Source organism: Paraliobacillus quinghaiensis (assembly GCF_003426025.1).
GTDB classification, from domain to species: Bacteria; Bacillota; Bacilli; order Bacillales; family Amphibacillaceae; genus Paraliobacillus_A; species Paraliobacillus_A quinghaiensis.
Window position 1 is genome coordinate 1 of the sequence record NZ_QJSH01000015.1, and the last position, 57,671, is coordinate 57,671.

A 57,671-nucleotide genomic window follows, 5' to 3' on the forward strand; every position below is an offset into this window, starting at 1 on the left:
GGGATTTTGTGTCCGGCTTCCTTCAGATTCTATCTCACGATAGACACCCTTGCCTTTCACTAACAGTTCCTACTGCCAAGTCTGTGGTGGACTTTCACCACCTAGTTATAACTCATGCCGGGCGCACGATCCACTTGGTAAAGTGTTTTTCTTTACCAAGTTAGCTGAGACTGAGCCCACGGAAAGGAAATCTATTTGGGGCTGCGATTACTCGCCCAACCAAAACCACTGCTGACGTAGCGGGTAGGGGGAAGTAACTCACATTACTATCCACTACGTATCATCTATCTATTGTGACGTAATGATAAAGTTCACAAAAAGAGTTTATTATGTAAGAAAAGAGCCCGAATTAACGGACTCTTCAAAGCAAATATTTCTAATTTTTAACCAATTGAGCCTTCCATCTCAAAGCTAATTAATCTGTTCATTTCTACTGCATATTCCATTGGTAATTCTCTAGTAAATGGTTCGATAAAGCCCATTACGATCATTTCAGTAGCTTCTTCCTCAGAGATTCCGCGACTCATTAGATAGAAAAGTTGTTCTTCTGATACTTTCGAAACTTTTGCTTCATGCTCTAATGAAATGTTTTCATTTAAAATTTCATTATAAGGAATTGTATCTGAAGTTGATTTATTATCCATAATTAAAGTATCACATTCAATATTAGAACGTGCTCCATCAGCTTTACGTCCAAAGTGAACAATACCACGATACGTTACTTTACCACCATGTTTTGAAATAGATTTCGAAACGATTGTTGATGACGTGTTTGGTGCTAAGTGATGCATTTTTGCACCAGCATCTTGATGTTGTCCTTTACCAGCTAATGCAATGGAAAGGGTCATGCCTCTTGCGCCTTCTCCTCTTAAAATAATTGCTGGGTATTTCATGGTTAATTTAGAACCAATATTACCGTCTACCCATTCCATCGTTGCATTCGCGTCACAGATTGCACGTTTCGTTACAAGGTTATAAACGTTACTGGACCAGTTTTGGATTGTCGTATAACGGCAGTAAGCATCTTTTTTAACAAAGATTTCAACAACAGCACTATGAAGAGAGTTTGTTGTATAAGTTGGCGCTGTACAACCTTCCACATAGTGAACCGATGCACCTTCATCAACAATGATAAGGGTACGTTCAAATTGACCCATACTTTCTGAATTAATCCGGAAATATGCCTGTAATGGTGTATCAGTTTTAACACCTTTAGGAACATAAATAAACGAGCCACCAGACCATACAGCTGAGTTTAATGCAGAGAATTTGTTATCTGCTGAAGGTATTACTTTACCAAAGTACTCTTTAAATAGATCTTCATTTTCTTTTAATGCCGTATCAGTATCTTTAAAGACTATTCCTAATTCCTCTAAATCCTCTTTAAGACTATGATAAACCACTTCTGATTCATATTGTGCTGATACACCAGCCAAATACTTTTGTTCAGCTTCAGGTATACCCAATTTATCAAATGTGTTCTTAATCTCCTCTGGTACTTCATCCCATGAACGCTCTGAACGTTCTGACGGTTTTACGTAATACGTGATTTCATCAAAATCTAATTCAGCAAGATCGCCACCCCATTGTGGCATTGGCTTATTATAAAATTGCTCTAACGCTTTTAAGCGATAGTCCAACATCCATTGCGGCTCATCTTTCATGCTTGATATTTCTTCTACAACTTTTTTAGTTAATCCTTTTTCAGTACGGAATATGGAAACATCACGATCATGAAAACCATATTTGTATTCTCCTACTTCCGGTGCATTCTTCGCCATCTTTTAACCCCTCCTGTTCAAGTATTGCTTGACTATAGTATGTTAGGCTTGCTCTTGTTCATTGATTCCTTTTTCCATAGCTTTCCATGCTAAGGTCGCACATTTTATTCGAGCAGGAAACTTCGAAACACCTTGCAAAGCTTCTATATCACCTAAATCAAGATCCTCTGTATCTATATCTTTACCGAGCATCATATCGGAAAAAATTTCTGACATCTTCAATGCTTCCGTAACATTTCTTCCTTTAATTGCCTGGGTCATCATCGATGCGGATGATAAACTGATGGAACAACCTTCACCATCAAATTTGGCATCCTTCACCTTGTCATCTTCTACTAACAAATGTATTTGAATCCGATCACCACAAGTTGGATTATTCATATCAATCGTTACTGAATCTTCTCCAAACGAACCACGGTTACGTGGATTTTTATAATGATCCATAATGACCTGGCGATAGAGTGTATCTAGATTATCAAAAGACATCACCAAAAAACTCCTTCGCTTTGTTTAATCCTGTAATGAAACGATCGACATCATCAGTTGTATTATACAAGTAAAAACTCGCTCTAGCTGTCGCTGTAACATTCAGCCATTTCATCAAAGGCTGTGCACAATGATGCCCTGCACGTACGGCAATTCCTTCAGCATCTAATACCGTTGCTGTATCATGCGGATGAACATCTGCTAAATTAAATGTTATTAATCCAGCACGTTTTTCTGGGCCGTATATCGCTAAACCATCGATGGTTTGCAACTGGTTTACTGCATAGTCAACAAGTTTTGTTTCATGTGCAGTTATTTCATCCATTCCAATATCTTGTAAGAAATCAATAGCAGCACCTAAACCAATTGCTCCAGCTATAATTGGGGTACCACCTTCAAATTTCCAAGGTAGCTCCTTCCAAGTTGAATCATATAAATCAACGAAATCAATCATTTCGCCACCAAATTCAACAGGTTCCATCTTCTCAAGTAATTGTTTTTTTCCATATAATACACCAACACCAGTTGGACCACACATCTTGTGAGCTGAAAAAGCATAGAAATCACAATCCAAGTCTTGCACATCCACCTTCATATGTGGAACACCCTGTGCACCATCAACAAGCATAACCGCTCCATTTTCATGGGCAATTTTTGTGACTTCTTTGATTGGATTAATTGTGCCTAATACATTAGATACATGCATCATTGCAACAATTTTTGTATTATCTGTAATCGTATTTCTTGCATCTTCTAATGTGATCGTACCATCTGGTTGAAGTGGTATATACTTTAAATTTGCACCTGTTATCTTAGCAACTTGTTGCCAAGGAATAATATTACTATGGTGCTCCATTTGTGTTATAACAATTTCGTCACCTTTTGAAAGGTTAGTTAGACCATAACTTGAAGCTACTGTATTAATTGCTGTTGTTGTGCCTCGCATAAAAATAACTTCTTCAGTCTTATTGGCATTGATAAACTGTCTAACCTTTTCGCGAGCACCCTCGTATTTATCCGTTGCACGTGTCCCAAGCGTATGAACCCCACGATGTACATTTGAATTATCTATTCGATAATAAGCATTTACCGCTTCAATAACTGAAGTGGGCTTTTGTGAAGTGGCTGCTGAATCTAAATATACCAGGGGACTACCATTTACACTTTGATCCAAGATAGGGAACTGTGACCGAATAGCTTTTACGTCCATTAGTATACTTTCCTCTCAATTACTTCAGTTAACTGTTCTTTAACTGCTGCAATTGGTATCGCATTAACTACAGGTGCTAAGAAACCATGAATGATTAAACGTTCTGCTTCTTGTTGAGAAATACCTCTACTCATCAGATAGTATAATTGAACTGGATCAACACGACCAACCGATGCTGCGTGACCTGCTGTTACATCATCTTCATCAATTAATAAAATTGGGTTAGCATCACCACGAGCGTCTTTGCTTAACATAAGTACACGTGACTCTTGTTCAGCATTTGCTTTTGTTCCACCATGCTCAATTTTACCGATGCCGTTAAAGATCGCTGAAGCACTATCTTTCATTACACCATGTTGCAAGATAAGCCCATTTGATTGTTTACCATAGTTAATAATCTTTGCTGTGAAGTTTTGACTTTGATCACCACGACCAACTGAAACGGCCTTCGCATAAGAGAAAGAGTTATCACCAATTAAATGTGTGACATTCTCCGATACCGTATTACCATCATTCATTTGACCTAATGCCCATTCAATTTTCGCATCACGGTAAGCAATCCCCCGACGATTCATGTATACCGTCGTACCATGAGCAAAATTATCAACAGAACCAAATGAAATAGAAGCATTATCATGCGCAATTACTTCTGTTACTAGATTGGCTACTGTTTCCTCATCTTTGTTAAATGAGATATAATTTTCAACATAAGTTAAAGAACTGTTTTCTTCTGCAACCACAATAACATGATTGAATAGAGCGAATTCAGGGTTTTCTTGCCAGAAAATTGCTTGTAATGGTTCTTCAACCACAACATTTTTAGGAACATATACAAAAACGCCGCCGTTCATCAAAGCTGCATGCATTGCAGTTAATCGATGTTCATCAAACGATACCGCATCTTTCATATAGTATTTTTGTACCAACTCAGGATACTGTTTTAATGCAGTAAACATATCCGTAAAAATGACACCTTTATCAACTAATTCCGTTGAAAGTGTTTCATAAGCATTTATTTGATTACGCAAAATCACAAGGTTCTTATCATCTTTTTCTGTATCCACAAAAACTTTAATATCATCAGGTAAATCTTTAAGTGAATCAAGTCCTTGTGTTTCTGCTTCAAGATTAAACTTTGTGAAATTCCATTTTGATATATTTGTTTTATCCGGCTTTGGCATCTCTAATGTGCTAGCAGACTCTAAAGCTTGTTTACGAAAGCCAGTCATCCATTCTGGCTCGTTATGTTCAGCAGAGAATTTCTCTACATACTCTTTTTCATATGGTTGTTTTGCTTCAATAGACATGTCACCCCTCCTTACTATTACGCGTTGTTTCCAACGGTTTCTTCTTCAATACCTAATTCTTGTTTAATCCAGTCGTATCCTTCAGCTTCTAAACGTTCAACTAATTCCGCACCACCAGATTTCACAACACGACCTTGCATCATAACGTGAACAAAATCAGGTGTAATGTAATCTAGAAGACGTTGATAGTGTGTAATGATTAGACAGCCAAAGTTCTCATTACGTAATTTATTAATCCCTTTTGCTACTACTTTCAATGCATCAATATCAAGACCAGAGTCAATTTCATCTAAAATACCAATTTCAGGTTTCAACATCATTAACTGTAGGATTTCATTACGCTTTTTCTCTCCACCAGAAAACCCTGCGTTTAAATAACGTTGTGCCATATTTTTATCTATTTCTAAGTAATCCATTGCACTATCCATCTCTTTTATAAATTTCATTAAAGGAATTTCGTCGCCTTTTTCTCGGTGTGCATTGATTGAAGAACGTAGGAAATCGGAAGTGGTAACTCCAGTAATCTCACTAGGATATTGCATTGCAAGGAACAAACCTGCTTTTGCACGTTCATCAACTTCCATTTCTAATACATCTTCTCCATCTAAAAGGATACTTCCACTAGTTACTTCATATTTTGGGTGGCCCATAATTGCAGATGCCAAAGTTGATTTACCAGTTCCGTTTGGCCCCATAATCGCATGGAATTCTCCACCTTTGATTGTTAAATTAACACCTTTTAATATTTCTTGACCTTCAATTTCGACGTGAAGATCTTTTATCTCCAAAGTTGATCCTGCCATTTTTATACCCCCAAAGAATTTTTTATATATTTTTTGAAATAAATAAGCATAAGAAAGTTATTCATTCTCAATCTATTCTCATTACAATCTTATACTATTTCGAATCTATAATCAACAATTCTATCCAAATAAGCGCTCTTTTCTAAACCTTTTCGTTTATAAAGTCTACATCACTATTTATGCGAAGTAATCCTTTATTCTATTATAACGCAAACATCCCTTGGCATGTGTGCGCAAGGGATGTGGATATATTTTCTGTATTTAGGTTATTTTAACGATGTACTTTACGTTCCATTTCATTTACTACTCTTGATGCTTGTTTATAGCTTTTTTCTCGTTCTCGTTCAATCTGTAAGCGATTATTCAGCTTTCTTTCATATTCTGCAAATCCTATTCCGTGATTCTGTTGCATTGCTTTTTCCATTTCGCCTGTGTAAGTTAAACCGAGATTATCCATGGTTTTGTTAAAACCCTTCCTTCTTCCTTATTATTTGAACAAATATTATTATATCACTCGTTCAATGATCTAACAAAAGAGTTGACCAGTGGTTTGGAAGGCTGAATAACCTTTTGATTTCACCTCTATTAATTAGTAGCGAATTCTTCAAAATACATCATATTTGCATTATTTTAATGCCACATGCTTTAATTATTCTTCAGAATTACCAACAGCGACTACTTCGCCGTTATATTTTTCTGTAATAAAACTTTGAATTTCTTCTGATTGTAATACTTCTACTAATTTGTTCAATTTCTCATCATCTTTATCTTCTGCTCTTGCTGCAATAATATTTACGTATTCTGATGCGGCACCCTCCACGAATAGAGAATCATCAACTGGAGATAAGTCAGCTTCAATCGCATAGTTTGTGTTAATTGCAACTAAAACATCTTCTTCATTTCTGTAAGTTTCAATTAAAAATTCAGCATTAACATCTGGTTTAAATTCTAAATCTAATGGATTCTCCACAATATCATCTATTGTTGCTTCAGATTTTTTTACACCTTCTGCCAGTTTAATCAATCCTTTTGCTTCAAATAAAGAAAGAATACGACCATGATCTGCAACAGCACGACTCATGATTACTTCAGTGCCTTCTTCAATCGCATCGATACTAGGAATCCCTTTAGAATATACACCCATTGGCTCTACGTGAATACCACCAAGATTAACAAAATCATATCCTTTTTCTTCTTGCTCTGTTTCAAAGTAAGGAATGTGTTGGAAATAGTTAGCGTCAATTTCACCACTCTCTAAATCTTGATTCGGTAAAATGTAATCTTGATACGTTTCAATTTCTAGTGTAATACCTTCTTCTTCTAGTAATGGTTTTGCTTCTTCTAATACTTCAGCATGTGGTGTACTTGTTGCCCCAACCTTAATTACGTCTTCTCCTGACGCATTTCCACAAGCTGCTAAAATAACCCCTACTGAAAGTAATACTAACACTGTTATAAATTTTTTCATCTTAAATTCTCCCCTTTTTTATATAATCCCGTTAAGCGGGTAGTAAACATGTTTTATTATCTTTTATCTAATTTATTTGTTAATGCATCACCGATGAATTGAAAGATAAATACGATGATCACAATTAAAACTGTACAGACAAACATGACATCAAAGTCTTGTCTCACAAAACCATGGAAGTAAGCAAAATCTCCAAGACCACCTGCACCTATAACACCTGCTACAGCCGTATAACTAATTAACGCTATTGCTGTTACGGTTAAACCTGATACAAGCGCTGGGGTGGACTCTTTTAATAACACTTTAAAAATAATGGTTGATGTCTTAGCTCCCATCGATTTGGCTGCTTCAACAACACCTTTATCTACTTCTCGCAATCCAATTTCAACTAGCCTCGCATAAAATGGAGCTGAACCAATAATCAATGCAGGTAATGCAGCGTTTTGACCACGAATTGTGCCAATCAAGAAATTTGTAAAAGGAATTAATAATAAAATTAAAATAAGAAACGGTATGGCACGGAATATGTTTACAAATGCTGCAACGATGAAGTTCAGCGTTTTATGCTGCCAAATCCCACCTGGTGCAGTTAAATATAGTAGTAACCCTAAGATGATACCAAAAATTAATGTACCAATTAACGCAAGAATGGTCATATAAAATGTCTCACCCGTGGCTATCAGCAAATCAAACCAGTTTACATTAGGAAATAATGTTTTAAGCATCTGTTTTCACCTCCACTTCAACTGAAGTAGAAGTAATATAGTTGATCGCTTGTTCTAACTCTGTTTCTTCTCCAGTAACGTGTACGAACAACGATCCGTATGCACCAGACTGTGTTTGTTTTACATTTCCTTGAATGATATTAATTTCAACATCAAACTTCTTCGCGACTTGACTAATAATTGCTTGGTTTGCTGTTTCTCCTACAAAATGCAACCTTAATACTTTTCCTGATTCAACACTTTGAACAAACGCTTCTTCTGTAATGTCTTTATCAGGCTTACCCATCACTTGCTCAACGAATTTCTTTGTTACTGCTTTATCAGGATGAGAAAAGACATCTACTACTTCTCCTTGCTCGACAATTTTTCCACCTTCCATTACAGCAACACGATGACATATTTTTTGTATGACATGCATTTCATGGGTAATAAGAATAATTGTTAAACCTAATTTCTCATTTATATCTACTAATAGAGAAAGGATAGAATCCGTTGTTTCTGGATCAAGTGCTGAAGTCGCTTCATCACATAGAAGTACTTTCGGTTTGTTCGCAAGCGCTCTTGCTATTCCAACACGCTGCTTCTGCCCACCACTTAATTGAGAAGGGTACGCATCTTCTCGACCTGCTAACCCTACAAGTCGAATTAACTCATCCACACGGCTGATACGTTCCTCTTTTGATACCCCCGCTATTTCTAACGGTAATGCAATATTTTCTCTAACAGTTCTTGACCACAATAAATTAAAATGTTGAAAGATCATACCAATTTCTTGACGTGAGAGTCTTAGTTGATTTTTTGATAAGGCTGTAATTTCCTGACCATCAATAATCACATCTCCTGCTGTTGGTTCTTCCAGTCGATTAATTAGACGAATAAAAGTACTTTTACCTGCACCACTGTATCCAATTACACCGAAAATTTCTCCCTTATCTATTCTTAAATTCAGATCATCTACTGCTTGGATCGTTGTTGTATTGGTTTTAAAGACCTTTGACAACTGCTGAATTGAAATCATATTATCCCTTCTCCCTCAAAATTTATCTAATATAAAAAGCGCCTTTCTGCTCATAGAGAACAGAAAGACGCTTTGATAGGCGTTTATAACTTTCCTGTTCTCTCATCTGCCAAAGCATAATAGCTCTGCAGGAATTGGCACCTTTTTAAACAAATAGTTGTTTAACGGTTGCCGGGCTTCATCGGGCCAGTCCCTCCACCTCTCTTGATAAGAGATAACGTATTTAATTTAGAATTAACTGATAAGTGTGATAATAGCACAGCTATAAAAGAACTGTCAATATTTTTTTAGATTTTATTTTATATTCCAGGTTATTATTAAGAACAATTTTTTTATCATTAAAATGCGTGTTAGACTAGGAACAAACTCTAAACAAAGGAATGATCCGTATGCTAGCACCAAATTTCACATTACCTTATTTAAACCAAGAAGGCCATTACACCCTTAGTGAAGATTTAGGAAAAATAGTAATACTTACTTATTGGGCATCATGGTGTCCAGATTGCAGTGTCGATCTACCAAAAAAAGAGCAACTCTATCAATCATTAGACCATCAGGAAGTAAAAATGTTGACAGTAAATGTTACTGGCAGGGAGCGAAATGATAGTGCTGCAAAGCAGTTTACTAATAAATACTTAACACAGCCTACTTTAGCTGATAAAGGAACAGAAATTTATGACTTATATAAATGTAAAGGTGTGCCAACAACCGTGCTAATCGATAAAAAAGGGAATATCCATAAACAATTTGATGATCAAGCTGATTTTATGCAAATTATTGCTTCACTAGGAGAATTACTGCGTTAGATATACACTAAAATTTAGTTGTGGTGCATTATCGAATAAAGTTCAATAATGGATTCAAAGGAGTACATTTTTTCAGGTTCTCCTTCTTTTGTGATCAATAAACAAGGAACACTTTCTACTTTATTATCATACATAAACTCAGGGAATAGGCCTGCATTTAATTCATAAAAAATTGACTCATTTGCTTTTTCTTCCATTCCATTTAATATTCTTCTTGCTACATGACATGTACCACAAAAAGGGCTATGAATAAAAATCATTTTACCGGGATGCTCAACTATATGAAGGTTGTTTCTTGTGATCGATATCATTTAATTCCCACCTTATAACAGATAATTGGGATCCACTGCTATTCTTTTACTTAGAAGTGCTGTTGCTAGCTCTAACGCTGGTGTTGCCGCAACCTCTCTAAATGTTTTATCTATAAATATATGTGTTGCATGGGGTAACTCAATTGAAAGTTGTTTACGTAGTTTATGACCTGCTTGATCTTCATCAACTAGGATAAAAACATCTTTATTATCTAGGTCATATTCCAACACTAATTCTTCCATTTTACCTAGACCAAGTGTACCGTTTGTACATATGATTGTTATTTCTTCATTAATAACTTTTTCGATTTGTTCTCTATCTGTACGACCTTCAACGATAATTATCTTTTCTGTATCCTCTGCTAACATAAGTCATCACCTACTCATCATGATAAAGAATCCCCTGTCACCAATTTTTAGTAACAAGGGAACTCTTAACTACTTATATTATTCTATGAGAAAGTATCAATTTCATGCAAAAATAACCTATTCGTCTTCTTCAATCATCTCTTGATATTGTTCTGCCGTCATTAATTTCTCGATATCAGCTGAATTACTTGGCTCCACAACTACCATCCATGCTTTTTCATATGGTGATTCATTAACAAATTCAGGACTGTCGTCAAGTTCTTCATTTACTTCGACAACTTTGCCGCTAATCGGGGCATATAACTCAGATACAGTTTTCACTGATTCAACACTACCAAATGGGTCATCTTCTTCTAATTGATCCCCTTCTTCAGGTAATTCAACAAATACAATGTCACCTAATTCGTCTTGTGCGTGATCAGTAATACCAATACGTACTTTGTCTCCCTCAACTTTTACCCATTCATGTTCTTCTGAATAACGTAAATCTTTTGGTAAATTCATTTTCTCAACCTCCATAATTTATAATTACTTTTCCCTTAAATTGTTAGGATAGTCTTTCTACTTCCAATTTCCCTCAAACTGTTCTTCTTTAAACCCAAGTGTTACTTTATCTCCATCTGTTGTAATTGGACGCTTTATTAACATACCATCAGAAGCTAGCCAATCAATCTTTCCCTCATCAGTGACCTCATTTAATTTATCTTTCAAACCAAGTTCACGATATTTTTTACCACTGGTATTGAAAAATTTCTTGATCGGCAATCCACTTCTTGTTATTAATGATCGTAATTCCTCTTTCGAAGGTGGATTTTCTACAATATGTATATCATTATATTCTACCTGGTTTTCTTCCATCCATTTTTTTGCTTTTTTACATGTCCCACATTTGGGATAACAATAAAACGTAATAGCCAAAATAATTTCCCCCTTACTATCTTATTTTAACATAATATCCAATTTTCATTTTAGTAAACCTCAATATTATTCAATGTAAGTGCGTGTTCAACTTTTTGAATAACTTCTATAATTATATAAGTAAATAATGGCTTTTGACCAGTTATCTGCATTTAATGCATAAGTTCAAATTGAAATGGAGACATTACAATTGTAGTAAATTTAAAGGAGGCACATTATAATGCAACAACAACAAACACCTAATATGAACCCTGCACAAGCAGGTCAAATTATGCAACAACCACCTAATATTGTAAGTACAAAAGATTTATTATATTTAACGGACATGATGTCATGGAATTTAAATGCAACAAAAAAAGCACATTTTTTTGCTGAACAATGCACAATACCTGAATTAAAAACAGCGCTTGAGCAAGTTTGTCAGATGCACCAAAAACATTACCAAAAACTGTTACAACATACAAATCAACCACAAAATCCAATGATTCAATAGAAAGGAAGTCGATGGTATGAATCAACAACAGCAAAAAGTACAAAATCCCGAAACTCAAGTAAACAAAACACCACAGATGAACGACCGAGATTTTCTTAATGATATGTTAACGACTGAAAAATATATGACCCAATCTTATAGCACTGCATTAAATGAAGCAAGCAATCAGGCTTTTTATCAAGACCTGTTAGCTATTTATAACGAAACACAAGATACACAACGAAATCTATATAATTTAATGTTTAAGAACGGTTGGTATAGTATAGAAAAAGCAGAACAGCAAAAAATTCAACAATCTCACCAACAATATAGCGGATATACTAACCAATTTCCAGTTCATTAAAACAGATAAAGTCAAAACTCGCTTTCCAATAGGGATCGCGAGTTTTTTTGTACATAAGATATCGCTATGTTTACCGATTTAATGCACCAATAGCTGAATTAGCCACTCTTTTATATCTCAAAACTTTTTTTAAACAGACAAAACGTAATTGTTCTTATTTACAAAAAAGAATGATTACGATACAATAACTTAAGACGAATTATACGTAAGAAAGTTGGTATCTGATAAGATGACAAAACCACTAGTATCAATGGAGAATGTTAGCTTTGCATATGATAATAAACATGCTTTAAAAGATATAAATCTTCAAATTCCCACTGGTGCTTTCCTAGGACTAGTTGGGCCAAATGGCGGCGGGAAAACTACTCTTATTAAACTACTGTTAGGTTTAGAAAAACCGCAACAAGGAACAATTAAGATTTTTGACAAGAATATTAAAGACTTTAAGCAGTGGAATAAAATTGGTTTTGTTTCGCAAAAAGCAAATAGCTTCAATCGTGGATTTCCTGCTACAGTAAAAGAAGTAGTTTCTACAGGTCTTGCTGCTAAAGTAGGTTATTTTCATTTTTTCACAAAACAACACAAACAAAAAATTGAAAATGCAATTGAAATGGTTGGAATGAAAGATTATATTAACCGGAATATCGGTGATCTTTCTGGAGGACAGCAACAACGAATTTTTATTGCGCGTTCCTTAGTCAGTGATCCATCATTATTAATTCTCGATGAGCCAACTGTGGGGATTGATACAGAAAATGTCCAAAAGTTTTATGGCTTATTGCATCGTTTAAATGAAGAAAATAACATTACTTTATTATTAGTATCACATGATATAGGAACAATGACTAACCATGCTAACGGAATTGCATGTTTAAATAAATCTCTACACTTTCATGGTGATACTTCAGCATTCTCAAATTTAACTGAAAAAGAATTATCAAAATTTTATGGCCACGACTTAAATGTTGTAACGCATCAGCATTAATGAAAGTAAGGAAGTGTACTTATGCTCACACAATTTTTTACGTATGAATTTTTACAAAACACCTTTTATACCGGTCTATTAATCGGATTTATCGCTCCTTTATTAGGGACATTCGTAGTTGTCAGACGTCTATCTTTAATCGCTGATGCACTATCACATGTAACATTAGGTGGTATCGCTTTTGGTTTGCTAATGGAGAAAAAATACGGACTTGCATTTATCACGCCTTTTTATTCTGGGATGGTCTTTTCTGTGATTGGATCGATGTTTGTTGAACGATTAAGAAGTGTATATAAAGCCTACCAAGAATTAGCTATCCCCATTATTTTATCTGGTGGGGTCGGGTTAAGTGTTATTTTTATATCCCTTGCAGACGGTTTTAATACAGATCTATACAGTTACTTATTTGGGTCTGTTTCGGCCGTAAGTCGCAATGATTTATGGAGTATTCTAACTATTACTGTCATTGTTCTTGTTGTATTACTATTGTTCTACAAAGAGTTATTTATGCTATCTTTTGATGAAGAACATGCGATTGTTTCTGGTATACACGCGAAACGAATACATTTTCTATTTATTGTTTTAACTGCACTTGTTATTTCCGCTTCAATCCGAATCGTTGGTGTGCTACTTGTTTCTGCCTTAATGACATTACCAGTAGCCGCTAGCATTAGAATCGCTAAAGGGTTTAAACAAACAATTCTATTCTCTGTTATTTTTGGCGAATTGTCTGTTATTATAGGATTAATAACAGGTTATTATTTTGAGATTCCACCTGGTGGAACGATTGTTATGACTTCTATTTTTATTTTACTAGCTACAATTTCTCTTAAAAAGGGATGGGATCATTTTACTAGAAGGAAGGCGATCATATGAAAGTACAAGAAGCTTTGACAGTCTTAAAAGATAAAGGATATAAGTATACGGATAAACGTGAATTCATTCTTACCTACTTTTCAGATGAAGACCGATACCGTACTGCAAAAGATCTATTAACGCACATGGAACCTAATTTTGAAGGAATTAGCTTTGATACCATATATCGAAACCTGCACCTTTTTGATCAGCTTGGAATTCTAGAATCTACCGAGTTAAATGGCGAAAAAAACTTTCGAATGAAATGTGATCATCATCACCATCATCATTTTATTTGCAAGGATTGCGGTCTCACCAAAGAAATCCATTCTTGTCCAATGGATAATATTCAAGATGAACTAAACAATTTCATGGTCGATGATCATAAATTTGAAATATACGGAAGATGTCCCGAATGTCAAATCTAATCAGCTATAAAACGTTTCTTTTAATAGGAGTTGGTGGTGCAATTGGGGCAAGCATGCGGTATAGTCTAAACTTGCTTGTTCCTTTTACAAATCTACCGTACGCAACGATTATTGTAAATATACTAGGCTGTTTTATCCTTGCCTTTTCTATTAATAATGGACAATTAAAAGCACGTGTTCCTGAGCCCTTCTTACTAGCATTAAATACTGGTATCCTTGGTTCATTTACAACTTTTTCAACTTTTTCTATTGAGTCCATACAATTACTAACAGTAAACTTAGGAACTGGATTTATCTATATTATACTTAATCTATTTGGCGGTTTAGCTGCATGTTTATGCGGATATTTACTAGCGAAACAGGTGGATAAAGCTAAAAACAGTGATGGAGGTTATGCATGATGTCATGGCTATTAGTCTCTGTTGGTGGTTTTTTAGGTGCAAATGCAAGGTATTTAGTTGGGGTGACGTTTAATAAGTCTGAACCATTACGACCATATGGAACTTGGATTGCAAATATTAGCGGCTCTATTTTATTGGGTGTTCTATTTGTCTTATTAGAAAGTGGCCAAATAAATCAGTTAGTGTTTATATTACTAGGGACAGGGTTTTGTGGTGCTTATACAACTTTTTCTACATTTGGCACAGAGCTATTAGCAATGATTGTGGGTAGTCAATGGAAACAAGCATTGCTATACATAATTAGTTCTATTTTGATTAGTTTCACAAGTGTTTGGATTATATTGTATTTATTTAATTAATTAATGCCTTATGAGAAAGCTCTCATAAGGCATTAAATTTGGTATTTAACCAATGACTTTTTCGATTACCTCATGTTCATCATGTTCTAGAATGTTTTGATGAGATATACTATCAATTTCTTTTTGCATATAACTTGCCAGATCATCCGCTTCTCCCTTTTCACCTGCAAGATAAATCTTTTGCCATTGATGGTCTTTTGCTAACTTGTCCAATGAAGGTGCTAAACTTTTATACCAACGCTTTTGGTTTGCCTCAAAACGTTTATCAAATTGATCTGTTTGCACTTTTTTCCCACTTCTACCAATGCCAGCTTCAGCACTTGGAGGTCCAGCAAACTGTCTCCAATCCTCTGTATCAATATCTAGTTCATAATGTTTTGTCTCTAGTATAGCACCCAGCTCCGCTTCAATTGTTTTCACTTGATTTTGCTGTACAAGAACAATTCCGACTTTTGGAAATGCCTCATATAATTTATCTAACTGCTCTAATACTGGCGTTTCCTGCCAATAAACAATTGTTTCAACACGCATTTGTAAAATCTCTGCAAACCATATCGATTCATCTGAAGACGCAAAAATAATAACACTCTTTTTAAGATTTTTTTGATTTTCTTTCATAAAATTTTCTACTTTTTCACGTACTTTCTTGAACTTTTTCAGTTCTTCCTTCTCGTCACTTTGTTTCAAATAATTCTCAAAGCTACTTAGGCTATTCTTCAGTTGAATTTTCCATTCTCCACCCTGCTGATCAGGGTCAGATGGATCTGTATTTAAGTACATCGTTAATACACTCTCTGGCTTCTCTAATCGTAATTTTTGTAAATCCTTTCGATTTTCCTCTAATTGCATTGAAAAAAGCCTCCTCTAGAATGGATTTGAAATTACTTTTAGTTATGTGTATCCTAAAAAAAGATCTATCAAACATATTCTTTTATCTTAAATATAGTATTTTCAATATTTGAACTTGATATAAAATCAGCAATAACTAGTAACGTAGTTACTAATTCGCTACGTCGGCAAATGGATTCCCTTTCCGTGGGCTCAGTCTCAGCTAACTTGGTAAAGAAAAAACACTTTACCAAGTGGATCTTCGACTTGAGCTGTTCCCACTGGAGTCTCATCCATTTGCTTCCTCCGCTTGATAGCGCATCTATAGTTTATACTGATTGCAATGTTTACGGTTATTAACTCGCATTTTAAGCAATTCTTAATTATAGTATACTATCTAGCGAATCAAACGAAATTGGCGACACTCCTGTGGGAACAGCGCGAGCTGAAGATCCACTCGGAAGCGTTATTTGCTTCCGAGTTAGCTGAAGCCGTGGGGCTGCGATTACTCGCCCCATCATAAAGCCCTGCCCGTGGAAAGGGAAAGCCTTTGATTCCGTAGCGGGATAACGAGTAGTTACGACGGAGTTTATATAAATTGTTACATTAACAACTATTTTTTGGATAACATACAAAATTCAATGCAGATAGAAAGAAAGGCGATTAATTTAATGGCTAAAAAAATTAAAGGCCAAATATTACAGTTTGGTACAATTGGAATTAGCAATGCGGTTGTAGATATCGTATTATTAAATGTATTTTTGTGGATTTGGCCAACCACAAATCCCACTTTACTATTTACTTTTAATACGATAGCCTATGTCTGCGCCATTATTAACAGTTATATTTGGAACACTAAATATACATTTCGACACCGTGCTTATTTTAGTAAAAAAGAGCTCACATGGTTTATACTCCAAGCATTTATTGCTCTTCTGATAAATAATGTAGTATTTATTGGTTTAATAGAACTATTCATCATACAGTCCTATATCTCTTTACCTTCTTTTATAGCGCGAAATATTTCAAAAGGAGTAGCAATGTTTCTATCTTCAACTGCAAGTTTTTTTCTAATGAGATACATTGTTTTCAAAGAACAAAAGCGCAAGCGCCCGGGTAGCAACGTACGGACTGGACTGAACCGTAGGAGATAAAGGAAACACGTTGACCGAAGGAAGACGATGTTGACTTATCATACGGAGGTGAAGGAAGTCTCGCTAGTTGCTGGGCGCTGAAGCTGGCTGTGACCAACTAGAACAAAAGGTATCCACAGCTATTTCATTTTATAAATTCCTATATCAGAACAAAAAAAGCAGTCAGATGTATGAAGATACATTTGATTGCTTTTTCTAAAGTTATTTAACTATTAACACGGGACATTCAGCACGCTTTGCTACCTTATGACTAACACTTCCTAACACCATCTCTTGTAAACTGTTTAAACCTCTGCTACCAATTACACAGATATCTACTTGATGTTCATTTGCATACTTAACAATAGATGGCCCAGGATCACCATGTAAAACTTTAACCTCGTATGAAATATTCTTTTCTTTCAACTTTCTTTCCGTAATAGTTAATTTAGCTTTTCGACTTTGATCTAAATCACTTGCATTCCAATGATTTAAAACATCTGCTTTTGATGCGGCACCGTCCACCACATAAGCTATTGTTATTTTTGCTTTAGGGTTGTTTTCTGCCAAAGTGACTGCTTTTTCACAAGCCCGAATTGAATGTTCTGATCCATCTGAAGCTAATAAGATTTGATTAAACATATCATTTCCCCTATATAATTTATTTTTATTTAATTGTATTATAGCAAGACTAAACTACCTTTGTATACGTTTTCATAAATAGTTTTACATTACTTGTTAAAAATCTTTAGTCACATTTAAACAATTGGCTAGCAAGCTCTAGAGGAACCTCCTTATTTTCATGCCATATTTTTTCGTAATAACAAAGCGGAACCGGTCGCGGACCAACTGACGGAGCAATTTCAATTGTAAAACTTGGTCTTTTAAAATTACTAATAAACCAATCGGTAAAACCACCACCACTTGGATTTTCAGACGGATAAATTAACTGATAGCCTGTCTTAGTACTTACAATATCAGCAAGTTTTTTCGCACTTTGCTCCACTTTTCCTTTACTTTTGTACTTCCAAAAAATCTCTTCACCTGAAGAATGATAAGCTAATGAGATTTTAAAGTTATGTTTACAGACAAAATTATAAACTGCTTTAACTTCTGGCTCACTTATTGGTTTATGCCCTTTAAAATTCATTGATGCTGGGTGACCAGGATCATGATGAATGTACTCCCAATCAGCTGGATATTGACGGTTCAAGTCTACACCTCGAATATTTGCTTTCCATGCTGTAAAATCTAATTGGTTTTCATTCCATTTATACAAATCGTCTCTGTTTGAAAATAATTCAGCACCTTCTTGCACAAGTGTAACTCCATCCGGATTAACCATTGGGATAAACCAGATAGTAACTTTGTTTAGAATTTCTTTCACATCATACTTCCCTACATCTTGATCATTTGACACAACGGAACAATACGTTTCTATCATATCCATTACCAAGTTTGTTGTTAACCACTCTCTTGCATGATGTGCAGCGTTAATTAGAATCTCCTGCTTACCTTCACCCAATTTTATGGCATAGATCGATCGCCCATCAACAGATTCACCAATGATATCTAGTGTTAAAATTTTAGGATATTTTTTTTGTAAACTATCTAGATCATATGTCATTTGTTGATGCGTATATTTTCTTTTAGGATTTACAATGCGATTCATCTCTCATCACTCCTCCTAATATGAATATGACAGAGTGTAAGAATTATAACGAGCAACTAATTTTTATTAAACCCAGAGACTTCAGTCAGGGCTATGTTGATATCTTACAAATAAACGTCTATTGAAGCGCATGCTTAGCAAGCATACTAATCACCATATCATCCATTGGTGGGTTATGTAATCCTGCACGGACATCACGATAATATTGCTCAAAACGATAATCCTTGGACAATCCACGACCACCTACTATTCGCATAGCTAAATCAACTACTTCATTTGCACTATTAGTTACAACGGTTTTTACAGCAGCTAATTCCATACCTAATTGTTCACGCATATCTGGATTTCTATCCCATTTATCTGCAATACTGTACATAAAGTAGCGTGCATGCATCAATTTTAAATCCATCTCTCCAATTTTTTGTTGAATATGTGGCACTTCAGAAATTGGTGTTTTCAAACTATTAGGTTGAAATTTTTTGGCAAAATCGATTGCATCATTACGTGCCGCAATTGCAATACCTATATAACAGGCCGGGATATGCAAAAGCCATCCCTTTGCGGTAGGTTTCTTGCCTTTACGGTTTACTTCAACAAGAGAATCTTCAGGAACAATAACATTCTCCAATATAACATCATCACTACCAGTTCCACGCATGCCTAACGTATTCCAGGTATGTTTGACACGAACACCTGGTGTTCCTTTAGCAATCAAAAACGCACCAACCGCTTCCTTATCTTCAACATATGTAGTTACTATATAAAAATCTAGAACACTAGCCATCGTAGCAAATGTTTTTCTTCCATTGATTACATATTGCTTCCCATCACGTTTTGCTGTCGTCTCAGGAATCCCACCTCTTGTTGGACTACCTGTAGCAGGTTCTGTCGCTATTCGATTTACTAACAATTGCTTGGAAGCAACTTCTTTTGCAAATGAGTCAAATATTGAGTCCGCCCATAATTGTCCTTCACTTAGCTCTTTGATAATACCTAAATGCCACCCCACTGATAATGCAGTGGCTCCATCTCCAACAGCTAACCTTTCCTGTACTAATAAAAAATCGTACAACGATAAATCCTCACCACCATAATTTTTGGGCAATGTCAAAGATAAATAGTTTTCCGCTTTTAAATCCTGTAAATTATCGACAGGAAATGCTGCTGTTTCCTCAGCAATTTCTACTCTATTTTTAACTTTTTCTGCAATTCTTTTTGCCTTTTCTACTAATAGACGTTGATCATCACTTTTTATAAAAGTTTCAAATATATCCATGCCTACACCCTTCCTAAAAATTATTATTCACATTATATCATTTTAGCCAAGGGGATTCCCCTTCTGGCGTGAGAATTACTCACCTGATTATAAATGGTGAGCCTATTTTTTCAATAAAAAAAGCAGCAAGCTAAATTACTTAAATAGCCACTGCTTCTTTTTATTAAGCTTCCTCACTAGAGGGTTTGTTGTCCGTTATAAGCGATAATTTAAAGATCGAACTTACTAATATCATCTTCTAATTCTTTTTGCTCTTTTTTTATATTCTCAACAGATAGTGTTAAGTGTTCAGATGCCGTTGCAACTTCCTCTATACCAGCTGCGGATTCTTCCGATACAGATGCTATATTCGTAATAGAATCATTGATCACTTTTGTATTATCAAGTATGTCATATAAATTACTTGATGTATCCTCAATTTCTTTACCAATATTCGTTATTATCGCGTTCAATTTGTCAAAAGTAGCACCAGTAGTCTTTATTTGCTCTGAACCTTCATTAACAGCTTGATAACCTTTTTCTAACGCATCTACAGCTTCTCTAGATTCATTTTGAATTCCACTTGTAGTTTCTGTGATATCAGTAATTGATAAGCTAACTTGTTCAGCCAATTTTCTAACTTCATCGGCAACTACAGCAAAACCTTTTCCATGCTCACCAGCTCTTGCTGCTTCAATCGCTGCGTTTAAAGCAAGTAGGTTCGTTTGCTCTGCAATTTCTTGTATTACAGTTACAAGTTTAGTGATTTTTAAAGTCATATCATCTAATCCTTTAACCTTATCAAGAGACTGCTTAATTGTGTCATCTATCACAGACATTTTCTCAACAGATTGATGCATTAATTGTGTACCTTCATCTGTAATTGATAACATAGATTTTGATTCATCTTTAATGTTATCACCGTTCATGACAACAGTCATAATTGTATTTGCAAATTGTTGCATTGTTTCAGTTAAAGATGCTGCGGCAGTAGCTTGTTCTTCTGCACCACTAGATAATTCTTGCATCGTAGAAGTAATCTGAGATCCTTCTTTATCTAAATCTTCTGTATATGTATGAAGTATAGTACTCTGTTTATTCATTTTGTCCGAGACAGTAGTTACAAAGTTTGAAAGCTTCTTTGTTCTTTCAACTGAATGATCAATTAATTGATTTAACTCAATAAAATCTTTATTTTTAGCATAGGCTTGAGGGACTTCTGATAATTCATCATTAGCAAGTAGCTCCACACGCGATTTTGCTTGTTTGACCTGATTTACTAGTTTTCTCGTGATAAAATGTGCGAAAATAAAGCTTATGATTACTGCGCCTGCAAATGCTACGAGTAAAGGAAGTGGAATTGAATCAACCTCCATTAATGTGAACATGCTGTAACCAATCACTGCACTATGCAACAAAATCACAAACAAAAAACCAAAGAATAAATTTGTTCTAACTCTCATTAACTTCACACTCCTTATACTAGTTTAATATTTTATTATTTTGCGTTTTTTCTTCATAAATAAAACGCAAAAGACTTATTGTACTTCCCTTGCGTTCACTTAAAATTATGACAGAATTTTCTCTAAAGCTTGTTGAATACGTTCCTGATCAAATGGTTTAACTATAAAATCTTTCGCACCTGCTTGGATTGCTTCTAGTACCATTTGTTGCTGTCCCATTGCAGAGCACATTACAATTGTCGCATCTGGGTGTTTCTTCTTTATTTCTTTAACTGCATCCACACCATTCATTTCTGGCATTGTAATATCCATTGAGACAAGATCAGGAGTTAATTCATCATAAAGACTAATTGCTAATTTACCATTCTCCGCTTCGCCAACTACTTCGTGACCAAGAGAAGTGAAAATATTTTTTAATTGCATGCGCATAAACGCTGCATCATCTACTATTAAAACTCTAGCCATTACAGATTCCCCTCACATTTCATTCTTATTTCTCTTTTACTACTTGCTTCACTTCATTCATTTCCTCATAATTTAGTACATATTCTAAGTCTAGTAACAATAATAATCGATCATCTAACTTCGCAACTCCATGCAAAAAGTTAGCATTCACTCCTTTAATAGTTGTAGGTGCATCCTCAATAACTGATTCATCAATATCAATTACATCTGATGCTGCATCAACTATGAAACCTACTTGAACATCATTTACTTTTGAAACAAGCATTCTTGATTGTTCTGTTTCTTCTGATCGATCCAAATTCATACGTGTTTTAAGATCAATAACGGCGATTACTTCACCACGCATTTTCGTAATACCTTCTATGAATTCAGAAACCTGTGGAAGTGAAACAACTTCCTGTAAACGCTCAATTGAGATAATTTGTTGAATACTTGCACCATACTCTTGGCCATTTAATTGAAAGATTATATACTTCTGAGTACTCACTATCTTTCCCCCTTATTGTTAAATGTGTCTTCCGCACTATTTACTAGCCATACTTTATATTATAGAGGTGTTAAATAGTACATAATGCTACATTTTATAGCAAACTTAGCTAATTTTAGAATACCTGTTTTATGTATATAAATCAATATAGATTTAATCTACTGACTTAATAAAAGGTAGATTTCCAATTCCTTTTCATTTCCATAGCCAACTTTCACTAATAAGGCACGTTTAAATCCCGATAGTGATGCATCCCCTTTCATAACTGTAGGGTGAGTAATATCGGTATGAATTTCTAATTCAGCTAAATAGGTAGAAAGACTACCAGCTACCATGTTTCCTAATTCTCCAGCAAACGAATCAAGCATCTCTTCAGATAATGGCATACCAAACATTGCTTCTCCAATTTCACTAAAGAGTTCATGGTTTGCTTGCAAAACCAATTCACCTTTCAGGTCCCCTGTAAACCCTATTAAAACACCAAATTTTACTGTTAACGGGGAAGCTATTAGTTTAGGAGCACCAACTTCAGGTTCCATTGGTATTACTTTTTTTACCGTAAAAATAGTACCATTGTATATTTCTTTGATTACTTCATTGATGTTTTTGTTGTCCATATTCGTCAAAAAACCTCATTTCATTTTCATATTTTCACATTCTTAAAATCTAATATTCTTTAAAATAGCAATTAAGATAAACTTTAAGTCCTACTCTTATTTTCGACATATAACCACAAAAAATAAAGTCTTTTTTTAAATTAATATAAAATGACAAATTTTTCATAAAAACGAATACTTTTTATGCTCTAAATCATTAAATTATTTTGGGTTGGTATTAATATGTTAGAATAAAATAGTTGAATCAATTATCATTTAAGGAGATGCATCAAATGAACGCATACGAAGAATATATGAAACAAATTACGCAACCCATGCGAGATGAATTGACCACTGCTGGATTTACAGAACTAACAACTCCTGAACAGGTTGAGTCTTTTGTAACAAACGCAAAAGGAAAAAGCTTAGTAGTAATAAACTCTGTGTGTGGTTGTGCAGCAGGGCTAGCCCGGCCAGCTGTCATTGAAGCTTTAAAGCAAGAAGGAAAACTTGATAATCTTGTTACAGTTTTTGCTGGTCAAGACAGAGAAGCTACCGATAAAATGCGAGAATACTTTGTAGGCATTGAGCCTTCTTCTCCATCAATTGCATTAATGGAAAATGATGAAGTTATACACTTTATTCCTAGAGAAGAAATTGAAGGACACGAATTAGAAGATATCTCAACTAATTTAACGAGTGCTTTTCAGAGACATAACATATAAGGACAATCTTAGTTCAGGTTTTTTCTGTATTACAATGAGGATTAGCTTTAAATGATGGATATAAGCGATCTGAATGACTCGATCTTTACAGCTGTCTAAAATAAAAATCAAAAAAATGCTCGATGTAAATTTTTATATTTACACCGAGCATTTATTATTTAATTTATCACTCTGCGAACATGACCAGTAAATCGATTTGCCCAGTATCCACTACCCATGTTAGCAATAGCAACACCAGTAGATGACTGAGCACCTATAAATTGATTTCCACCTACATATATTCCAACATGACCATTTGTTTTATATGTGTTAAAGAAAACTAGATCACCAGGTTTCATTTCACTTACAGATACTTTTTGTCCAACACGACTTAAACCGGTCGTACTTGCTGGAATATTTACTCCATTTTGGGAAAACGCCCATGATACGTAAGCTGAACAGTCAAACCAACCATTTGCAATATCTCTAGCTGAACGACCCGCCCCAAATCTATAAACAGAATTTCCAATGTACTTATATCCAACTGAGATTATGCTTTGAGCATCACCACTAGCTGATACAGAGGTGTTAGAGCTATACGTTTCAATCTTCTGCTCTTTATTTGAATCAGCCTGCACTCTACTATCTGCTAGCATTTGTGCTAACTCACTATCTTCTAATTGTAACTCATTAACTATCGCCTGACTTTTAGCTTTTTTATCTTCTAACTCTACTTTTTTTGCATCATTGGCTTCTTTTTGCTCAATAATTTGTGCTTGCATTAATTTTAATTCTTCTTGCATTGATATTAACGAATTTAGCTTCTCTTTAATAGCAGATTGTTGTTCTTCTAATTCATTTTTATCGTCTTCATACTGTTCTATGAGACTATTATCTGCTGCTGCAATTTTAGATACTAAGGAAATACGATCAATAAAGTCACTGAAGCTTTTAGAACCAAAAATCACTTGCAAATAACTGATAGCTCCACCATTCTTTTGGAGAGATGATGCTCGTTCTTTTAGAATATCCAGGCGCTTATCAATATCCTCTTCTAATTCAACAACCATATCTTCTAGTACTTCTACTTCTTTTTCTTGCATTATAATTTCATCAGCTGTTTCAGTTATCATTTCTTCATTTGCTTTAATTGCCTTATCAAAACGTTCAACTTCTTCGGTTAACTCTATTAATTTTGTCTGTATATTTTGTAAATCTTGTTTCTTTTCCTTGAGTTCAGCTTGGACTTCTGCACGATTTGCTTCAATCTCACTCTGTGTTTCAGCGTGTACCGTTTCATTCTCTAGTGGAATAGCAACCATCAATCCAAGTGTTACCGCTATACTAGTTAATATTTTTTTATTATTCACTCGCTTCCACACTCACTTTCTATGTACAATTTGGCTGTTTCTAATAAATTATGTGTTTAATTATATGCTATGTAGGTTAATAGATAACTAGAATGTTTAGTAAAATTTATTTAGTTCAATTTTTCCAGCACGGCTAGTATAACATCTATAAATAACAAGAATGTAATATGAATATTACATTTGTATTACATTCTTGTATAATTTCGCTGATTGTATAAAAAAAGAGAAACCCAATTGGATCTCTCATTTATCATTTCTATTAAGAATAGACAAAATATATTGTAAGTCAGTAACGGCAATCTGTCCTGGTGCAGAGGCTTGTTTAGCGGCAGCAAAGGTTACAGCTGAGCCAAATACTCCTCCAGATATACGACTAATTATTCCTAGACTCCCCATTGACATTGTAATAATAGGTCCCTTTGCATACTTACTAATCATCGTTTCTGTGGCATCTAAAATAGATAAAACATCCTTTGAACTATGAGGCATGGCAGCTAATTTTGCTATATCTCCACCAATTTCTTGAGATTTGCACAGCCTTGAGATCATCTCATCTTTAGAAGGTGTACTATCAAAATCATGATTTGATAGTATAACTGGAACGTGATTTTTATGCGCTATTTCAATTAGTTGTTGTCGTTGTTGTTCCTCAGTAAAGAGTTCAATATCTATTAAATCAACAGACTCTATTTCTAGTATCTGCTTATTTAATTGAAAGTAATCAACCATTTCAAATTGCTTTTCTCCACCTTCTCGTTCTGTTCGAAAGGTGAAAATTATTGGTTTATCAGGAAGAACTTGACGAATTTTTTCTAAGGCATTCTTAACTTCATCTATCTTACTAACTCGACTAAAAAAGTCAACACGCCATTCGACAATATCAATTTCACTTGAGCAGAGTGCTTTTGCTTCATCCACTAATAGATCAACTGATCTTCCTACTAATGGCACACAAATCTTTGGACGACCTGAACCAATCACTACATTTCTAACACTGACCTCTTTATTCAATAGTTTTCAGTCCCTTTTAGTTAATAGTTAACTTATTATAGCAATTATTGCTCTTTAACAAAAGGCGCTAAAATTTTATCTTTTTTTAATAGGTTTCTTTGAGTTGTAATAACAACACCAACTATTACGAACAATGCACCTACAATTTGCATCAGTGTAATAGATTCACCTAACCAAAAGTACGCACCTACCATTGTAACTACCGGTAAGAAGTTTAGAAATATAGCCGCTGTAGATGCCCCTAATTTATGTACTGCGTTATTATAAAGTAATAGTGCTATCAGACTTGGGAATACACCTAAATAAAGTAAACTTGTCACATACTCCAATTCAAATATAGACGGTATCCCGTAGAATATCCATTCCGTTAACATGATTGGAAATAATACAACAAGTGAAATACTTGTCATCACAAGTAACGCAGCAAATGGTGGAAACAAGTGCATATACTGTTTAACAAAAACAGAATAGAATGCCCAAGAAAGAATCGCACCGATCATGATAAAGTCACCAATGTTCCAATTGATCGTAGCTAATTCTAAAATTGCACCATCTAAAACAACCCAGAGTGCTCCAATAATGGATAACATTACTCCAAACCACTGTATAACACGAAGTCTTTCCTTTAAGATCCATGCACTTAATACAATCGTTATAACTGGTATAACTGTCTCTAGCACGGAAACATTTGAAGCTGACGTAAATTGTAGTGCTCCATAAATAAACGTGTTGAAAAAAGTAACCCCTGTTAAACTCATTATTGTGAATGGCTTTTTATATTTCCAAAAAAGTGATCGATTTCGCCACGCAGAGCGAAAACCAATCGGTAATACAACTATGAATGCAATTAATAAACGAAAAAAGGTAATGGTAAAAGGAGCTAGTTCATTAATTGCCTTTCCAATTAAGATATTACCAGCATAAATAATCACTACTAAAACAAGTAATATATAAGGAATATTATCCCCCCTAACTAAAAAATTCTTTTAATATATGTACAAAAGACATACTCTACACAATAACAATTATCACATATTTTTTCGAGTATATAGTAAAAACAAGGTATTCGCTTATGTCACTACGAACACCTTGTTTTTTTATATTTGAATTATTTAATGATCAATACAGGACAATGTGCATGTTTTGCCACCTTGTGACTAACACTTCCTAAAATCATTGTTTGTAGATTATTTAAACCTCTACTTCCAACGACCACACAATCAAAATTATTTTCATTAGCTAGTTCAATTATAGTTGGTGCTGGCTCTCCATGTGAGAAATGCACCTGATGTTCCACTCTTTCTGACACTAACAGATCTAACACTGGTTTAATTTTTTCTTCTCTATCTTTCTTTAGATCATATTTGTCAACATGATGTAAAACATCTGCTTTGGATTTTTTTTCATCTATTACATATACAACATCTACAGTTCCATCGAATTGTTGTGCAAGGTCAACCGCATATTTAGCAGAACGAATAGAGTGTTCTGAGCCATCTGTTGCAAGTAAAAGCTTAGAAAACATATAGACACCTCTTTACATAAATTTTAATTACTATATTCCCTTTTCTTAGTGTCCTGAAGCTTTAGATAAACCACCGATTTTATTTTTCAGTAGATCACTTTCTTCATTTAAACCGGTATAATATACTTTAATATGATTCTGTTCGAATTTTGTTTCAATTTTATCTAAAGCACCGATTGCTGAATCGTCCCAAAGATGTGCATTAGCCAAATTTATTTCAACTTCTTTAACGGATGCATCATTATAATTAAATTTATCAACAAGATCATTTACAGAAGCAAAAAAGATTTGTCCATAAACTTTATACACATGTTTCGTTCCTTCTTCTTCTACAATTTTTTTAACTGTTACTTTAGAAATTTTTGCTGCAAAGAAAATAGCACTTAACATTACACCAGCTAAAACACCGATCGATAAGTCATGTGTAACTACAACTGTTACAACGGTTACTACCATTACTAAAGCATCTGTTCTTGGTACTTTATGAAGGTTTCTTAGTGAAGACCAGTCAAATGTACTAATGGATACCATGATCATAATTCCTGCTAAAGCTGCCATTGGAATTTGTACAACAACTCCACCTAGTACAACAATTAAAAACATTAAGAAAACACCAGCAACAAGTGAGGATAACCTACCACTTCCGCCTGATTTTACATTAATAACAGATTGTCCAATCATTGCACAACCTGCCATTCCACCAAAGAACCCAGTAACAATGTTCGCAATACCTTGACCACGACTCTCTTTGTTTTTGTTACTTTCCGTATCTGTCATGTCGTCCACGATATTAGCAGTTAATAACGATTCAAGTAGACCAACTATCGCAAGTGATAGGGAATACGGGAATATTATCATTAACGTTTCAAAAGTAAGTGGAATAGATGGGATTAAGAAAATAGGTAATTGTTGCGTTAACGCCCCCATATCTCCTACTGTTCTAATATCAATGTTGCCAAAGATAACAAATACTGTTATAGCAATAATCGCTACTAGTGTTGATGGTACTGCTCTTGTCATTCTAGGAAATAAATAAATAATTGCTAAAGTTGCTGCAACAAGTGCATACATAATCCAACTTTCACCTTCGAAGTGCTGGAATTGTGCTGTAAAAATCATAATTGCAAGTGCATTAACAAAACCAACCATAACAGACCGAGGAACAAACTTTATAAATCTTGCAAGTTTAAAAACACCAAATAAAATTTGTAGTATACCTGTTAATATTGTGGCAGCCAGTAAATATTGCAATCCTTCCTGAGCTACCAAGGTAGTCATTAGTAAAGCCATCGCACCGGTTGCACCAGATATCATCCCTGGGCGACCACCGACAAAAGCAATCACTACTGCGATAGAAAATGCTGCATAAAGTCCAACCATTGGATCTACACCTGCAATGATGGAAAAGGCAATCGCTTCAGGTATAAGAGCTAATGCAACAACTATACCAGCTAGCACATCTCCTTTTATATTGCCAAACCAGTCTTGCTTTATTTTTTGTATGTTCAATTTGACACCTCTTTTATAACTATATTTTGTCTCTTTAAAGACTCCGATTCGTTTTGAACAAACTGAATCATATCACAACTATCTAAATGGTCAAAACCGCAATAAAACGAATACATTTGGTATTTACGAGCTTTTCCTCCAATTTTCTCGATAATAATACTTTTTCTACAAATACGTTTATTTATATTTGAGTATAATTGAGTATTACTATTTATATTTATTTCCCACTTTTAAAATATTATTTTTATGGTATGATGCTTTTATGTTAATTATTTGGGGGCACCAATATGGAGAGAGAAATTATGACAATTACACAAGTAGCAGAATACTTACAACTCAGTGAAATGACAACATATAAACTCGTCCAAGAAGGGAAAATACCAGGATTTAAAATTGGGAGACATTGGCGTGTTAAAAGAGACGATCTAGACGAATTCATTGAACGTCTTAAAAATGGAGAGCGTATTTAAGAAGACAGACAGAATCACGGTAAGCAGTTACAATCTTATAAAGAGGTCAGAATTCTTGAGTATGCCAAAGAAACTAAGTACACTGAAAATAATTGTATACCACATGTTTTCTAGGGTTCCGCAACTAAACTGTTGGACTGGTCCGAGAGAAAACTCACAGTACTCTGTGTCACGGAGGGATAAAAGCCCGGGAGATAACTAATAATTAGTTTCTCCTAGGCTTTTTTGTTTTTTGACAAAAATAAATTGGAGGTATTACCTTGAACAAGAATTGGATTAATGTATTTATTGCTGCTCTATTTGAGATCTTTTGGGTTATTGGATTAAAACATGCAGATACCCTCTGGACATGGGCTGGAACAGTTATATCCATTATAATAAGCTTCTATATAATGATTATGGCTGGGAGAAAACTTCCGGTAGGAACTGTATATGCTGTTTTTGTAGGGTTAGGTACAGCAGGTACTGTTATTTCTGAGATAATATTTTTTGGAGAGCCAATTAAAATAAGTAAGATACTTTTGATTATTGTATTACTTATTGGTGTTATTGGCTTGAAATTAGTTACAACGGATGTTCGTAAAGGAGTTGATTCCTAATGGCGTGGATTTCACTAATCTTAGCAGGTCTATTTGAGATGTTTGGAGTTGCTATGATAAACAAACTTCATAACGAACGAAATTGGCAGTCACTGGTTCTATTATTATTCGGATTCGGAGCAAGTTTCCTATTTCTATCTATTGCAATGGAAACACTTCCTATGGGAACAACCTATGCAATATGGACTGGAATTGGAGCGTCTGGTGGAGCAATATTAGGAATGGTTTTATATGGAGAATCAAAAGATTGGAAAAGGTTAATCTTCATAGCTATGGTTTTAGGTGCAGCAATAGGGTTGAAACTTGTTTCTTAATTTTATAATTATAACTACAAAATTATAAAGTCATTCATTTTTCACTAAACACAACGAATAGCATTCCTATTAACGTGTTAAAAGTCAAAAAATTGGGGAATGGTCATATAAAAGGAGGAATTATCATGTCAGAATTTGAACTTGGAAAAACAGTACCAGATTTTACTCTTCCTACAACAAATGAAGAGACTTATCAGTTAAAAGATCAACTAAAGCAACAAGAAGGATGGCATCTAATTATCTTTTTCCGTGGTTCATGGTGTCCAGCGTGTATGAGTGAATTAGATGAGCTTGAAGAAAACAAAGGATATTTTGATAAAAAAAATATCAACCTTGTTACCATATCAACCGATAAACTAGATGCTTTAAAAGATATGGCTTTAGAACATAAATTCACCTTTCCTGTTCTTGCAGATGAGGAACATGAGGCACTAAAAACTTATAAGGTTCACTATCACAAGGAAGATGCGCCATACGAGGATCATGGAGCACACGGAGAACCAGCATACTTTTTGGTTAATGAAAAAGGGGAATTATTATATCAACAAAGACAAACAAGTCCATTTGGTAGACCTTCTGCAACAGAATTAAGAAAAATCATTACCTATATTACGAAGAATTTGAAATAAATATCAGGTAGAAAAGTACAATTTAAACTTAGCTTTTTAAATAGATATGATTGGTTAAGTAATTCTAAAAGTGTAAAGATAAAGGCAACGACCTAATTTTAGGGCGTTGCCTTTTTTGTAGATTTTGACTCGTCTGAACCATTATGCGTTTGAAATAGTAATGATGAAATCTACTCTCTTACTCAAGTTTAAATGTATTTACAATTTCACTTAGTTCTTCTGCCATATTAGATAGTGCAACAGAAGATGCTGCGATTTCTTCCATTGAAGCATTTTGCTCTTCTGATGCGGCTGCCACTGTTTGGATCTCCCCAGCAGATTGCATGACAATATCAGCTGTTTCCTCACTAGTTTTTACCATCTGACTTGCGCCAGTGCTCATGTTATTAACGAATTCTAATACTTCTTTTGTCATTATAACAATTTCGTGAGTAGATGACTCAATTGCATCAAATTCTTTACCTGTTAATTCAATTGTCTTTTTCCCGTCGCTTACAGAGGTCTCACTTTCTTTCATCATTTGAACAGATTGCTTAATTCCTGCTTGAATCTTAGTGATTAGGCTTTGAATTTCACTTGCAGATTGATTTGATTGTTCTGCCAATTTCCTTACTTCATCAGCAACAACAGAGAATCCTTTTCCATGCTCTCCAGCTCTTGCTGCTTCAATAGCTGCATTTAAAGCTAATAGATTCGTTTGTTCAGCAATTCCAGTAATTAAGTTAACAATGTCGCCAATCTTTGTAGATTGCTCACCTAGCTCATGAATAGCTGATGAGACATTTGCCGTCTTAGATTGTATTTGATCCATTTTTTTTGCGCTATCAACAATTCCATCTTTACCGCGGGTGACTTTCTTTGTCGACTCCTGTGCAGAATGATTCACTTGATCAATATTTTTTTCAATATTTGTAATACTCTCTGCAATGGATGCAACGACTCCTTTAGAATCCTGAGCTATTTGACTTTGGGCGTCTGAACTTTCAGATACAGATTGAATAGATGATGCGACCTGTTCTGTTGCTTTACTCGTTTCTTCAGAGCTAGCAGTTAATTGCTGTGAAGAAGCCGCTAGTGTATGTGAAAAGTTGGCTATCTTCGCAACCATGCCAGCCAAGTTATTTTTCATTATATTTAGGCTCTCTGCTAAACTTTGAATTTCATCACTACGTTTAAAATTAATATCTTTCATACTTAAATTATTTTCACTTAACTTTAATAAATAATTTTTAATCAAGTTTATCGGCTTTGCAATATGATTAGCAAACAAATAAGAGACAATAATTCCAATTACTAGTGCTAATGCTGTTGTTATAATTACAGTCCAGAGAATGTCTTGTGACCCCTTATTAAAATCTTCCGTATATGACCCGGCTGTTACAACCCAGCCCCAGTTAGGATCAATTTCGTTATACATTATTTTATCGCCAACGCGATCAGGATCATTTGGGAAAGCCCACGAGTATGTAGTAAACCCACCACCGGCTTGTGCAGCTTCAATTTGATCTTGTACTAAATATTGACCATCTTTATCTTGTACGTCCCATACGTTCTGACCTTCGATTGTTGGATGAGCAACCTCTAATCCTTCTTGATCATAAATAGCAAAGTATCCATTTTTTCCAAGATCTATATCTTGATTGATTGGACGAGTGCCATCTTCTCTCATTTCACCAAGCAAATAAACTTTCACTTGTTCTTGTGCCTCATCCAACGTCATATTTCCGTCTTCAACTTGTGAATTCATGGAGTCAATGAGTTGTAACGCCATAGTTACGGCGTTTTTAATTGTTGTTTCTCCTGAATCGTTTAAATGATTACTAGCTGATTGGTAGCTTATCATCCCAATTGTTATACTTGGAATCATCAATAGTAGAATTGTCATAAGTAATAATTTTCTTCTTAAATTAAAAGACTTCATGATGTTTTCCCCTTCTAAATAGACTGTATTTCAACACTGTGTTTTATATCGACAAAAAACGAGGTTTGTTAATGGGAATATTTAAAACTCAGTGCATTTTGGGGTTCTGCTATAAATTCACGAGTTAATTTTCATGCTCATAATTTGCAATTTTATGATGTTTAACTTCCAAAATTTTCGTCTAAACAAACTATATAATCTATCTATTGGAGGCGAGTGAATTGAGTAGTTCAATTTTCAAAAAACAATATATCAATGGAAAATGGGAAGAAGCATCAAGCGATTCCGTAGTTAAAGATTATAACCCTTATACTGAGGCTGAGATTACAACGATACAATCAGCTGACGCGTCCGATGTCAAAAAAGCGTATCAAGCAGCTGAAAGTGCGCAGTTAGATTGGGAACAAACTGCACCAGCAAGAAAACAGACTTACTTGCACAATTTATTAGACCTTTTTGAGAGACGTAAAGAGGAGATCATTGACTGGCTTGTGACTGAATCTGGAAGTACTAAGATAAAAGCTAGTGTTGAGTACGATATATGTTATGAAGTGATTAAAGAAGCTCATTCCTTGCCAACACGAATGACAGGTTCAATTTTACCTTCAAACACTCCTGGAAAAGAAAATTTTGTCTATCGAAATCCTAAAGGGGTAATTGGAATAATCGGACCGTGGAATTTCCCGTTATATTTAACAATGCGTTCTGTTGCTCCAGCTGTTGCGACGGGTAATACTGTTGTAATCAAGCCTGCATCAGATACACCTGTTACTTCTGGTCTACTAATTGCATCATTGTTTGAAGAAGCCGGCTTTCCAAAAGGAGTAGTTAATGTTGTTGTAGGAAGAGGATCAGTAATTGGTGATTCTGTTGTGACAGATCCGACACCATCAACAATTTCTTTTACTGGCTCTACAGAAGTTGGAAGTCATATAGCACAGTTGGCTGGTAAGGATATAAAAGATACTGCTTTAGAGCTTGGTGGTAATAATGCTATGGTTGTTTTAGATGATGCAGATGTTGATAAAGCTGTAGAAGCTGCTGTTTTTGGTAAGTATCTACACCAAGGGCAAATTTGTATGGCAATCAACCGAATAATTGTGGATGAAAGTGTCCATGATGAATTTGTTAAAAAATTTACTGAAGCAGCACAACAATTAAAAGTTGGAGATCCAAAACAAGAAGACACACTCATAGGCCCACTAATTAATAATGATCAAGTCAAACGTGTTTTAGAGGATGTCGCAAAAGCAAAAGAAGAAGGCGCAACTGTTATGAAGACCGGAAAGGTTGAAGGAAATCTATTAGAGCCAATCGTATTATCAAACGTCACAAATGATATGACAATAGCACAGAATGAAATCTTTGGTCCAGTTGCAGCAATTATTAAAGTAAAAGACGAAAAAGCTGCTATTCACGTTGCCAATGCCACACCATATGGTTTAAGTGGCTCAGTCTTTACAAGTGATCGCTGGCGCGGATTAGAAGTAGCTAAAAAGGTTCACACAGGTATGATTCACGTAAATGATCAATCTGTTAACGATGAGCCACATGTGGCCTTTGGTGGTGAAAAGCATTCAGGCCTAGGCAGATTTGGTGGAAGCTGGGCATTAGATAAGTTCACAACAGAAAAATGGATTAGTGTTCAGAGTAAATATAGAGAATTTTAGGTATAAAAAATGTTAGGCACCATTAAGTGTGTCTAACGTTTTTTCTATATTCTAATTCAATCATGGTTATTGAAAAAAAGACAAAATAAAAACCACCAATTATGTATTGGTGGAGACGGTGGGACGTGCTATTCCATACTCTCGCATGGCACTGACTATATCTTGAACCTTGTAGTAATTCAAAGGTCCTTCGGCGTATTATGCGAAATGTATTTTTACCTATAAGGTAGGATTTCGCATCCTAGTACTACCAATCACTTGGCAGCCTATAAGTCGATACACGGCTGTTGGATTACTCCACATACCGCTCGGCATTGCCATATCACACGTATATGTGACTTAGGTTTCACCGATAAAGCCGAATTATCACTTATGTGTTGCCACATAAGGCGACTAATTACTAATCGAACCCACGTCCAGAGATATTGCCACTCAGGCGTCTACATGCGTAGTTGATATATTATATTTCACTCGCTATTCGGCCTATCAACAGGCTTCCTAGGAGCTAATCTGATTAGTCTCTTCTAAACATCCTCAGATGGTGGATGTCAGCGTATCCCGCTTAATTTGAGACCCTTCAATCTACCACACGGGCGATGATAGGAAGGATCCTTTAGAGCTACTTACGCAGCTGCTAAAGAGAAATTGTTTTCTTTGCCAGTTATTATTGGCGAGTAACGTTTTACGAGCCGTAACCTCGACACGCAACCTGAGCTCAATCTACCCCTGTCGAATCCGTAACGTCCCCATGTAAGAGGAACAAAACGAATATGGCTAGAAAAAGCCTATATCATATTTTGTTGTTTGTTAATTTAACACAGTTATTATTATAACAAATTACCGAGAAATATCAAGTATACCGCAAAGGTAATTACTTACAAAATTATTAACTCAATAATTATCCTTTAAGGCACGAGCCATATCCCGCTTCGCTTGTTTCTGTTTTAAATCTTCTCGTTTATCGAATTTTCGCTTCCCTTTACCAAGTCCAATTAAAATTTTTGCAACACCATTTTTAATATACATCTTTAATGGAACCAACGCATAACCAGCTTGTTGTGTTTCACCAATTAATTTATCGATTTCTTTGCGGTGCAATAATAACTTTCTTGTACGTGTTGGTTCATGATTGAACTGATTCCCTTGTTCATAGGTAGAAACATGCAAATTGTATAATAATGCTTCTCCTCGTTCAATTCTAGCGAAACTATCTTTCATGTTTACACGACCTGCTCGAATCGATTTAATTTCAGTTCCTTTTAATACTAAACCAGCTTCAAAAGTTTCTTCTATAAAAAAATCATGATTTGCTTTACGATTTTGGGCAATAATTTTGCCGTTACTCCCTTTTGGCATGACAACTTCCTCCTCTAACTACGTGTCATATATTTTAACAGTTAAACGGATGCGTGGCAACGCTTAGCAATGGACAAGACTTGTTTTATTATGCGATTATATAAAAAGACATAAAAGTACGAAGGGAGTTTTTTTTATTGCTACAACAATCAACAACATTGATTAGAAAATTGAGCCTCAATGATAAATTAACTGTTCAACAACTACAAACAAATATAGAAGATGATTATGTCATCAAAATTTTCCCAGATTTAGTTCAATCTAAAATGCATGCTGTTTACGGACTATTTGAGAATGACACGTTAATCACAATAGCCGGTTATTCATTGTTTCCTGGAGGATACGCAATGCTTGGTCGCTTACGAAGTGACATTCGCTATCATGCTAAAGGATATGCAACAAAAATCCTTAACTTTATTATAGAAGACTTGAAAACTAAGCCTTATATTAATTGGATTGGTGGTAATACGAATATACATAATCATGCCGCTAGACGTGTTTTGGATAAATTGGAATTGGATGAAATTAAAACATTGCATTCCTTATCAGTAAAAGATGCTAACAAGCTTAACGGTACACCTGGTGATATTTGGGGTGCAATTACTTCTATAGCAAAAAAGCGTGAGGTATTGACAGCTTATGTTAATCATAATGTAATAGACGTTTATCCATATGAATGCTATTATCCCTTTCCTTTCACACAAGAACTCGTATCAGATCAACACCTAGCGGAATCAACATTTTACCTAAACCCAACAAAAGACCGCTTAATGATTATAAAAAATGATCAAAAACGCGAGTGGTTTGCGCAAGTAAAATATTTTTGGAATGATCACTTTGAACAGCCAGGATTTTGGGAAACAGTTTATCACTACATTGAGAATAATCCAGATCAACCACGTCCATGGTTAGATTTCTCTGATCAAGGTTTTAAACAAATTCCGGATTACGATGCATTTGACTTATCTGATGGTTGGATACTTCATGGGAATTGGATTAATTAGTTCTCAATCAAAAAAGGCTGTTCATTGCAAAACAGCCTTTTTTCTTTAGCTTACTTTTTCTTCTTTTTGTTTTTCTTCGTTTTTGTTGCTTTAGGTGGTTTCATTTTTCCTTTTGCTTTTGGTTTTCCTTTACCTTTATCTTTATCTTTACCTTTACCATTCGTCTTCTCAGTCTTTCTACGATCATTACGATTGAATTGACTATCATTCGTTGGACGAGCTTTTCTTGGCTTCATTCCAACAACTTCAAAATCAACTGCACGTTCTTCGATATTTACAGCTGCTACCTTAATTGTAATGACATCACCTATACGGAAAATTGTGCCTGTACGTTCCCCAATCATTGCATAGGAACGTTCATCAAAATGATAGTAATCATCCGTTAGATAACTGACATGTACAAGTCCTTCAACTGTGTTTTCTAACTCAACAAATAACCCAAAATTTGTTACGGAGCTTATAACACCTTCAAATTCTTCACCAATTTTATCTTGCATAAATTCAGCTTTCTTCAAATCATCTGTTTCGCGCTCTGCATCAACAGCAGCACGCTCTTTTTCTGAAGCATGCTTTGCGATTTCTGGCATTCTTTCTTTCCAATGGCGCTGTGTTTTAGAATCCAACTGCTTATTAACTAAATAGGTTCTAATTAGACGGTGAACAATTAAATCTGGATAACGTCTAATTGGCGAAGTGAAATGTGTATAAAACTCAGTAGCTAAACCAAAGTGTCCAATACTTTCTGGATCATATTTCGCTTGTTTCATAGAACGCAGCATTAATTTAGAAATAATCATTTCTTCTTGTTCACCCTGCACTCTTTCTAAAAGCTTTTGCAGTGCTTGTGGATGGATTTCGTTCGCTGTACCTTTTACTGCATAACCTAATGTACCGACAAATTCGAAGAAGCTTTGTAATTTGGATTCATCTGGATCCTCGTGAATACGGTGAATAAAAGGCACATCCATCCAATGAAAGTGTTCTGCGATTGTTTCATTTGCCGCTAACATAAACTCTTCAATTAATCGCTCAGCAACAGAACGTTCTCGAATGGCAACATCCATTGCTTTCCCATCCTCATCGACAATTACTTGTGCCTCTTTAAAGTCAAAGTCAATAGCTCCACGCCCAAAACGCTTCCCGCGTAAAACTTCTGCAAGCTTTTCCATATCCTCAAACATAGGGACAAGCTCTTGATAGCGTGAACGGACCTCTTCATTTTTATCGACTAAGATTTTGTTAACATCAGAATAGGTCATTCTCTCATTTGTTCGAATTACACTTTGAAATATATCATGATTAACTACTTCACCCTGTGCATTGATTTCCATTTCACAACCTAATGTAAGTCGATCGACTTGTGGATTTAATGAACATATCCCGTTAGACAAACGGTGTGGAATCATTGGAATAACACGGTCAACGAGATACACGCTGGTTGCTCGATCAAATGCTTCTTGATCAATTGGTGAGTTTTCTTCCACATAATACGATACATCTGCAATATAGACACCTAATTTATAGTTTCCATTGTCTAACTTTTTAACAGTTACGGCATCATCTAAGTCTTTCGCGTCTGCTCCATCAATAGTGACGATTGTTTCTTCACGAAGGTCACGTCTATTTTCTATCTCAGACTCATCTATTGTTTCTGGTACTTGACTTGCATGTTCCAGAACCTCTTCTGGAAAATCAACTGCAATGCCATGTTTATAAATAATTGAAATAATATCCATACCAGGATCATTCTTATGACCTAATATTTCAGTAATTTCACCTTCCGCACTCATACGCGCTTCAGGGAACTTCGTAATATTCACAATTACCTTATGCCCAGAAACTGCCCCGTTTGCAGCATTTTTGGGAATAAAAATATCATTTGGAATTCGTTTATCATCTGCAATCACAAAACCAAAGTTACCATTGTCCTCATATGTTCCAATTAAACTTGTAGTAGCACGTTCTAATATCCGAATAACAACACCCTCTGGACGTTTGCCAAACTCATCTCTACCATCAATACGTACTAGGACAATGTCATTATTCATTGCAGATTGTAGATCAGCATGATTAATGTATACATCGTCTTGTTCCTCATCTTCCGGTATTAAAAAAGCAAATCCTTTGGCATGCATTTGAATACGACCTCGGATTAGATTCATTCGTTCTGGTACACCATACCGATTTTTTCTTGTTTTAACGAGCTTACCCTTATCTTCTAATTCATTTAACATTTTTACTAGTATTTTGAACTGATCAACATCTTGAATCTCTAATACCTCTTCAATCTCCTTCACGCTTAGAGGTTTCGTTGCTTCTTCTTCAAAATACTGCATAATTGTCTCTTTCATTATTTCTTGATTCATTCTTTCACCCTCTTTCTATTGGAACAGTCTATTCTTATTATGGATCAAGACCAATCCAACGATTCTAAAAATTGATAAATATCTTCATGAACTTCTTCTTTCTTATTCCCTAAAGTAATTGCATGTCCTGCATTTTCATACCATTTAATTTCTTTTTGATCACATTCAACATGGTCATAAATATAAGTCGCGCTCTTCGTATTAATCATTTGATCATCTTTTGCTTGAATAACAAGTGTTGGTGTATAGATGTGGTCTATATGATTTTTAACATCTGTAATTAGTTCACCTAACTGATGAAATAATTCTGGTGATTGATCAACTAACGCCTGGACTTCATGTTCAATCGTTTCTCTATCTTTTCCTTCCACTTCTTTATATTGTGTTGAAAAGATTTTAAAGCCTTTAGTTAACTGTGTTTCATTATCAAAAAACATCGGCGTACACATAGGAATAATACCCTTAATTGCTTCTGAGTAAGCTAACTTTAACCCAAGCACTCCACCCAAGGAGAGACCTGCTACTGCAATTTTTTGATACCCCATATCCTTCAATTCATTAAAAGCATTTTGAACATCTTCCCACCACTCTGTTGCGCTTACATCAAGTAGATCTTCCGGTGCCTTTCCATGCCCACGATAAATGGGAGCATGTGTCGTATAACCTTTCTTTTGTAGGAATCTTCCTAACATACGAACATCTGCTGTATGCCCAGTAAACCCATGTAATAGTAATACCGCACGTTCCCCTTCTTCAAACGTAAACGGTTGTGGTTTTTTTATCTGCATATTCCTCTTCCATCCTTTCTGCTTACCTTGTATCTAATATGTATGATGGATTAATCTTATCAAATTAAAACATATCTTTCACAAATACTGCCTAGTGATCCAACATGAATAAACAAAACCCCCTCACTAACTTATTAGTAGTAAGGGGGTTTACCGTTTTCTAACTTATAAAACATAAGCAACTGCAAATGTAAGTACAAACAATAAAACAGCCGCTACAATTGTAGCATTGTGCAATACTGCATCAATACCACGTGCTTTTTGTTTTCCAAATAATTGTTCTGCACCACCAGATATAGCACCTGATAGTCCAGCACTTTTCCCTGATTGTAACAAAACTAAAACAATAAGTGCTATAGCATCAATAATTAATAATGTAATCGCAACTCCTTGCATGGTTGCAGACACCTCCTATTACACACACTAATACGTAATCTAAATGTAGCATAAACATCTAGTTTTCTCAAGTAAATTTTACTAGTTTGATGTTATTATCATGACAAACCTGTTTCGCATGCGCTACAATAGAGATAGCGTTTACTAAAAGGTGAGGTGGGAAATCTTATGAAACATGCAGATTGGATAGAAATAGACGACAAAAATTCTATCTACTTCCAAAAATGGGAACACCCTAGTAATGAACAGAAAAAAGCAGTTTTACAAATTTCACACGGTATGGCTGAACATGTTGATCGATATGATGAATTTGCAAATTTTTTAATGGATCATGGTTTTATTGTTTACGGAAATGATCATAGAGGACATGGACAAACCGGAAAAAAACATGGGGTTGGCTATTTTGATGAAGTAAATGGATTCGAGAAAGCTACAAATGATTTACTCACTGTGACCGAAGAGATAAAAAAGCAACATCCGACTCTACCTATCTTCTTGTTTGGCCATAGTATGGGTTCTTTTTTAGTCAGAAACTATCTTACAAAACAATCAGATTATTTATCTGGTGTGATTCTGTCTGGAACTGGATCTGAACCTCAAGCCTTAACCAAAACTGTAAAGTTATTAGCAAAATGGCAAATATCAATAAAAGGGTGGGATCAACCTTCTTCCTTTTTTAATAAATTAGTTTTTGGCAATTATGCACGACAATTTAAACATAGGCAAACCGATTTTGATTGGTTAAGTCGAGACCAAAACAACGTATATGACTATATTAATGACCCTGACACTGGATTCATTCCTAGTACATCTTTTTTTTACGATTTGTTTGATGGAATTGAAACGATGCAAGATCCTAAAAAAATAGACAAAATAAAAAAAGACCTTCCTTTTTTATTTATTAGCGGGACAGATGATCCTGTTGGAAAATATACTAACGGTGTTAAAAAGGCAATAGAACAATACAAGAATCAAGGCATTAAGAATATTGATTATAAATTTTACCAAGGTGCACGACATGAACTACTTAATGAAATAAATAAAAATGAGGTTATGGAAGATATTTTAAGTTGGCTAAAAAGGCATTTGAACTCTTAATGAAGAGAAGATTCTTATATTAAAATAACAGTAACCGCATACACTTTTTCACATTGTTGAAAATTGTCGATTTCCACTGTTGTTATTGGACTTCACCTTGGTATAATGGTATTCTTGAGGTGCTATAGTATAGAAAGAATGATTACAAAACCATTTTCAAAAAGTTCAATTGTACCATTCTATATGTTTTTGGTGATTCTCTTGAATTATTGCCTAATAACAGAGTAAAATAGTACTGTAGTATACCTATTCAAAAATATTTAGGAGGTTTTTTTCATGTCAGCAGAAAAAACAATTACAATTACAGATTCAACAGGAGTACACGCTCGCCCAGCAACAGTATTGGTTAACAAAGCAGGTAGCTTTGCTTCAGATGTAACAGTAGAATATAGTGGTAAATCAGTAAACTTGAAATCAATTATGGGTGTTATGTCTCTAGGTATCCCTAAAGATGCTGAAATTAAAGTTGTTGCAAGCGGATCTGATGAGGAAGAAGCGATTGAAGCAATTTATGAAGTAATTAAAAAAGAAGGACTAGGGGAGTAATTATTAATGAGTAATATTAGTGGGATTGCAGCATCGAGTGGGATTGCTATTGCAAAAGCATATAAATTAGCAGCTCCCGACCTTTCTTTCGATAAAAAGAAAGTGGAAGATGTGGAATCAGAAGTAAAACGCTTAAGTCAAGCACTCGAAACTTCTAAAGAAGAGTTAGAAAAAATAAAATCAAATGCACGGAAAACGTTAGGCGATGAACATGCTGAAATTTTCTCTGCACATTTACTTGTTTTAAGTGATCCAGAGTTAATTAATCCGATTGAAGACAAGATCAAAACGGATAATGTTAATGCAGAATTTGCACTTAATGAAACAGCTACTATGTTCATTGATATGTTTAAAGCCATGGAAAATGAATACATGCGTGAACGTGCTGCTGACATCCAAGATGTAACCAAGCGTGTAATGGCACACTTATTAAATGTAACATTTCCAGACCCCGCTTTGATTGATGAAGAAGTAATTATTATTGCTGAAGACCTTACTCCTTCTGATACAGCACAATTAAATAAACAATTTGTAAAAGGGTTTACTACCAATATTGGTGGACGTACTTCTCACTCAGCGATTATGGCTCGTTCGTTAGAAATTCCAGCTGTGGTTGGAACAAAAACGATTACTTCTGATGCAAAAGAAGGCGATGTTGTAATTATTGATGGGATTGACGGTGTAGTTATTCTAAATCCTAGTGACGAAGAAATAGCTACTTACAAACAGAAACAAGCTGATTTCGAGAAACAAAAACAAATATGGGCACAATTAAAAGATGAGCCAACTGTCTCTTCTGATGGAGAACATGTTGAACTTGTTGCAAACATTGGTACACCTGATGACGTTGCAGGTATTATTAACAATGGTGGCGAAGGTGTTGGTCTTTATCGTACAGAGTTTCTTTATATGGGTAAAAGTGAACTTCCTACAGAAGACGAGCAATTTGAAGCTTATTCATCTGTCTTAGAACAAATGGGTGACAAACCAGTTGTTGTTCGTACACTTGATATCGGTGGAGATAAGGAACTTAGCTATTTAGATTTACCAAAAGAAATGAATCCATTTTTAGGATTCCGTGCTATTCGTCTATGCCTAGAGCGTGACGATATTTTCCGTACACAGTTACGCGCACTTTTACGTGCTAGTACATATGGGAATCTCAAAATTATGTTCCCTATGATTGCGACGTTAAATGAGTTCCGTCAAGCTAAAGTATTATTAGAAGAAGAAAAAGCAAAATTGAAAAATGAAGGTGTCACTGTTTCAGAGGATATTGAAGTTGGTATCATGGTAGAAATCCCTTCAACAGCTGTAATTGCTCGTCAATTCGCTAAAGAAGTTGATTTCTTCAGTATTGGTACGAATGATTTAATCCAATATACAATGGCTGCTGACCGTATGAACGAACATGTATCTTATTTATACCAACCTTATCACCCTGCTATCTTAAACCTTGTAAACAATGTTATAGAAGCAGCGCACGCAGAAGGCAAATGGGCCGGTATGTGTGGTGAAATGGCTGGTGACTCAATCGCAATTCCGATACTGTTAGGTCTTGGATTAGATGAGTTTAGTATGAGTGCCACTTCAATTCTTCCAGCACGTACACAAATTAAAGATTTATCTAAGAAAGAACTTGCTACTTTCAAAGATGAACTACTAAGCATGGGTACTGCTGACGAAGTAGAAGCTTTCGTTCGCGAAAAAACAAATCAATAAATAACAAAAAATTCTCGATCTAATTCAATAGATCGAGAATTTTTATTTTCCTTTAATTTTATTTGATCGATGCATTAAAAACAAAAAGTATGGAGCACCAATAATTGCTACGATGATACCTGATGGTATTTCTTTCGGTACAAATAAAGTTCTACTAAGTATATCAGCAAATAATAGCAATGCAGCGCCTAATAGAGCTGTAGTTGGTAAGAGATGTTTTTGACTAGGTCCGAGCATAATTCTAGCTAAGTGTGGGGCAATTAAGCCAACAAAACCAATTGAACCAACAGCAGCAACACTGGAAGCCGCTAATAAGGAAGCCCAAAATGCTAATTGGAATCGCGTTTGTGTCACCTTTAACCCTAATCCCTTTGCTGTATCATCTCCTAGAGATAACGTGTTAATTTTTTTGAATTGAAGAGCTAATATTGGTGTAATTAACACTAATGGACCAATTAAATAAGTGAAAAACTCTGACCAACTTTTAGCATATGTGCTACCTGATAACCAAGTTAATGCGGAGGCAACTGCCATATCTGCCTCAACTACCAATATTTGTATAACGGCAGAGCCAAATGCTGACACACCTATTCCTAATAAAGCCAACAAGGATGGCTGAAATTGGGTGCGATATGCTAATGCCATGACAACAAGAAAAGCTAGTAAGGCACCAACAAATGCTCCGATTGGCACAAATATTGCTGAAAATCCTGAAACATATAAGACGAGTAATGCCCCTACACCTGCACCTGAGGTAATTCCAATAACAGATGGATCTGCTAACGGATTTCGAAGTACACCTTGAAATATAAAACCGCTAATCGCAAGAAGTGCCCCACTCACTGCTGCAACTAAAAGTCGTGGTAAACGCAGATTTATAATAAAGTTTTGTAGTGACTCATTTTCTAAGCCCAGTGTTGCTCTAGCACTATTTAATAATTGTATACCACTATTTCCTGTAGACACCCCAATGATTAATAGAACAATTAAAGCAGTAATTAGCAGCATAACAAGTAACCGTGATGAAATACGTAGGTTAACTTTTCCTGCTAAGATTGTACTTGTATTTTCATTACTTTTTTGTTGTTGCTTACTCAATACGAGCCAAATTAGCCATGGTGCTCCAATAAATGCTGTTATTGCTCCTACTGGTAATTCAGAAAAAGATGGATCAATAATACGAGCTAAAATATCTGCACCAAGCAGTACATTTGCTCCCCATATAAATGAACCTACTATTAATAAATAGTGGTTTTGATAACCTAACAGCTTAATTAAATGAGGCGCAATCAAACCAACAAATCCAATCGGTCCAACAACACTAACAGTAACAGCAGTTAAAAAAACAGCGATTACTAGCGAAATGATTCTTAATCGCGTAACATTCTGTCCTAGTGAGGTTGCTACATCTTCTCCTAAGCGGAATGTGTCTAAAGGTTTGGCGATTAATAATGCGAACAGCATACCTACAGCAACAAATGGAAAAGCAAATTGAACACCATTCCAATTATTTTGAATTAATGTACCTGAACCCCATAAAAACAAACCTGCTGTTTCATTTTCATAAAAAATTTGTATAAGTGAAGTAAATGAAGAAAACATCATTGTAACAATCATACCGGCTAATACCATTTTCACTTGATTTGCTGTTGCTCTTCCTGCTAATAGATAGACAAGGACAGCAGTAAGGATCCCTCCTATAAAAGCAACTACTAAGCCATTATAAGCAATAGAAGCAGGAATAAAGACAGCAGAAAATATAACAGCAAAATACGAGCCAGAATGAATACCTAGTGTGCTTGCTGAGGCCAGAGCATTTTTCGTTATAGTCTGTAAAATAACACCAGATACAGCTAATGCTCCACCTGCCAATATGCCAATTACAGCACGCGGTAAGCGTAAATAACGAACCGTATGATGCCCTATAATGTCCTCTGGTAAAAATATTGCTTTAGTTACTACTGCTGGCGATAGCTGAACACTACCTTGGTTTATATGTATGAAAAGAAAAAGAACCAAAAGGAGGGTTCCACCTCCAAAGGTAAGAACCGTTTTAATTCCTTTTGGTAATTTGTTTATTGGCATATGATCACATCTCTATTGTTGAATTAATGCTTCTTTTACTTGTTCAGCAAATACTTTTGCTGAAAGAGGTCCGCCAAATGTCCAAGTATCTCCTGGTAAACCATAAGTATTACCCTCTTCAACAAATGTTAGGTTCTCCCAAGCTGGGTTCCCCGCTAATTGATTTGTGAAGATATTATCTTCTTCTTGAACAATATAAAAGAAGTTCGCGTCCTGGAAATTCTGTAGAACTTCTACACTTGTTGAATCAAAACCATAGGCTTGAAAACCTTCAGACTCGTATACATTTTCTAAACCGATATTTTCCATTATTTGAACTGCCATTGCATTATCTTTAAACAACCTTAATACTGGGTTATTATCTGAGCTATATGCTTGTGACAATACGAAATCAGAATTTTCAATTCCTGCATCAGTAATTTCTTGATTAACAGTTTCGTATACTTCATCCAGTTCACTTAGAACTTGTGCAGCTTCATCCTCTTTTTGGAGAAGTTTTGCAATTTCCTTAAATGTTGTTTTCATTTCTTCATATTGATTTCCTTCTCCCTCTCCAGGATAAGGGTTGTAAGCTAAAGTTGGTGCAATTTCTTCTAAACTATCCATTATTTCTTCATGACGAAAGCCAGCTGTAATTATAACATCTGGATTCAATTCTGCAATCGCTTCTATGTTTGGTTGCTGTCTTGTCCCGACATCAACAACATCTTCTGAAAGCTCAGGTTCAATATTGACCCAATTATGATAATTCTCGATATCTGCCATTCCAACTGGTTGAACACCCAATGCTAAAACATCTTCTGCATATACCCATTCTAACACAACTACACGCTCAGGTACCTCATCAAACTCCGTCTCACCATACATATCTTGTACTACAATAGAAGCAGATTCTGTTTCTGTTGTAGTAGAAGTATTATCAGCATTATTGTTGTCTGATTGTCCCTCATCTTCAGTTCCACAAGCCGCTAATACTAAAACAAAACTTGTTATAATTAAAAGTAGTAATTTTTTCATTCTTACATCTCCCCCTAATATTTTATGTATACTTCTTTAAATGATAAAGATTATCATTATCACCAATAATTATATTAAATAATTTTCGAATGTATGTCAATTTTTTCATTATAAAATTATATGTTTGTTTGAATAGTCCTGTTTTTTGAATCCAAATACATCTCCATCAAAAAAAGCTTACCTCTTAAGAGGCAAGCTTTTTTCACTTAGCTTTACTACTACTTATTTGTTGTTAAGGTTGTAGAAAGCAGATTTTCCAGCATAAACTGCTGTTCCAACTAATTCATCTTCAATGCGAAGAAGTTGGTTATATTTAGCTACACGGTCTGTACGAGACGGTGCACCTGTTTTGATTTGTCCAGCATTTGTTGCAACAGCGATGTCAGCGATAGTTGCATCTTCTGTTTCACCTGAACGGTGAGAAATAACAGCAGTGTAACCTGCGCGCTTAGCCATTTCGATTGCTTCGAAAGTTTCAGTAAGTGTACCGATTTGGTTAACTTTAACAAGGATTGAGTTACCTACTCCTTGCTCGATACCTTGTGCAAGACGCTTCGTGTTTGTAACGAATAAGTCATCCCCTACTAACTGAACGCGATCTCCGATACGCTCTTGAAGCATTTTGTGACCTTCCCAGTCGTTCTCATCTAAACCATCTTCAATAGAGATGATTGGGTATTTATTAACCATTTCTTCGTACCATACTGCCATTTCTTCAGAAGTACGAACAACACCTTCACCTTTTAAGTTATATTTGCCGTCTTCATAGAATTCAGAAGATGCTACGTCCATTGCAAGCATAACTTCTTCACCTGGCTTGTAACCAGCTGCTTCAATTGCTTCAATGATTGTAGAAAGTGCTTCTTCATTTGACTTAAGGTTTGGTGCGAAACCACCTTCGTCACCAACACTTGTATTGTAACCTTTTGAAGATAAAACTTTCTTCAAGCTATGGAAGATTTCAGCACCCATACGTAATGCTTCACGGAAAGTTACAGCACCTACAGGCATAACCATGAATTCTTGAATATCTACGTTGTTATCCGCATGTTCCCCACCATTAACGATATTCATCATTGGTGTTGGAAGAGTTTTAGCATTGAATCCACCTAAGTAAGTATAAAGTGGAACACCTAAGTGATCAGCAGCAGCATGTGCAGCAGCCATTGATACGCCAAGGATAGCGTTTGCTCCTAATTTACCTTTGTTTTCAGTACCATCAAGTTCAATTAAAAGTGCGTCAATTACTACTTGACGAGTAACATCTAAACCAAGAAGTTCTGGTGCGATTAATTCGTTTACGTTTTCTACTGCTTTTAGGACACCTTTACCTAAATAACGGTCTTTGTCACCATCACGTAATTCTACTGCTTCGTGCTCACCAGTAGAAGCACCACTTGGTACTAGTGCAGAACCGAATGCTCCTGATTCTGTATAAATTTCAACCTCGATTGTTGGGTTACCGCGTGAATCTAATACTTCGCGTGCATAAACATCTGTAATATATGGCATAATTTGTTTCTCTCCTTTTTCTTTTAGGTTTTTATTTTTTAATTAATGAAGTACCTGTCATTTCCTTTGGTTTTTCAACATCTAGTAAATCTAATAATGTTGGTGACAGATCTCCAAGAATACCACCATCACGTAATTCAATACCCTCTTTCGTAACAATTACTGGTACTGGATTCGTTGTATGTGCTGTCATTGGTGTACCGTCAAGTGAAACTACTTCATCAGAGTTACCATGGTCAGCTGTAATGATTGCTTGACCACCTTTTTCGAGAATCTTATCCACTACTTTACCTAGACACTCATCAACAGCTTCAATAGCTTTAATTGTTGGCTCTAACATACCAGAGTGGCCAACCATGTCTGGATTTGCAAAGTTTAAGATGATCGCATTTTGATTACCTTCATCAAGCTCTTTTAACAGAGCATCTGTTACTTCATATACACTCATTTCTGGTTGTAAGTCATATGTTGCAACTTTTGGCGAATCAATTAGAATACGCTTTTCACCTGGGAATTCTTGTTCACGTCCACCACTCATAAAGAATGTAACATGTGGATATTTCTCTGTTTCAGCAATACGCAATTGGTTTAAGTTGTTTTGAGCTAGAACTTCCCCAATAGTATTATCCAAATTAACAGGTTCATATGCTACTTCACCATCAACAGTTTCACTAAAGTTTGTTAAGCAAACAAAGTGAATGTCTTTTGGCGCTTTATTCCCACGATCAAAATCACGGAAATCCTCGTTAGCAAATGTACGTGAAATTTGAATCGCACGGTCTGGACGGAAGTTGTAAAAGATGACAGAATCGTTATCTTCAATGGTTGCTTTTGGATTACCAAATTCATCAGTTATAACTGATGGTAATACGAACTCATCGTAGATTTCATTTGCATAGGAATCTTCAACAATTGCTAATGGATCTTGGTATTTAGGACCTTCACCATAAACCATTGCATCATAAGATTTTTTAACACGATCCCAACGCTTATCTCTATCCATTGAGTAGTAACGACCTGAAATTGTTGCGAATTCACCTACACCAAGTTCAGTCATTTTTTCTTGAGCTGCTTTAATGTATTTTTTCGCTGATTTTTGACCAACATCGCGTCCGTCTAAAAATCCATGGACATAAACTTTCTTCAAGCCTTGATCAGCAGCAAGATCCAGTACAGCATATAAATGCTCAATATGACTGTGAACACCACCGTCAGATAATAAGCCAAATACATGCAATGCTTTATCATTAGCTTTTGCTTTTTCAATTGCTTTTAATAGAATTGTGTTCTCAAAAAAGTCACCTTCACGGATTGATAAATTAACGCGTGTCAAACTTTGATAAACAATTCGACCAGCACCAATATTCAAGTGACCAACTTCAGAGTTCCCCATTTGGCCTTCCGGAAGACCAACTGCTTCACCTGATGCTGTTAATTGACTATGTGGATACTTATTAAAATAGCGATCAAAGTTCGGTGTATTTGCTTGCTTTACCGCGTTCCCTTTTACTTCATCACGATCACCGTAACCGTCAAGAATAATTAGGGCTGCTAATTTGTCTTGACTCATTTTGCACCAGCCTCCACTAATTTTAAGAAAGAATCAGCTTCAAGGCTAGCTCCACCAACTAAGGCACCATCAATGTCAGATTGTGCTAATAATTCATCAACATTTGCTGGTTTAACACTACCTCCATATTGAATTCGAACAGCTTGTGCAGCATCAGTTGAAACAGCTTCTGCAACTACTATACGGATATGTGTGCAAACTTCATTGGCTTGTTCAGATGTTGCAGTTTTACCAGTTCCTATTGCCCAAATTGGCTCATAAGCAAGAATGGTTTCTTTTACTTGATCTTCAGTAAGTCCAGCTAATGCTTTTTTCACTTGATCTGCAACTAGATCCATTGTTTGGTTACTTTCACGTTGTTCTAACGTTTCACCAACACAAATGATAGGTGTTAAACCATGTTTAAAAGCAGCATGTGCTTTTTTATTAACTGTCTCATCTGTCTCTGCAAAATATTCACGGCGTTCAGAGTGTCCTAATACCACATATGATACACCAATATCTTTTAACATAGCAGGGCTTACTTCACCTGTGAATGCACCACTTTCTTCGTAATGCATGTTTTGTGCTGCAATTTCCAAATCAGTACCTGCACTTTTTTGTACAAGTTCAGATAGATAAGGGAATGGTGCACAAACAACAGACTCAACTTTATCTGCTCCTGGTACTTTATCCTTCGTATCAGCCACAAACTGAGTTGCTTCTGCTAATACTTTGTTCATTTTCCAGTTTCCTGCAATTACTTTTTTACGCATTATCAGTCACCTCGCCTATCTTATTTGTCAGTCAATGCCGCTACACCTGGAAGTACTTTACCTTCCATAAATTCTAAGGAAGCTCCTCCACCTGTAGAAATGTGATCCATTTTATCAGCAAGTTCAAACTTTTCAACAGCTGCGGCCGAATCACCGCCACCAATTACGGTATATCCATTCGTTTCTGCCAATGCTTTTGCTACTCCAATAGTACCTTTTGAGAATGGCTCTAATTCAAATACACCCATTGGTCCATTCCAAATTACTAACTTAGATTCTTTAACAAGCTTTTCGTAAGTTTCAATAGTTTTTGGACCAATATCTAATCCTTGCCAATCAGCAGGAATGTCTGTGATATCAGCAACTTTTGTGTTAGCGTCTTTAGAGAAATCATCCGCAACAATCGCGTCAACTGGCAATACCATGTTAACACCTTTGTCTTTAGCTTTTTGGATAAATTCTTTTGCTAACTCAATTTTATCTTCTTCTAAAAGAGATTGACCAATTTCATAACCTTGCGCTTTGATAAATGTATAAGAAAGTCCACCACCAATAATTAGGTTGTCAACTTTATCTAATAAATGATCAATAACACCAATCTTGTCTTTTACTTTTGCTCCACCAATAATGGCAGTAAATGGACGGTCTGGGTTTGATAATGCTTTACCAAGTACTTCAAGTTCCTTTTCTAACAAGAAACCAGCAGCAGAAGTTAAATGTTCTGCAACCCCAGCAGTTGATGCGTGCGCACGGTGTGCTGCTCCAAATGCATCATTTACATAGTAATCACCCATTTTAGCAAATTCTTTTGCTAATTCTGGATCGTTTTTTGTTTCACCTGGATTAAAGCGTACATTTTCAATTAAAACAACATCGCCATCAGCCATTGCGCCTATAGCTTTGTCTACTTCAGGACCAAAAACTTCATCTGTTTTTGTAACAGTTTGATTTAGAAGGTCGCTTAAACGCTTTGCAACAGAATCTAAACGAAGTTCTTCCACAACTTGTCCTTCTGGGCGGCCAAGGTGACTAGATAAAACAACTTTTGCTCCTTGTTTCACTAGGTACTCAATTGTTGGTACTGCTGCTTTAATACGTGTATCGTCTGTTACTTCTCCATTACTCATTGGAACGTTGAAGTCAACACGACAAAATACTTTTTTACCTTTTACATCTAAATCTTTAATTGTAAGCTTATTCATCGTTTACAACCTCCTTAGCATTTTAGATATGTACAACTTACATTCAGTAGCACATATAATCGTTTTCTTGATCATACATAATACTTGAAAATGGGAGGAGGTTTGCCCCCCTCCCATTTAACATGTCTTATCCTTTATGAATTAAAGGCCTTGTTTTTTAAGAAATGCAGCTAAGTCTACACAACGAGCAGAGTAACCCATTTCGTTATCATACCAAGATACAACTTTAACCATGTTACCTTCCATTACTAGTGTAGAAAGTGCATCTACAGTAGAAGAGTTAGTGTTACCAACGTAGTCTACAGATACAAGTGCTTCTTCACTATATCCAAGAACACCTTTCATTTTACCTTCAGATGCTTCTTTAAGTGCTGCATTTACTTCTTCTACAGTAACGTCTTTATCAAGTTCTGCAACTAAGTCAACAAGAGAACCGTCTGGAGTAGGTACACGCATAGCCATACCATTTAATTTTCCTTCTAATTCAGGAAGTACTAATGATACTGCTTTTGCAGCTCCAGTTGTTGTTGGGATAATGCTCTCAGCAGCAGCACGCGCACGACGATAGTCTTTGTGTGGCAAGTCTAAGATTTGTTGGTCATTTGTGTATGAGTGTACAGTTGTCATCATACCGCGCTTAAGACCAAAACTGTCGTTAAGTACTTTTGCAAATGGTGCTAGACAGTTTGTAGTACATGATGCATTAGAAATAATGTTATGGTTAGCAGCGTCATACTTATCTTCGTTAACACCCATAACTACAGTGATATCTTCGTTTTTAGCAGGTGCAGAAATTACTACTTTTTTCGCGCCAGCTTCGATGTGTTTTTTAGCATCGTTAGCATCAGTGAAAATACCAGTAGACTCGATTACTACTTCTACTCCAAGATCTCCCCATCCTAAGTTAGCTGGATCTCTTTCAGAAAGTACTTTAATTTCTTTTCCACCAACAACAAGGTTTGAGCCATTAACAGAAACTTCTTCAGCTAATTTCCCGTGTACAGAGTCATATTTCAAGAGATGAGCAAGCATGTTAGCATCAGTTAAATCATTAACCGCTACTACTTCTACCTCATCATTGTTTAAAGCTTGACGGAATACGTTACGGCCAATACGACCAAAACCATTAATACCTATTTTTACTGTCATTCTTGTTTCCTCCTTATATTATCTTAATTATATTTAAAGGGAAAAACCCTTTATTAACTCATTTGCAGCAGCTTCATCTGTGATTAGCACATTACTTTTTCCTTGTTTAAAATAGGAATAAATGGCTTTTGCTTTTGATTTTCCACCCGCAACAGCAATCACACAATTTATTTTAGACAAATCTTCTAATTGCATTCCTACTGTTCTAACTTTATGAATTACTTCACCTACGTTATTAAAGTAATAACCAAAAGCCTCACTAACTGCTTTACCCGTCTCAATCTTATGTAAAACATCTTTCGAGGCCTTTCGACGTTTCGCCATTGTGACAGCATCACCTATACCATGCATCACTACATCTGCTTGGCGAATTATTTGTAAAATTTCTTTTACAGAAGGTTCCTCAATGATTGACTGATAAGATTCTTCACTCAATGGGTCTGGAACATAGAGTAATCGATATTCACCATTTGCCTTTTTAGCCATCTCTGCACAAATTGTATTGGCTTGGTTCTCAACTCTTTCGCCAAGTCCACCACGTGCTGGCACAAACATACTGTTTTGGGCATACGATGCCGGACTCATCATTTCTGCGACTACAGCCATTGATGTTCCGCCCGTAACAGCGATCGTTTGATTCGATTGAATAATCGATTGCAAATAATCAACTGCTGCTTTCCCAAGTTCTTGCTTGACCCAATCATGTTCATCACTATTACCCGGAGTTATAATAACGTGATCAAGATTTAATGTACCCTTAATCTGTTGTTCTAACTCATGAAATCCAGAAAGTTCATTCATGAAATTTGCTAATTGTTGAAGTACGTCTTTTCCTGTTTTCGTTACACGCATTCCTTTTGCCGTCACTTCAATGCAAACTTGTTTGTTCAAGAAGTCAATCTCACTGCGAACAATTCTTTCTTTCATATCTATCTCTTCAGCTAAACTACGGCGACCAATTGGCTCCATCAACTGAATAAAGTGTAAGATTTTATATCTTCGCTGCATGATATTGAGTAAATCAGGGAATAATTTCTTTTGTAGATCAAGTAATGCTCGCATGATTTAACTCCTTTTCAATGATATACCAGGGATAAAAATGTCCCTACTAGTCATATCGTGTCCCGCACACAGCAAAAAAATTCCTTACAATCATTATTGTAGCAGATAAGTAAGTTTTCCTCAACAAATTTCTTTTGTTTTTGCCTTATTAACGTTATCCCTAATTATCAAAATTCCCGTCTTAAAATGTCTAATCAAAGAACAACTCACCTACTAAAACAATCCATTCGTTCATATTTATCTCCCATACAATAAGTATTTAGCTCTGACAAACTGTATTAGAAAGAAAAACACACGGAATGTTCTCAAAATGTCCAATGTGTTTTCCCTTCTAACGTCTGCTTTGATACGCTATTCATAAAGTAATTTTGTTGTTTAATTTGGCAGTACGTTTTCTGTCATTTCTTTTAAAATCTTCGCAGATTCATGTAATTGTTTTGATTCTTGTTCATTTAAATCTAATTCAAGTACTTCTCGAACACCATACTCATTCACAACAGCAGGAACACCGAGGTATACACCTTCTACGCCATATTGCCCTTCAAATAATGTTGATACTGTAACAATAGAGTTTTCATTATAAAGAATAGCTCTTGTTAAACGCGCTAACCCTAGTCCAATACCGTAATAAGTCGCACCTTTTCTTTCAATAATATGATAAGCAGCATCTCGCACATTCTCAAAAATTGTTCGCATATTTTCATCCTGTTGAACATCAGGAATGTTCCCATATTTACTTAATGGAACCCCACCTATTTGAACATGACTCCAAACCGGCAATTCAGAATCACCATGCTCTCCTATAATATATGCGTGAACATTACGGGAATCTACTTGGTAATACTCACTTAACAAATAACGGAATCTTGCTGTATCAAGAATTGTGCCTGAACCGATTACTCTTTCTTTTGGTAGACCAGATACCTCAAGTGCAACATGACTTAATACATCAACAGGGTTTGTAGCAACTAATAAAATCCCTTTAAATTCGGTATCCATTATACTGTTAACAATCCCTGTCATAATTTTTGCATTTTTGGCGGCTAGATCAAGCCTTGTCTCACCTGGGGCTTGATTAGCTCCAGCTGTAATAACAACCATGTCTGCGTCTGTACATTCTTCGTAATCACCTGCTCGAATTCTCATTGGAGCCCCAAACGGCATACCATGATTTAAATCGCGAGCTTCTCCTTCTGCGCGATCTTTATCTAAATCAATAAGAACAAGTTCATTTACAGTTCCTTGATTTAATAATGCATAAGCATAACTTGAACCAACAAAGCCAGTTCCAATTATGACAACTTTTCTTGTTTTAGATTGTCCAATAGTCACACTAGTCACTCCTTTAGTTAAATCCTGTCGTATTTTGGGTTATACATAAAACTAAATCTTATTGGTACCCTACCCTATATAAAGATAGATTATGTCTGTTAGTTAAAAATTCACTTAAATAATTTTAATTTATAAATAAAAAGACACACACAGAATCACATGTGTGTGTCTTTTATTCCTATTGTATTGCTTACCTTATCAATCTTATTGCTTTCTGTAATGGTATATTGATATTTAAAAGATAAGCAAAATATACAACTAATACAATATTCGCTGTATATTGCCAGATGAGCGGGAACTCAAAAATATCTTGCAACGAATCTGTTTCCCAAACAATAAGTAGTGAAATGAATAGCAAATAGACATACTTCATTCACCCACCCCCATATCAGTTCTTTAATAAGAAATAAAAGCCCTAGATCTAATATTTCACCATAATATTATATATGAAACCACCAGATAATAGTATAGAAAATTTTATTCTGAAATAAAAACAAGAGTAGCTCAGAGGATAAGCTACTCTTATTCGGTGACGTATTCCAGGATTAACCAGATCTCACTTTGCAATATAAGAAGGAGTCGAGCAAACAGTGGAAGTTGATTGCTCAAGTGATAGTTGCTTTCGTTCGATCTCGCTCAGCTTACGATTGGTTGTTGCCACAATCGTCACCAATTGTGCAATCGCCTGCTCCTGATGTTGCAATTTATTGATCAGATCATGATATCCTACCTTATCATTTTGCAACGTGAATACGCCTCCTTTAGATGTGATGACTTAGTTATAATATATTTAACGAAATAGAACAACTACGCAAATAGTGATTTTATGTTACGTATACACTTTAGTTCCTTTGATTTTCTTCTCACCTTTTTAAGATACCTGCTTATAATAATGTATTAAAATTAAAGTTTCGTATAATTGGGACTTTTTTTAGTTGTGGTTGAGCTAACCTATTCACAACCGTTTGAGCTAGTGGAAAAGACATCCTTTTCTAGTCTATTCCCGCTATTCAACATATAACAAGAGACCAAATCATTTACGATTTGGCCTCTTACTAGTTACCTATTTCAAAAAACTTATCTGCATAGGGGAACTACCTTATATAAGAAGATAGTTTAACTACTGACGTTTTTTTGTTTTTTTATTGTTCTGTTTTTCATTTTCAGTTAATGGTTCATTTGCAAATTCATGATCAAAGTTAGTTGGCAGTGTACCTCGTATAGCCTGTTCATCGCTAACACCAGCATTTAACTTTTCATTCTTAATTTTTTTACCCATCACAAATCACCTCCATCACTTAGTTTGTGAAGAGATGTTTGGATTATCAATACCAATTTACGGTAGATGCATTAGGCGCGATACCTTAACGCTAACCCTTTAAGAAAGTTTCGAGCATATCTATCACCACAGACTTTATAATTTCGATGCCCTTCTTTTCTTAACACGGCACTCAATTCACTTTTTGAAATTGTTACTCCCGTTTCATCTAAAATGTCAAGAATATCATCACTTGTAAGTGAGAGTGCAATTTTAACCTTCTTAAGCATAACATTGTTAACACTTTGATCGCTTTTAATCATTTGCTCTTGTTTACGGGAATCGCCTGGCTTTGCATCTTGTTTACCTCTGTTCTTTACAATCAGGCCGTTCAAAAAGGATTCCAGCATATAATTATCGCATCTTTCCTCATATTCATTTTCTTGGAAATCATCGCTCTCAATTTGGTTATTTAATTTCGCTAACATATTTTGCGTTTCTTCGATTGTTGTTTTTAATCCACCTAAATCAAAAATCTCCACCATTTCTGCGTCTTTTATATCTAGTGCATATCTCAACCTAACCAAAATATCATTATTATTCATTGTTATCCTCCAATTACCATCCTAGTTTAAACATTAGTCATCAGTATAATACTTCTCTGCAAATAATGCATTAAAATATTCCCATCAGTACTGAACAATTCTGCCACTAAAGATATAAGCACTTCCAAGTTTATACCTAAAAAAATCGATGTAACTAGTAC

General features: G+C 35.4%; 63 protein-coding genes, 1 other RNA gene and 2 riboswitches. Of the genes, 19 read left to right on the forward strand and 45 right to left on the reverse strand.

Annotated elements, in window-relative coordinates; translation table 11 throughout:
* Positions 1-383 precede the first annotated feature (383 nt).
* The 9 genes from sufB to D2K40_RS10740 form a co-directional block, all read right to left on the reverse strand.
* Positions 384-1,781 carry a Fe-S cluster assembly protein SufB gene (sufB, locus tag D2K40_RS10700; protein WP_117155781.1) on the reverse strand — a complete coding sequence of 466 codons (1,398 nt, stop codon included), beginning with the start codon at positions 1,779-1,781 and terminating at the stop codon, positions 384-386.
* A 42-nt stretch (positions 1,782-1,823) separates the two neighbouring features.
* Complete coding sequence (gene sufU, locus D2K40_RS10705; RefSeq protein WP_117155782.1) at positions 1,824-2,267, reverse strand: Fe-S cluster assembly sulfur transfer protein SufU; 444 nt, start codon at positions 2,265-2,267, stop codon at positions 1,824-1,826.
* Positions 2,257-3,477 carry a cysteine desulfurase gene (locus D2K40_RS10710; RefSeq protein ID WP_117155784.1) on the reverse strand — a complete coding sequence of 407 codons (1,221 nt, stop codon included), beginning with the start codon at positions 3,475-3,477 and terminating at the stop codon, positions 2,257-2,259. Before D2K40_RS10710 ends, sufU begins: the two co-directional genes overlap by 11 nt.
* Positions 3,477-4,784 carry a Fe-S cluster assembly protein SufD gene (sufD, locus tag D2K40_RS10715; RefSeq protein ID WP_117155787.1) on the reverse strand — a complete coding sequence of 436 codons (1,308 nt, stop codon included), beginning with the start codon at positions 4,782-4,784 and terminating at the stop codon, positions 3,477-3,479. The genes D2K40_RS10710 and sufD overlap by 1 nt, the downstream gene beginning before the upstream one ends.
* A 17-nt stretch (positions 4,785-4,801) precedes the next feature.
* Positions 4,802-5,587 carry a Fe-S cluster assembly ATPase SufC gene (sufC, locus tag D2K40_RS10720; RefSeq protein WP_117155789.1) on the reverse strand — a complete coding sequence of 262 codons (786 nt, stop codon included), beginning with the start codon at positions 5,585-5,587 and terminating at the stop codon, positions 4,802-4,804.
* A 271-nt stretch (positions 5,588-5,858) separates the two neighbouring features.
* Positions 5,859-6,044, reverse strand: a complete 186-nt coding sequence (locus D2K40_RS10725) for a YuzK family famiily protein (protein WP_117155791.1) — start codon at positions 6,042-6,044, stop codon at positions 5,859-5,861.
* 192 nt (positions 6,045-6,236) lie between these two features.
* Positions 6,237-7,055 (reverse strand): MetQ/NlpA family ABC transporter substrate-binding protein, encoded by an 819-nt coding sequence (locus D2K40_RS10730; RefSeq protein WP_117155793.1) that lies wholly within the window; start codon positions 7,053-7,055, stop codon positions 6,237-6,239.
* 56 nt (positions 7,056-7,111) lie between these two features.
* Positions 7,112-7,780 (reverse strand): methionine ABC transporter permease, encoded by a 669-nt coding sequence (locus D2K40_RS10735; RefSeq protein WP_117155795.1) that lies wholly within the window; start codon positions 7,778-7,780, stop codon positions 7,112-7,114.
* Positions 7,773-8,798, reverse strand: coding sequence for a methionine ABC transporter ATP-binding protein (locus D2K40_RS10740; RefSeq protein WP_117155797.1), 1,026 nt, complete (start codon positions 8,796-8,798; stop codon positions 7,773-7,775). Before D2K40_RS10740 ends, D2K40_RS10735 begins: the two co-directional genes overlap by 8 nt.
* A gap of 99 nt (positions 8,799-8,897) precedes the next feature.
* A riboswitch (SAM riboswitch) is annotated at positions 8,898-9,012 on the reverse strand.
* Between the two features lie 175 nt (positions 9,013-9,187).
* Between D2K40_RS10740 and D2K40_RS10745 the strand changes: the two genes are divergently transcribed.
* On the forward strand, positions 9,188-9,604 hold the full coding sequence (locus tag D2K40_RS10745) for a TlpA family protein disulfide reductase (protein ID WP_117155799.1): 417 nt from the start codon (positions 9,188-9,190) through the stop codon (positions 9,602-9,604).
* Positions 9,605-9,618: 14 nt separating this feature from the next.
* Here D2K40_RS10745 and D2K40_RS10750 read toward each other — a convergent pair whose 3' ends face one another.
* The 4 genes from D2K40_RS10750 to D2K40_RS10765 all read right to left on the reverse strand — a co-directional run bounded on the left by D2K40_RS10750 (position 9,619) and on the right by D2K40_RS10765 (position 11,202).
* A complete protein-coding gene (locus D2K40_RS10750; protein ID WP_229666721.1) occupies positions 9,619-9,915 on the reverse strand; it encodes a thioredoxin family protein in 297 nt (98 codons plus the stop codon).
* 12 nt (positions 9,916-9,927) lie between these two features.
* Positions 9,928-10,284, reverse strand: a complete 357-nt coding sequence (locus D2K40_RS10755; protein WP_117155801.1) for a toprim domain-containing protein — start codon at positions 10,282-10,284, stop codon at positions 9,928-9,930.
* A gap of 117 nt (positions 10,285-10,401) precedes the next feature.
* A complete protein-coding gene (gene gcvH / locus D2K40_RS10760) occupies positions 10,402-10,788 on the reverse strand; it encodes a glycine cleavage system protein GcvH (RefSeq protein WP_117155803.1) in 387 nt (128 codons plus the stop codon).
* A 57-nt stretch (positions 10,789-10,845) separates the two neighbouring features.
* The gene (locus tag D2K40_RS10765) at positions 10,846-11,202 is read right to left on the reverse strand and encodes an arsenate reductase family protein (protein ID WP_117155805.1); all 357 of its coding nucleotides are present in this window, start codon (positions 11,200-11,202) and stop codon (positions 10,846-10,848) included.
* Positions 11,203-11,422: 220 nt separating this feature from the next.
* Here D2K40_RS10765 and D2K40_RS10770 point away from each other — a divergent pair, with 220 nt between their 5' ends.
* From D2K40_RS10770 to crcB (D2K40_RS10800), 7 genes are all read left to right on the forward strand, one after another.
* Complete coding sequence (locus D2K40_RS10770; protein ID WP_117155807.1) at positions 11,423-11,695, forward strand: hypothetical protein; 273 nt, start codon at positions 11,423-11,425, stop codon at positions 11,693-11,695.
* A gap of 16 nt (positions 11,696-11,711) precedes the next feature.
* A complete protein-coding gene (locus D2K40_RS10775) occupies positions 11,712-12,038 on the forward strand; it encodes a spore coat protein (protein ID WP_117155809.1) in 327 nt (108 codons plus the stop codon).
* Between the two features lie 229 nt (positions 12,039-12,267).
* Complete coding sequence (locus tag D2K40_RS10780; RefSeq protein WP_117155811.1) at positions 12,268-13,023, forward strand: metal ABC transporter ATP-binding protein; 756 nt, start codon at positions 12,268-12,270, stop codon at positions 13,021-13,023.
* Positions 13,024-13,044: 21 nt separating this feature from the next.
* A complete protein-coding gene (locus D2K40_RS10785; protein WP_117155813.1) occupies positions 13,045-13,899 on the forward strand; it encodes a metal ABC transporter permease in 855 nt (284 codons plus the stop codon).
* Entirely contained in the window at positions 13,896-14,306 is a 411-nt protein-coding gene (locus D2K40_RS10790; RefSeq protein ID WP_117155814.1) for a Fur family transcriptional regulator, read from the forward strand. Before D2K40_RS10785 ends, D2K40_RS10790 begins: the two co-directional genes overlap by 4 nt.
* Complete coding sequence (gene crcB, locus D2K40_RS10795) at positions 14,294-14,707, forward strand: fluoride efflux transporter CrcB (RefSeq protein ID WP_162879196.1); 414 nt, start codon at positions 14,294-14,296, stop codon at positions 14,705-14,707. The genes D2K40_RS10790 and crcB (D2K40_RS10795) overlap by 13 nt, the downstream gene beginning before the upstream one ends.
* Positions 14,704-15,066, forward strand: a complete 363-nt coding sequence (crcB, locus tag D2K40_RS10800; RefSeq protein ID WP_117155818.1) for a fluoride efflux transporter CrcB — start codon at positions 14,704-14,706, stop codon at positions 15,064-15,066. Before crcB (D2K40_RS10795) ends, crcB (D2K40_RS10800) begins: the two co-directional genes overlap by 4 nt.
* Positions 15,067-15,111: 45 nt before the next feature.
* Here the strand turns inward: crcB (D2K40_RS10800) and D2K40_RS10805 are convergent, their stop codons facing one another.
* Positions 15,112-15,915 carry a VLRF1 family aeRF1-type release factor gene (locus tag D2K40_RS10805; protein ID WP_117155820.1) on the reverse strand — a complete coding sequence of 268 codons (804 nt, stop codon included), beginning with the start codon at positions 15,913-15,915 and terminating at the stop codon, positions 15,112-15,114.
* Positions 15,916-16,565: 650 nt separating this feature from the next.
* Here D2K40_RS10805 and D2K40_RS10815 point away from each other — a divergent pair.
* Positions 16,566-17,048 (forward strand): GtrA family protein, encoded by a 483-nt coding sequence (locus D2K40_RS10815; protein WP_117155824.1) that lies wholly within the window; start codon positions 16,566-16,568, stop codon positions 17,046-17,048.
* A 201-nt stretch (positions 17,049-17,249) separates the two neighbouring features.
* On the opposite strand, the gene D2K40_RS10820 is transcribed toward D2K40_RS10815, so the two are convergent.
* The 7 genes from D2K40_RS10820 to D2K40_RS10850 all read right to left on the reverse strand — a co-directional run bounded on the left by D2K40_RS10820 (position 17,250) and on the right by D2K40_RS10850 (position 22,986).
* Positions 17,250-17,669 (reverse strand): universal stress protein, encoded by a 420-nt coding sequence (locus D2K40_RS10820; RefSeq protein WP_117155826.1) that lies wholly within the window; start codon positions 17,667-17,669, stop codon positions 17,250-17,252.
* Between the two features lie 106 nt (positions 17,670-17,775).
* Positions 17,776-18,699 (reverse strand): M14 family metallopeptidase, encoded by a 924-nt coding sequence (locus D2K40_RS10825; protein WP_117155828.1) that lies wholly within the window; start codon positions 18,697-18,699, stop codon positions 17,776-17,778.
* Positions 18,700-18,817: 118 nt separating this feature from the next.
* A complete protein-coding gene (locus D2K40_RS10830) occupies positions 18,818-19,975 on the reverse strand; it encodes an acyl-CoA dehydrogenase family protein (protein WP_117155830.1) in 1,158 nt (385 codons plus the stop codon).
* A gap of 209 nt (positions 19,976-20,184) precedes the next feature.
* On the reverse strand, positions 20,185-21,417 hold the full coding sequence (locus D2K40_RS10835; RefSeq protein WP_117155833.1) for a methyl-accepting chemotaxis protein: 1,233 nt from the start codon (positions 21,415-21,417) through the stop codon (positions 20,185-20,187).
* 105 nt (positions 21,418-21,522) lie between these two features.
* Positions 21,523-21,882, reverse strand: coding sequence for a response regulator (locus tag D2K40_RS10840; protein ID WP_117155835.1), 360 nt, complete (start codon positions 21,880-21,882; stop codon positions 21,523-21,525).
* A 25-nt stretch (positions 21,883-21,907) separates the two neighbouring features.
* Positions 21,908-22,369 (reverse strand): chemotaxis protein CheW, encoded by a 462-nt coding sequence (locus D2K40_RS10845; protein WP_117155837.1) that lies wholly within the window; start codon positions 22,367-22,369, stop codon positions 21,908-21,910.
* A 158-nt stretch (positions 22,370-22,527) separates the two neighbouring features.
* Positions 22,528-22,986: a chemotaxis protein CheX gene (locus D2K40_RS10850; protein ID WP_117155839.1), complete on the reverse strand. Its 459-nt coding sequence runs from the start codon at positions 22,984-22,986 to the stop codon at positions 22,528-22,530.
* A gap of 272 nt (positions 22,987-23,258) precedes the next feature.
* Between D2K40_RS10850 and D2K40_RS10855 the strand changes: the two genes are divergently transcribed.
* Positions 23,259-23,690, forward strand: a complete 432-nt coding sequence (locus D2K40_RS10855) for a BrxA/BrxB family bacilliredoxin (RefSeq protein ID WP_117155841.1) — start codon at positions 23,259-23,261, stop codon at positions 23,688-23,690.
* Between the two features lie 158 nt (positions 23,691-23,848).
* Here D2K40_RS10855 and D2K40_RS10860 read toward each other — a convergent pair whose 3' ends face one another.
* The 5 genes from D2K40_RS10860 to D2K40_RS10880 all read right to left on the reverse strand — a co-directional run bounded on the left by D2K40_RS10860 (position 23,849) and on the right by D2K40_RS10880 (position 29,084).
* Positions 23,849-25,039 (reverse strand): C40 family peptidase, encoded by a 1,191-nt coding sequence (locus tag D2K40_RS10860; RefSeq protein WP_117155843.1) that lies wholly within the window; start codon positions 25,037-25,039, stop codon positions 23,849-23,851.
* 243 nt (positions 25,040-25,282) lie between these two features.
* Positions 25,283-26,050, reverse strand: a complete 768-nt coding sequence (gene aroD / locus D2K40_RS10865) for a type I 3-dehydroquinate dehydratase (RefSeq protein ID WP_117155845.1) — start codon at positions 26,048-26,050, stop codon at positions 25,283-25,285.
* 44 nt (positions 26,051-26,094) lie between these two features.
* A complete protein-coding gene (locus D2K40_RS10870) occupies positions 26,095-27,009 on the reverse strand; it encodes a DMT family transporter (protein ID WP_117155847.1) in 915 nt (304 codons plus the stop codon).
* A gap of 149 nt (positions 27,010-27,158) precedes the next feature.
* A complete protein-coding gene (locus D2K40_RS10875) occupies positions 27,159-27,575 on the reverse strand; it encodes a universal stress protein (RefSeq protein ID WP_117155849.1) in 417 nt (138 codons plus the stop codon).
* A 45-nt stretch (positions 27,576-27,620) separates the two neighbouring features.
* Positions 27,621-29,084 (reverse strand): SulP family inorganic anion transporter, encoded by a 1,464-nt coding sequence (locus D2K40_RS10880; protein WP_117155851.1) that lies wholly within the window; start codon positions 29,082-29,084, stop codon positions 27,621-27,623.
* Between the two features lie 287 nt (positions 29,085-29,371).
* On the opposite strand from D2K40_RS10880, the gene D2K40_RS10885 reads away from it, so the two are divergent.
* The 4 genes from D2K40_RS10885 to D2K40_RS10900 all read left to right on the forward strand — a co-directional run bounded on the left by D2K40_RS10885 (position 29,372) and on the right by D2K40_RS10900 (position 31,096).
* Positions 29,372-29,554 (forward strand): helix-turn-helix domain-containing protein, encoded by a 183-nt coding sequence (locus D2K40_RS10885; protein ID WP_117155853.1) that lies wholly within the window; start codon positions 29,372-29,374, stop codon positions 29,552-29,554.
* Between the two features lie 99 nt (positions 29,555-29,653).
* Positions 29,654-29,750, forward strand: a riboswitch (guanidine-I (ykkC/yxkD leader).
* Between the two features lie 64 nt (positions 29,751-29,814).
* Positions 29,815-30,153 carry a DMT family transporter gene (locus tag D2K40_RS10890; RefSeq protein WP_117155855.1) on the forward strand — a complete coding sequence of 113 codons (339 nt, stop codon included), beginning with the start codon at positions 29,815-29,817 and terminating at the stop codon, positions 30,151-30,153.
* Positions 30,153-30,467: a DMT family transporter gene (locus D2K40_RS10895; protein WP_117155857.1), complete on the forward strand. Its 315-nt coding sequence runs from the start codon at positions 30,153-30,155 to the stop codon at positions 30,465-30,467. Before D2K40_RS10890 ends, D2K40_RS10895 begins: the two co-directional genes overlap by 1 nt.
* Before the next feature lie 125 nt (positions 30,468-30,592).
* Positions 30,593-31,096, forward strand: a complete 504-nt coding sequence (locus tag D2K40_RS10900; RefSeq protein WP_117155859.1) for a peroxiredoxin family protein — start codon at positions 30,593-30,595, stop codon at positions 31,094-31,096.
* A gap of 178 nt (positions 31,097-31,274) precedes the next feature.
* Here the strand turns inward: D2K40_RS10900 and D2K40_RS10905 are convergent, their stop codons facing one another.
* Positions 31,275-33,017 carry a methyl-accepting chemotaxis protein gene (locus D2K40_RS10905; protein WP_117155861.1) on the reverse strand — a complete coding sequence of 581 codons (1,743 nt, stop codon included), beginning with the start codon at positions 33,015-33,017 and terminating at the stop codon, positions 31,275-31,277.
* A gap of 221 nt (positions 33,018-33,238) precedes the next feature.
* On the opposite strand from D2K40_RS10905, the gene D2K40_RS10910 reads away from it, so the two are divergent.
* A complete protein-coding gene (locus D2K40_RS10910; protein ID WP_117155863.1) occupies positions 33,239-34,687 on the forward strand; it encodes an aldehyde dehydrogenase family protein in 1,449 nt (482 codons plus the stop codon).
* Positions 34,688-35,088: 401 nt separating this feature from the next.
* Here D2K40_RS10910 and ssrA read toward each other — a convergent pair.
* Both ssrA and smpB read right to left on the reverse strand, forming a co-directional pair.
* Positions 35,089-35,427, reverse strand: a transfer-messenger RNA (tmRNA) gene (gene ssrA, locus D2K40_RS10915).
* 151 nt (positions 35,428-35,578) lie between these two features.
* The gene (gene smpB, locus D2K40_RS10920; protein WP_117155865.1) at positions 35,579-36,043 is read right to left on the reverse strand and encodes an SsrA-binding protein SmpB; all 465 of its coding nucleotides are present in this window, start codon (positions 36,041-36,043) and stop codon (positions 35,579-35,581) included.
* A gap of 137 nt (positions 36,044-36,180) precedes the next feature.
* On the opposite strand from smpB, the gene D2K40_RS10925 reads away from it, so the two are divergent.
* Positions 36,181-37,047 (forward strand): N-acetyltransferase, encoded by an 867-nt coding sequence (locus D2K40_RS10925; RefSeq protein ID WP_117155867.1) that lies wholly within the window; start codon positions 36,181-36,183, stop codon positions 37,045-37,047.
* Between the two features lie 50 nt (positions 37,048-37,097).
* On the opposite strand, the gene rnr is transcribed toward D2K40_RS10925, so the two are convergent.
* The 3 genes from rnr to secG all read right to left on the reverse strand — a co-directional run bounded on the left by rnr (position 37,098) and on the right by secG (position 40,597).
* Positions 37,098-39,413, reverse strand: coding sequence for a ribonuclease R (gene rnr / locus D2K40_RS10930; protein ID WP_117155869.1), 2,316 nt, complete (start codon positions 39,411-39,413; stop codon positions 37,098-37,100).
* A gap of 44 nt (positions 39,414-39,457) precedes the next feature.
* Positions 39,458-40,201 (reverse strand): alpha/beta hydrolase, encoded by a 744-nt coding sequence (locus D2K40_RS10935; protein ID WP_117155871.1) that lies wholly within the window; start codon positions 40,199-40,201, stop codon positions 39,458-39,460.
* Between the two features lie 165 nt (positions 40,202-40,366).
* Entirely contained in the window at positions 40,367-40,597 is a 231-nt protein-coding gene (gene secG / locus D2K40_RS10940; protein ID WP_117155873.1) for a preprotein translocase subunit SecG, read from the reverse strand.
* A gap of 168 nt (positions 40,598-40,765) precedes the next feature.
* On the opposite strand from secG, the gene D2K40_RS10945 reads away from it, so the two are divergent.
* The 3 genes from D2K40_RS10945 to ptsP all read left to right on the forward strand — a co-directional run bounded on the left by D2K40_RS10945 (position 40,766) and on the right by ptsP (position 43,963).
* On the forward strand, positions 40,766-41,695 hold the full coding sequence (locus D2K40_RS10945) for an alpha/beta hydrolase (RefSeq protein ID WP_117155875.1): 930 nt from the start codon (positions 40,766-40,768) through the stop codon (positions 41,693-41,695).
* A 276-nt stretch (positions 41,696-41,971) separates the two neighbouring features.
* Positions 41,972-42,241: a phosphocarrier protein HPr gene (locus tag D2K40_RS10950; RefSeq protein ID WP_117155877.1), complete on the forward strand. Its 270-nt coding sequence runs from the start codon at positions 41,972-41,974 to the stop codon at positions 42,239-42,241.
* A 6-nt stretch (positions 42,242-42,247) separates the two neighbouring features.
* Positions 42,248-43,963 carry a phosphoenolpyruvate--protein phosphotransferase gene (gene ptsP, locus D2K40_RS10955; protein WP_117155879.1) on the forward strand — a complete coding sequence of 572 codons (1,716 nt, stop codon included), beginning with the start codon at positions 42,248-42,250 and terminating at the stop codon, positions 43,961-43,963.
* Between the two features lie 42 nt (positions 43,964-44,005).
* Here the strand turns inward: ptsP and D2K40_RS10960 are convergent, their stop codons facing one another.
* The 13 genes from D2K40_RS10960 to D2K40_RS11020 form a co-directional block, all read right to left on the reverse strand.
* The gene (locus D2K40_RS10960; RefSeq protein ID WP_373285573.1) at positions 44,006-46,042 is read right to left on the reverse strand and encodes an iron ABC transporter permease; all 2,037 of its coding nucleotides are present in this window, start codon (positions 46,040-46,042) and stop codon (positions 44,006-44,008) included.
* A gap of 18 nt (positions 46,043-46,060) precedes the next feature.
* Positions 46,061-47,065 (reverse strand): ABC transporter substrate-binding protein, encoded by a 1,005-nt coding sequence (locus tag D2K40_RS10965; RefSeq protein ID WP_117155883.1) that lies wholly within the window; start codon positions 47,063-47,065, stop codon positions 46,061-46,063.
* Between the two features lie 222 nt (positions 47,066-47,287).
* Positions 47,288-48,577 (reverse strand): phosphopyruvate hydratase, encoded by a 1,290-nt coding sequence (eno, locus tag D2K40_RS10970; protein WP_117155885.1) that lies wholly within the window; start codon positions 48,575-48,577, stop codon positions 47,288-47,290.
* Between the two features lie 31 nt (positions 48,578-48,608).
* Entirely contained in the window at positions 48,609-50,147 is a 1,539-nt protein-coding gene (gpmI, locus tag D2K40_RS10975; RefSeq protein WP_117155887.1) for a 2,3-bisphosphoglycerate-independent phosphoglycerate mutase, read from the reverse strand.
* A complete protein-coding gene (tpiA, locus tag D2K40_RS10980) occupies positions 50,144-50,902 on the reverse strand; it encodes a triose-phosphate isomerase (RefSeq protein ID WP_117155889.1) in 759 nt (252 codons plus the stop codon). Before tpiA ends, gpmI begins: the two co-directional genes overlap by 4 nt.
* Positions 50,903-50,922: 20 nt before the next feature.
* On the reverse strand, positions 50,923-52,104 hold the full coding sequence (locus D2K40_RS10985; protein ID WP_117155891.1) for a phosphoglycerate kinase: 1,182 nt from the start codon (positions 52,102-52,104) through the stop codon (positions 50,923-50,925).
* Positions 52,105-52,245: 141 nt separating this feature from the next.
* A complete protein-coding gene (gap, locus tag D2K40_RS10990; RefSeq protein ID WP_117155893.1) occupies positions 52,246-53,253 on the reverse strand; it encodes a type I glyceraldehyde-3-phosphate dehydrogenase in 1,008 nt (335 codons plus the stop codon).
* Positions 53,254-53,286: 33 nt separating this feature from the next.
* Positions 53,287-54,315, reverse strand: a complete 1,029-nt coding sequence (locus tag D2K40_RS10995; RefSeq protein WP_117155895.1) for a sugar-binding transcriptional regulator — start codon at positions 54,313-54,315, stop codon at positions 53,287-53,289.
* Positions 54,316-54,690: 375 nt separating this feature from the next.
* On the reverse strand, positions 54,691-55,647 hold the full coding sequence (locus D2K40_RS11000; protein WP_117155897.1) for an L-lactate dehydrogenase: 957 nt from the start codon (positions 55,645-55,647) through the stop codon (positions 54,691-54,693).
* A gap of 190 nt (positions 55,648-55,837) precedes the next feature.
* Entirely contained in the window at positions 55,838-56,020 is a 183-nt protein-coding gene (locus D2K40_RS11005) for a hypothetical protein (RefSeq protein ID WP_117155899.1), read from the reverse strand.
* Positions 56,021-56,203: 183 nt separating this feature from the next.
* A complete protein-coding gene (locus D2K40_RS11010; RefSeq protein ID WP_117155901.1) occupies positions 56,204-56,392 on the reverse strand; it encodes a hypothetical protein in 189 nt (62 codons plus the stop codon).
* Positions 56,393-56,767: 375 nt separating this feature from the next.
* A complete protein-coding gene (sspO, locus tag D2K40_RS11015) occupies positions 56,768-56,926 on the reverse strand; it encodes a small acid-soluble spore protein O (RefSeq protein ID WP_117155903.1) in 159 nt (52 codons plus the stop codon).
* Positions 56,927-56,997: 71 nt separating this feature from the next.
* Positions 56,998-57,516 (reverse strand): YehS family protein, encoded by a 519-nt coding sequence (locus tag D2K40_RS11020; RefSeq protein ID WP_188618817.1) that lies wholly within the window; start codon positions 57,514-57,516, stop codon positions 56,998-57,000.
* Between the last annotated feature and the right edge of the window lie 155 nt (positions 57,517-57,671).

Coding starts and splice junctions, on each gene's coding strand:
- sufB (WP_117155781.1), bottom strand. CDS start 1,781: ATGGCGAAGAATGCACCGGAAGTAGGAGAATACAAATATGGTTTTCAT.
- sufU (WP_117155782.1), bottom strand. CDS start 2,267: ATGTCTTTTGATAATCTAGATACACTCTATCGCCAGGTCATTATGGAT.
- D2K40_RS10710 (WP_117155784.1), bottom strand. CDS start 3,477: ATGGACGTAAAAGCTATTCGGTCACAGTTCCCTATCTTGGATCAAAGT.
- sufD (WP_117155787.1), bottom strand. CDS start 4,784: ATGTCTATTGAAGCAAAACAACCATATGAAAAAGAGTATGTAGAGAAA.
- sufC (WP_117155789.1), bottom strand. CDS start 5,587: ATGGCAGGATCAACTTTGGAGATAAAAGATCTTCACGTCGAAATTGAA.
- D2K40_RS10725 (WP_117155791.1), bottom strand. CDS start 6,044: ATGGATAATCTCGGTTTAACTTACACAGGCGAAATGGAAAAAGCAATG.
- D2K40_RS10730 (WP_117155793.1), bottom strand. CDS start 7,055: ATGAAAAAATTTATAACAGTGTTAGTATTACTTTCAGTAGGGGTTATT.
- D2K40_RS10735 (WP_117155795.1), bottom strand. CDS start 7,780: ATGCTTAAAACATTATTTCCTAATGTAAACTGGTTTGATTTGCTGATA.
- D2K40_RS10740 (WP_117155797.1), bottom strand. CDS start 8,798: ATGATTTCAATTCAGCAGTTGTCAAAGGTCTTTAAAACCAATACAACA.
- D2K40_RS10745 (WP_117155799.1), top strand. CDS start 9,188: ATGCTAGCACCAAATTTCACATTACCTTATTTAAACCAAGAAGGCCAT.
- D2K40_RS10750 (WP_229666721.1), bottom strand. CDS start 9,915: ATGATATCGATCACAAGAAACAACCTTCATATAGTTGAGCATCCCGGT.
- D2K40_RS10755 (WP_117155801.1), bottom strand. CDS start 10,284: ATGTTAGCAGAGGATACAGAAAAGATAATTATCGTTGAAGGTCGTACA.
- gcvH (WP_117155803.1), bottom strand. CDS start 10,788: ATGAATTTACCAAAAGATTTACGTTATTCAGAAGAACATGAATGGGTA.
- D2K40_RS10770 (WP_117155807.1), top strand. CDS start 11,423: ATGCAACAACAACAAACACCTAATATGAACCCTGCACAAGCAGGTCAA.
- D2K40_RS10775 (WP_117155809.1), top strand. CDS start 11,712: ATGAATCAACAACAGCAAAAAGTACAAAATCCCGAAACTCAAGTAAAC.
- D2K40_RS10780 (WP_117155811.1), top strand. CDS start 12,268: ATGACAAAACCACTAGTATCAATGGAGAATGTTAGCTTTGCATATGAT.
- D2K40_RS10785 (WP_117155813.1), top strand. CDS start 13,045: ATGCTCACACAATTTTTTACGTATGAATTTTTACAAAACACCTTTTAT.
- D2K40_RS10790 (WP_117155814.1), top strand. CDS start 13,896: ATGAAAGTACAAGAAGCTTTGACAGTCTTAAAAGATAAAGGATATAAG.
- crcB (WP_162879196.1), top strand. CDS start 14,294: ATGTCAAATCTAATCAGCTATAAAACGTTTCTTTTAATAGGAGTTGGT.
- crcB (WP_117155818.1), top strand. CDS start 14,704: ATGATGTCATGGCTATTAGTCTCTGTTGGTGGTTTTTTAGGTGCAAAT.
- D2K40_RS10805 (WP_117155820.1), bottom strand. CDS start 15,915: ATGCAATTAGAGGAAAATCGAAAGGATTTACAAAAATTACGATTAGAG.
- D2K40_RS10815 (WP_117155824.1), top strand. CDS start 16,566: ATGGCTAAAAAAATTAAAGGCCAAATATTACAGTTTGGTACAATTGGA.
- D2K40_RS10820 (WP_117155826.1), bottom strand. CDS start 17,669: ATGTTTAATCAAATCTTATTAGCTTCAGATGGATCAGAACATTCAATT.
- D2K40_RS10825 (WP_117155828.1), bottom strand. CDS start 18,699: ATGAATCGCATTGTAAATCCTAAAAGAAAATATACGCATCAACAAATG.
- D2K40_RS10830 (WP_117155830.1), bottom strand. CDS start 19,975: ATGGATATATTTGAAACTTTTATAAAAAGTGATGATCAACGTCTATTA.
- D2K40_RS10835 (WP_117155833.1), bottom strand. CDS start 21,417: ATGAGAGTTAGAACAAATTTATTCTTTGGTTTTTTGTTTGTGATTTTG.
- D2K40_RS10840 (WP_117155835.1), bottom strand. CDS start 21,882: ATGGCTAGAGTTTTAATAGTAGATGATGCAGCGTTTATGCGCATGCAA.
- D2K40_RS10850 (WP_117155839.1), bottom strand. CDS start 22,986: ATGGACAACAAAAACATCAATGAAGTAATCAAAGAAATATACAATGGT.
- D2K40_RS10855 (WP_117155841.1), top strand. CDS start 23,259: ATGAACGCATACGAAGAATATATGAAACAAATTACGCAACCCATGCGA.
- D2K40_RS10875 (WP_117155849.1), bottom strand. CDS start 27,575: ATGTTTTCTAAGCTTTTACTTGCAACAGATGGCTCAGAACACTCTATT.
- D2K40_RS10885 (WP_117155853.1), top strand. CDS start 29,372: ATGGAGAGAGAAATTATGACAATTACACAAGTAGCAGAATACTTACAA.
- D2K40_RS10895 (WP_117155857.1), top strand. CDS start 30,153: ATGGCGTGGATTTCACTAATCTTAGCAGGTCTATTTGAGATGTTTGGA.
- D2K40_RS10900 (WP_117155859.1), top strand. CDS start 30,593: ATGTCAGAATTTGAACTTGGAAAAACAGTACCAGATTTTACTCTTCCT.
- D2K40_RS10905 (WP_117155861.1), bottom strand. CDS start 33,017: ATGAAGTCTTTTAATTTAAGAAGAAAATTATTACTTATGACAATTCTA.
- smpB (WP_117155865.1), bottom strand. CDS start 36,043: ATGCCAAAAGGGAGTAACGGCAAAATTATTGCCCAAAATCGTAAAGCA.
- rnr (WP_117155869.1), bottom strand. CDS start 39,413: ATGAATCAAGAAATAATGAAAGAGACAATTATGCAGTATTTTGAAGAA.
- D2K40_RS10935 (WP_117155871.1), bottom strand. CDS start 40,201: ATGCAGATAAAAAAACCACAACCGTTTACGTTTGAAGAAGGGGAACGT.
- secG (WP_117155873.1), bottom strand. CDS start 40,597: ATGCAAGGAGTTGCGATTACATTATTAATTATTGATGCTATAGCACTT.
- D2K40_RS10945 (WP_117155875.1), top strand. CDS start 40,766: ATGAAACATGCAGATTGGATAGAAATAGACGACAAAAATTCTATCTAC.
- D2K40_RS10950 (WP_117155877.1), top strand. CDS start 41,972: ATGTCAGCAGAAAAAACAATTACAATTACAGATTCAACAGGAGTACAC.
- ptsP (WP_117155879.1), top strand. CDS start 42,248: ATGAGTAATATTAGTGGGATTGCAGCATCGAGTGGGATTGCTATTGCA.
- D2K40_RS10965 (WP_117155883.1), bottom strand. CDS start 47,065: ATGAAAAAATTACTACTTTTAATTATAACAAGTTTTGTTTTAGTATTA.
- eno (WP_117155885.1), bottom strand. CDS start 48,577: ATGCCATATATTACAGATGTTTATGCACGCGAAGTATTAGATTCACGC.
- gpmI (WP_117155887.1), bottom strand. CDS start 50,147: ATGAGTCAAGACAAATTAGCAGCCCTAATTATTCTTGACGGTTACGGT.
- tpiA (WP_117155889.1), bottom strand. CDS start 50,902: ATGCGTAAAAAAGTAATTGCAGGAAACTGGAAAATGAACAAAGTATTA.
- D2K40_RS10985 (WP_117155891.1), bottom strand. CDS start 52,104: ATGAATAAGCTTACAATTAAAGATTTAGATGTAAAAGGTAAAAAAGTA.
- gap (WP_117155893.1), bottom strand. CDS start 53,253: ATGACAGTAAAAATAGGTATTAATGGTTTTGGTCGTATTGGCCGTAAC.
- D2K40_RS10995 (WP_117155895.1), bottom strand. CDS start 54,315: ATGCGAGCATTACTTGATCTACAAAAGAAATTATTCCCTGATTTACTC.
- D2K40_RS11005 (WP_117155899.1), bottom strand. CDS start 56,020: ATGAAGTATGTCTATTTGCTATTCATTTCACTACTTATTGTTTGGGAA.
- sspO (WP_117155903.1), bottom strand. CDS start 56,926: ATGGGTAAAAAAATTAAGAATGAAAAGTTAAATGCTGGTGTTAGCGAT.